54 protein-coding genes, 5 tRNA genes and 3 pseudogenes (2 of these 62 cut by a window edge) are annotated in these 57,234 nt (G+C 51.6%); 46 read left to right on the forward strand and 16 right to left on the reverse strand.

Annotated elements, in window-relative coordinates; all coding sequences use genetic code 11:
• From AWM70_RS02025 to AWM70_RS02045, 5 genes are all read left to right on the forward strand, one after another.
• A protein-coding gene (locus AWM70_RS02025) for an ABC transporter permease (RefSeq protein WP_068700281.1) crosses the window boundary here: on the forward strand, positions 1-939 show its 3' portion. It extends 198 nt beyond the left edge of the window; 939 of the gene's 1,137 nt are visible here — the last part of the coding sequence; its start codon lies off the left edge, out of view; its stop codon occupies positions 937-939.
• 75 nt (positions 940-1,014) lie between these two features.
• Positions 1,015-2,109: an ABC transporter ATP-binding protein gene (locus tag AWM70_RS02030; RefSeq protein WP_083180093.1), complete on the forward strand. Its 1,095-nt coding sequence runs from the start codon at positions 1,015-1,017 to the stop codon at positions 2,107-2,109.
• Positions 2,110-2,149: 40 nt separating this feature from the next.
• Positions 2,150-3,241, forward strand: coding sequence for an ABC transporter ATP-binding protein (locus AWM70_RS02035; RefSeq protein WP_068700284.1), 1,092 nt, complete (start codon positions 2,150-2,152; stop codon positions 3,239-3,241).
• Between the two features lie 50 nt (positions 3,242-3,291).
• Positions 3,292-3,843, forward strand: a complete 552-nt coding sequence (locus AWM70_RS02040; RefSeq protein ID WP_068693923.1) for an HAD family hydrolase — start codon at positions 3,292-3,294, stop codon at positions 3,841-3,843.
• A 203-nt stretch (positions 3,844-4,046) separates the two neighbouring features.
• Positions 4,047-4,820 (forward strand): SDR family NAD(P)-dependent oxidoreductase, encoded by a 774-nt coding sequence (locus tag AWM70_RS02045; protein ID WP_068693926.1) that lies wholly within the window; start codon positions 4,047-4,049, stop codon positions 4,818-4,820.
• 120 nt (positions 4,821-4,940) lie between these two features.
• On the opposite strand, the gene AWM70_RS24255 is transcribed toward AWM70_RS02045, so the two are convergent.
• The 3 genes and pseudogenes from AWM70_RS24255 to AWM70_RS02050 all read right to left on the reverse strand — a co-directional run.
• Positions 4,941-5,081 carry a hypothetical protein gene (locus tag AWM70_RS24255; protein ID WP_418303207.1) on the reverse strand — a complete coding sequence of 47 codons (141 nt, stop codon included), beginning with the start codon at positions 5,079-5,081 and terminating at the stop codon, positions 4,941-4,943.
• A 65-nt stretch (positions 5,082-5,146) separates the two neighbouring features.
• Entirely contained in the window at positions 5,147-5,290 is a 144-nt protein-coding gene (locus tag AWM70_RS24260) for an AraC family transcriptional regulator (protein WP_151208790.1), read from the reverse strand.
• Between the two features lie 135 nt (positions 5,291-5,425).
• Positions 5,426-6,078, reverse strand: a pseudogene (locus tag AWM70_RS02050) (aminotransferase class I/II-fold pyridoxal phosphate-dependent enzyme); the annotation flags it as partial.
• On the opposite strand from AWM70_RS02050, the pseudogene AWM70_RS02055 reads away from it, so the two are divergent.
• Together AWM70_RS02055 and AWM70_RS23695 are read left to right on the forward strand one after the other, a co-directional pair.
• A pseudogene (locus AWM70_RS02055) lies at positions 6,039-6,436 on the forward strand (nitrilase-related carbon-nitrogen hydrolase); the annotation flags it as partial. The pseudogenes AWM70_RS02050 and AWM70_RS02055 overlap by 40 nt on opposite strands.
• A pseudogene (locus tag AWM70_RS23695) lies at positions 6,420-7,032 on the forward strand (histidine phosphatase family protein). The pseudogenes AWM70_RS02055 and AWM70_RS23695, both read left to right, overlap by 17 nt.
• A gap of 89 nt (positions 7,033-7,121) precedes the next feature.
• Here AWM70_RS23695 and AWM70_RS02060 read toward each other — a convergent pair.
• A complete protein-coding gene (locus AWM70_RS02060; RefSeq protein ID WP_068693929.1) occupies positions 7,122-7,565 on the reverse strand; it encodes an Hsp20/alpha crystallin family protein in 444 nt (147 codons plus the stop codon).
• A 373-nt stretch (positions 7,566-7,938) separates the two neighbouring features.
• Here AWM70_RS02060 and AWM70_RS02065 point away from each other — a divergent pair, with 373 nt between their 5' ends.
• Entirely contained in the window at positions 7,939-8,868 is a 930-nt protein-coding gene (locus AWM70_RS02065; RefSeq protein WP_068693931.1) for a VanZ family protein, read from the forward strand.
• A gap of 510 nt (positions 8,869-9,378) precedes the next feature.
• Positions 9,379-10,797 carry a group II intron reverse transcriptase/maturase gene (gene ltrA, locus AWM70_RS02070; RefSeq protein WP_068693838.1) on the forward strand — a complete coding sequence of 473 codons (1,419 nt, stop codon included), beginning with the start codon at positions 9,379-9,381 and terminating at the stop codon, positions 10,795-10,797.
• Positions 10,798-10,906: 109 nt separating this feature from the next.
• Here ltrA (AWM70_RS02070) and AWM70_RS02075 read toward each other — a convergent pair whose 3' ends face one another.
• Both AWM70_RS02075 and AWM70_RS02085 read right to left on the reverse strand, forming a co-directional pair.
• Entirely contained in the window at positions 10,907-11,758 is an 852-nt protein-coding gene (locus AWM70_RS02075; protein WP_068693932.1) for a sulfurtransferase, read from the reverse strand.
• A 352-nt stretch (positions 11,759-12,110) separates the two neighbouring features.
• Positions 12,111-12,323 (reverse strand): hypothetical protein, encoded by a 213-nt coding sequence (locus AWM70_RS02085; protein WP_068693937.1) that lies wholly within the window; start codon positions 12,321-12,323, stop codon positions 12,111-12,113.
• A gap of 266 nt (positions 12,324-12,589) precedes the next feature.
• Between AWM70_RS02085 and AWM70_RS02090 the strand changes: the two genes are divergently transcribed.
• Complete coding sequence (locus AWM70_RS02090) at positions 12,590-13,999, forward strand: deoxyguanosinetriphosphate triphosphohydrolase family protein (RefSeq protein ID WP_068693939.1); 1,410 nt, start codon at positions 12,590-12,592, stop codon at positions 13,997-13,999.
• A 73-nt stretch (positions 14,000-14,072) separates the two neighbouring features.
• On the opposite strand, the gene AWM70_RS02095 is transcribed toward AWM70_RS02090, so the two are convergent.
• Entirely contained in the window at positions 14,073-14,642 is a 570-nt protein-coding gene (locus AWM70_RS02095; protein WP_068693941.1) for a thymidine kinase, read from the reverse strand.
• Positions 14,643-14,834: 192 nt separating this feature from the next.
• Here AWM70_RS02095 and AWM70_RS02100 point away from each other — a divergent pair, with 192 nt between their 5' ends.
• From AWM70_RS02100 to AWM70_RS02110, 3 genes are all read left to right on the forward strand, one after another.
• Positions 14,835-16,304 (forward strand): carboxylesterase/lipase family protein, encoded by a 1,470-nt coding sequence (locus AWM70_RS02100; RefSeq protein WP_068693943.1) that lies wholly within the window; start codon positions 14,835-14,837, stop codon positions 16,302-16,304.
• A 111-nt stretch (positions 16,305-16,415) separates the two neighbouring features.
• On the forward strand, positions 16,416-17,804 hold the full coding sequence (locus AWM70_RS02105; RefSeq protein WP_418303195.1) for an aldehyde dehydrogenase: 1,389 nt from the start codon (positions 16,416-16,418) through the stop codon (positions 17,802-17,804).
• Positions 17,805-17,924: 120 nt separating this feature from the next.
• Positions 17,925-18,503, forward strand: coding sequence for a hypothetical protein (locus tag AWM70_RS02110; protein WP_068693945.1), 579 nt, complete (start codon positions 17,925-17,927; stop codon positions 18,501-18,503).
• Between the two features lie 24 nt (positions 18,504-18,527).
• Here AWM70_RS02110 and AWM70_RS02115 read toward each other — a convergent pair whose 3' ends face one another.
• On the reverse strand, positions 18,528-19,850 hold the full coding sequence (locus tag AWM70_RS02115; protein ID WP_068700288.1) for a S8 family peptidase: 1,323 nt from the start codon (positions 19,848-19,850) through the stop codon (positions 18,528-18,530).
• Positions 19,851-20,055: 205 nt separating this feature from the next.
• On the opposite strand from AWM70_RS02115, the gene AWM70_RS02120 reads away from it, so the two are divergent.
• The 6 genes from AWM70_RS02120 to AWM70_RS02145 all read left to right on the forward strand — a co-directional run bounded on the left by AWM70_RS02120 (position 20,056) and on the right by AWM70_RS02145 (position 27,807).
• A complete protein-coding gene (locus tag AWM70_RS02120; RefSeq protein ID WP_068700290.1) occupies positions 20,056-21,687 on the forward strand; it encodes a formate--tetrahydrofolate ligase in 1,632 nt (543 codons plus the stop codon).
• Positions 21,688-21,915: 228 nt separating this feature from the next.
• Positions 21,916-23,007, forward strand: coding sequence for a DUF4367 domain-containing protein (locus AWM70_RS02125; protein WP_068693947.1), 1,092 nt, complete (start codon positions 21,916-21,918; stop codon positions 23,005-23,007).
• Positions 23,008-23,210: 203 nt separating this feature from the next.
• A complete protein-coding gene (alr, locus tag AWM70_RS02130) occupies positions 23,211-24,389 on the forward strand; it encodes an alanine racemase (RefSeq protein WP_068693949.1) in 1,179 nt (392 codons plus the stop codon).
• A gap of 358 nt (positions 24,390-24,747) precedes the next feature.
• A complete protein-coding gene (locus AWM70_RS02135; RefSeq protein ID WP_068693951.1) occupies positions 24,748-25,029 on the forward strand; it encodes a CopG family ribbon-helix-helix protein in 282 nt (93 codons plus the stop codon).
• Between the two features lie 3 nt (positions 25,030-25,032).
• Positions 25,033-25,383, forward strand: coding sequence for a type II toxin-antitoxin system PemK/MazF family toxin (locus AWM70_RS02140; RefSeq protein ID WP_068693953.1), 351 nt, complete (start codon positions 25,033-25,035; stop codon positions 25,381-25,383).
• Positions 25,384-25,572: 189 nt separating this feature from the next.
• A complete protein-coding gene (locus AWM70_RS02145) occupies positions 25,573-27,807 on the forward strand; it encodes a Tex family protein (protein WP_068693955.1) in 2,235 nt (744 codons plus the stop codon).
• Positions 27,808-27,940: 133 nt separating this feature from the next.
• Here the strand turns inward: AWM70_RS02145 and cmpA are convergent, their stop codons facing one another.
• Complete coding sequence (gene cmpA / locus AWM70_RS23060; protein WP_099093058.1) at positions 27,941-28,084, reverse strand: cortex morphogenetic protein CmpA; 144 nt, start codon at positions 28,082-28,084, stop codon at positions 27,941-27,943.
• Between the two features lie 114 nt (positions 28,085-28,198).
• Complete coding sequence (locus tag AWM70_RS02150; RefSeq protein WP_068693957.1) at positions 28,199-28,567, reverse strand: hydrolase/acyltransferase; 369 nt, start codon at positions 28,565-28,567, stop codon at positions 28,199-28,201.
• A gap of 145 nt (positions 28,568-28,712) precedes the next feature.
• Here AWM70_RS02150 and AWM70_RS02155 point away from each other — a divergent pair, with 145 nt between their 5' ends.
• The 5 genes from AWM70_RS02155 to ltrA (AWM70_RS02175) all read left to right on the forward strand — a co-directional run bounded on the left by AWM70_RS02155 (position 28,713) and on the right by ltrA (AWM70_RS02175) (position 31,607).
• Positions 28,713-29,180: a SprT family protein gene (locus AWM70_RS02155; RefSeq protein ID WP_068700292.1), complete on the forward strand. Its 468-nt coding sequence runs from the start codon at positions 28,713-28,715 to the stop codon at positions 29,178-29,180.
• A 120-nt stretch (positions 29,181-29,300) separates the two neighbouring features.
• Positions 29,301-29,516, forward strand: a complete 216-nt coding sequence (locus AWM70_RS02160) for a hypothetical protein (protein WP_068693960.1) — start codon at positions 29,301-29,303, stop codon at positions 29,514-29,516.
• A gap of 49 nt (positions 29,517-29,565) precedes the next feature.
• Positions 29,566-29,641, forward strand: a tRNA-Asn gene (locus tag AWM70_RS02165).
• A gap of 9 nt (positions 29,642-29,650) precedes the next feature.
• Positions 29,651-29,739, forward strand: a tRNA-Ser gene (locus AWM70_RS02170).
• Between the two features lie 449 nt (positions 29,740-30,188).
• A complete protein-coding gene (gene ltrA, locus AWM70_RS02175) occupies positions 30,189-31,607 on the forward strand; it encodes a group II intron reverse transcriptase/maturase (protein WP_068693838.1) in 1,419 nt (472 codons plus the stop codon).
• A gap of 94 nt (positions 31,608-31,701) precedes the next feature.
• On the opposite strand, the gene AWM70_RS02180 is transcribed toward ltrA (AWM70_RS02175), so the two are convergent.
• The gene (locus AWM70_RS02180; protein ID WP_068700294.1) at positions 31,702-32,568 is read right to left on the reverse strand and encodes a Cof-type HAD-IIB family hydrolase; all 867 of its coding nucleotides are present in this window, start codon (positions 32,566-32,568) and stop codon (positions 31,702-31,704) included.
• Complete coding sequence (locus AWM70_RS02185) at positions 32,568-33,356, reverse strand: DeoR/GlpR family DNA-binding transcription regulator (RefSeq protein WP_068693962.1); 789 nt, start codon at positions 33,354-33,356, stop codon at positions 32,568-32,570. Before AWM70_RS02185 ends, AWM70_RS02180 begins: the two co-directional genes overlap by 1 nt.
• A gap of 233 nt (positions 33,357-33,589) precedes the next feature.
• Between AWM70_RS02185 and AWM70_RS02190 the strand changes: the two genes are divergently transcribed.
• Positions 33,590-33,664: transfer RNA gene (locus AWM70_RS02190), tRNA-Glu, on the forward strand.
• A gap of 3 nt (positions 33,665-33,667) precedes the next feature.
• A tRNA-Leu gene (locus AWM70_RS02195) sits at positions 33,668-33,750 on the forward strand.
• A 260-nt stretch (positions 33,751-34,010) separates the two neighbouring features.
• Here AWM70_RS02195 and AWM70_RS02200 read toward each other — a convergent pair.
• Positions 34,011-34,646 carry a PAS domain-containing protein gene (locus AWM70_RS02200; protein ID WP_068693964.1) on the reverse strand — a complete coding sequence of 212 codons (636 nt, stop codon included), beginning with the start codon at positions 34,644-34,646 and terminating at the stop codon, positions 34,011-34,013.
• A gap of 217 nt (positions 34,647-34,863) precedes the next feature.
• Between AWM70_RS02200 and AWM70_RS02205 the strand changes: the two genes are divergently transcribed.
• Both AWM70_RS02205 and AWM70_RS02210 read left to right on the forward strand, forming a co-directional pair.
• Positions 34,864-35,244, forward strand: a complete 381-nt coding sequence (locus AWM70_RS02205) for a helix-turn-helix domain-containing protein (protein WP_068693966.1) — start codon at positions 34,864-34,866, stop codon at positions 35,242-35,244.
• Between the two features lie 70 nt (positions 35,245-35,314).
• Positions 35,315-35,397, forward strand: a tRNA-Leu gene (locus AWM70_RS02210).
• 99 nt (positions 35,398-35,496) lie between these two features.
• On the opposite strand, the gene AWM70_RS02215 is transcribed toward AWM70_RS02210, so the two are convergent.
• On the reverse strand, positions 35,497-36,846 hold the full coding sequence (locus AWM70_RS02215; RefSeq protein WP_068693970.1) for an Nramp family divalent metal transporter: 1,350 nt from the start codon (positions 36,844-36,846) through the stop codon (positions 35,497-35,499).
• 268 nt (positions 36,847-37,114) lie between these two features.
• Between AWM70_RS02215 and AWM70_RS02220 the strand changes: the two genes are divergently transcribed.
• From AWM70_RS02220 to AWM70_RS02285, 14 genes are all read left to right on the forward strand, one after another.
• Positions 37,115-37,537 carry an organic hydroperoxide resistance protein gene (locus AWM70_RS02220; RefSeq protein ID WP_068693972.1) on the forward strand — a complete coding sequence of 141 codons (423 nt, stop codon included), beginning with the start codon at positions 37,115-37,117 and terminating at the stop codon, positions 37,535-37,537.
• A 227-nt stretch (positions 37,538-37,764) separates the two neighbouring features.
• Positions 37,765-38,049, forward strand: a complete 285-nt coding sequence (locus AWM70_RS02225; protein ID WP_068693974.1) for a hypothetical protein — start codon at positions 37,765-37,767, stop codon at positions 38,047-38,049.
• Between the two features lie 142 nt (positions 38,050-38,191).
• Positions 38,192-38,599, forward strand: coding sequence for a hypothetical protein (locus tag AWM70_RS02230; protein WP_151208718.1), 408 nt, complete (start codon positions 38,192-38,194; stop codon positions 38,597-38,599).
• A 28-nt stretch (positions 38,600-38,627) separates the two neighbouring features.
• Positions 38,628-39,185 (forward strand): thiol-disulfide oxidoreductase DCC family protein, encoded by a 558-nt coding sequence (locus AWM70_RS02235; protein WP_083180096.1) that lies wholly within the window; start codon positions 38,628-38,630, stop codon positions 39,183-39,185.
• Positions 39,186-39,352: 167 nt separating this feature from the next.
• A complete protein-coding gene (locus AWM70_RS02240) occupies positions 39,353-40,723 on the forward strand; it encodes a P-loop NTPase family protein (protein ID WP_068693978.1) in 1,371 nt (456 codons plus the stop codon).
• Complete coding sequence (locus AWM70_RS02245; RefSeq protein ID WP_068693980.1) at positions 40,720-41,970, forward strand: TadA family conjugal transfer-associated ATPase; 1,251 nt, start codon at positions 40,720-40,722, stop codon at positions 41,968-41,970. The genes AWM70_RS02240 and AWM70_RS02245 overlap by 4 nt, the downstream gene beginning before the upstream one ends.
• 1 nt (position 41,971) lies before the next feature.
• Positions 41,972-42,847: a type II secretion system F family protein gene (locus AWM70_RS02250; RefSeq protein WP_237167808.1), complete on the forward strand. Its 876-nt coding sequence runs from the start codon at positions 41,972-41,974 to the stop codon at positions 42,845-42,847.
• Positions 42,848-42,859: 12 nt separating this feature from the next.
• Positions 42,860-43,732 carry a type II secretion system F family protein gene (locus AWM70_RS02255; RefSeq protein WP_068693981.1) on the forward strand — a complete coding sequence of 291 codons (873 nt, stop codon included), beginning with the start codon at positions 42,860-42,862 and terminating at the stop codon, positions 43,730-43,732.
• 38 nt (positions 43,733-43,770) lie between these two features.
• A complete protein-coding gene (locus tag AWM70_RS02260) occupies positions 43,771-43,965 on the forward strand; it encodes a Flp1 family type IVb pilin (RefSeq protein WP_068693983.1) in 195 nt (64 codons plus the stop codon).
• Positions 43,962-44,651 (forward strand): pilus assembly protein, encoded by a 690-nt coding sequence (locus AWM70_RS02265; RefSeq protein ID WP_151208719.1) that lies wholly within the window; start codon positions 43,962-43,964, stop codon positions 44,649-44,651. Before AWM70_RS02260 ends, AWM70_RS02265 begins: the two co-directional genes overlap by 4 nt.
• A gap of 60 nt (positions 44,652-44,711) precedes the next feature.
• The gene (locus tag AWM70_RS02270) at positions 44,712-46,952 is read left to right on the forward strand and encodes a hypothetical protein (protein ID WP_068693987.1); all 2,241 of its coding nucleotides are present in this window, start codon (positions 44,712-44,714) and stop codon (positions 46,950-46,952) included.
• Positions 46,933-47,964, forward strand: coding sequence for a TadE family protein (locus AWM70_RS02275; RefSeq protein ID WP_068693989.1), 1,032 nt, complete (start codon positions 46,933-46,935; stop codon positions 47,962-47,964). The genes AWM70_RS02270 and AWM70_RS02275 overlap by 20 nt, the downstream gene beginning before the upstream one ends.
• 26 nt (positions 47,965-47,990) lie before the next feature.
• Positions 47,991-48,497 (forward strand): A24 family peptidase, encoded by a 507-nt coding sequence (locus AWM70_RS02280; protein WP_068693991.1) that lies wholly within the window; start codon positions 47,991-47,993, stop codon positions 48,495-48,497.
• A gap of 57 nt (positions 48,498-48,554) precedes the next feature.
• On the forward strand, positions 48,555-50,279 hold the full coding sequence (locus AWM70_RS02285) for a DUF6382 domain-containing protein (RefSeq protein WP_068693993.1): 1,725 nt from the start codon (positions 48,555-48,557) through the stop codon (positions 50,277-50,279).
• Between the two features lie 19 nt (positions 50,280-50,298).
• Here AWM70_RS02285 and AWM70_RS02290 read toward each other — a convergent pair whose 3' ends face one another.
• Complete coding sequence (locus AWM70_RS02290) at positions 50,299-51,216, reverse strand: TIGR01777 family oxidoreductase (RefSeq protein ID WP_068693996.1); 918 nt, start codon at positions 51,214-51,216, stop codon at positions 50,299-50,301.
• Positions 51,217-51,400: 184 nt separating this feature from the next.
• Here AWM70_RS02290 and AWM70_RS02295 point away from each other — a divergent pair, with 184 nt between their 5' ends.
• The 3 genes from AWM70_RS02295 to tkt all read left to right on the forward strand — a co-directional run bounded on the left by AWM70_RS02295 (position 51,401) and on the right by tkt (position 55,912).
• Entirely contained in the window at positions 51,401-52,516 is a 1,116-nt protein-coding gene (locus AWM70_RS02295) for a deoxyribonuclease IV (RefSeq protein WP_068693998.1), read from the forward strand.
• A 217-nt stretch (positions 52,517-52,733) separates the two neighbouring features.
• Positions 52,734-53,570 carry a formyltetrahydrofolate deformylase gene (gene purU / locus AWM70_RS02300; protein ID WP_237167890.1) on the forward strand — a complete coding sequence of 279 codons (837 nt, stop codon included), beginning with the start codon at positions 52,734-52,736 and terminating at the stop codon, positions 53,568-53,570.
• Positions 53,571-53,887: 317 nt separating this feature from the next.
• On the forward strand, positions 53,888-55,912 hold the full coding sequence (gene tkt, locus AWM70_RS02305; RefSeq protein ID WP_068694002.1) for a transketolase: 2,025 nt from the start codon (positions 53,888-53,890) through the stop codon (positions 55,910-55,912).
• A 143-nt stretch (positions 55,913-56,055) separates the two neighbouring features.
• Here the strand turns inward: tkt and AWM70_RS02310 are convergent, their stop codons facing one another.
• Positions 56,056-56,952, reverse strand: coding sequence for an NAD(P)-dependent oxidoreductase (locus AWM70_RS02310; RefSeq protein ID WP_068694004.1), 897 nt, complete (start codon positions 56,950-56,952; stop codon positions 56,056-56,058).
• A 204-nt stretch (positions 56,953-57,156) separates the two neighbouring features.
• On the opposite strand from AWM70_RS02310, the gene AWM70_RS02315 reads away from it, so the two are divergent.
• Positions 57,157-57,234, forward strand: partial view of a glucose-6-phosphate isomerase gene (locus tag AWM70_RS02315; RefSeq protein WP_068694006.1) — the start only. The gene runs 1,278 nt beyond the window's last position; 78 of the gene's 1,356 nt are visible here — the first part of the coding sequence; the start codon lies at positions 57,157-57,159; the stop codon falls past the right edge of the window.

Here is a 57,234-nt window from a genome sequence, read left to right on the forward strand (position 1 = left end):
AACTATGACAGCGAGCAGCTGAACAGCCGTCCATCGAAGCTTCACTTTGTGGATGCAGACGGGAATTTTCACCTCCGGCCGTTCGTCTACGGCCTTAAATCGGAGCGGGATCCGGTTACTCTGCGCAAAAGGTTTGTGGAGGACCCCTCCGAAAGGTATCCTTTGAAATTTTTTGTAACGGGAACGGAATATAAATTTCTGGGCCTAATCCCCGGTAATTTGCATTTGTTTGGTGTAGAAAGTCCGGGACGCCTGTTTATCTTCGGTACGGACGACATGGGACGGGACCTGTTCTCCCGAATTGTGCTCGGCAGCCAGATATCCCTGACGATTCCGCTTGTCGGCGTCGCGATCAGCTTTGTGCTGGGGCTGCTGCTGGGCGGCATCTCCGGCTATTTTGGCGGCATCGTTGACAGTATTGTGCAGCGTGTTATTGAAATCATACGATCTTTCCCGACCCTGCCGCTCTGGATGGCGCTTTCGGCGGCTATACCGGCGCGGATTCCGGTCGTGCAGATGTTTTTCTATATTACGATTATTATGGCCTTTATCGAGTGGACGGGACTTGCCCGGGTAGTACGCAGCCGGTTCATATCCCTTCGGAATGAGGATTATGTAATGGCGGCGAAAATTTCCGGTGTGAGCAATGCGCGGATTATCTTTGTCCACCTGGTGCCGGGCTTTATGAGTTATCTGGTTGTGGCGATGACGCTGGCGGTTCCGGCAATGATTATCGGCGAAACGGCGATCAGCTTTCTCGGGCTGGGCATTCGTTCCCCGGCGGCAAGCTGGGGCGTGCTGATGCAGGAAGCGCAGAAGATGGAGAACGTGGCGCTGTATCCTTGGAAACTGATTCCGCTTGGCTTCGTTATATCTACGGTACTCGCTTTTAACTTTCTGGGCGATGGCTTGCGCGATGCTGCCGACCCCTATAAATGATGAGTTATAACAGATGATTATCAAGATAAAGATGAACATGGCTGAAATAAACAGGCAGACAGTGAGGTTGAGGAGATGACAATGACGAAAACGGCGGCAGAGAAGACCGGTCAGGCGGCGGATGAGCTTCTGAATCCAGAGCCGGCTCCGGATCAGACAGTGCTTCGCGTAGAGGATCTGAAGGTTCATTTTCCGGTGGAACGCGGCCTGCTGAAGGCGGTAAACGGCGTCAGCTTTCAGGTGTCCAAAGGCAAAACACTGGGCATCGTCGGGGAGTCGGGCTGCGGCAAAAGCATTACAGGCAAAGCGATTCTAGGCATCCAGCCGAAGAAAACGAAGGTTTCCGGCTCGGTTTGGCTGGGCGATACCGATTTGCTGAAGCTGAAGCCGGACGGCAAGGAAATTCGAGCGATCCGCGGCAGCAAAATCGGAATGATTTTTCAGGAGCCGATGGCGGCTTTCTCCCCGCTGTACACAGTGGGCAATCAAATCATGGAATCGATCCTGCTTCACCGGACCCGGAACAAAAGAGAAGCGCTTGAGCTGACGATCGACATGCTGAGAAGGGTGGGTATCGCCAATCCCGAGAAACGTTTCTATCAGTATCCCCATGAATTCTCCGGGGGAATGATGCAGCGGGCAATGATCGCGATGGCGCTGTCCTGCGGTCCGGAGGTGCTGATTGCAGATGAACCAACAACGGCGCTTGACGTTACGATTCAGGCCCAAGTGCTCGCCTTGATGAAGGAGCTGCAGGAGCAGTTCGGCATGGCGATCCTGTTTATTACGCACGATTTGGGCATCGTAGCGGAAATGTGCGACGAGGTTGCTGTGATGTATTTGGGAAAAGTGGTGGAGCAAGCGCCGGTCCGGGAGATTTACCGGAATCCGAAGCATCCGTATACCCAAGGACTGCTGCGCTCGATTCCATCCCTGGACCGCACTGTTGAGCGGCTGGAATCGATTGAAGGCACCGTGCCTGTGCCGCTGAATATGCCGCCGATGTGCGGCTTTTACGATCGCTGCAGCCAGCGGATTCCCGGCGTATGCAACGTGCAGAATCCGGAAGCTGTGCAGCTGTCGGACCGTCATACGGCAAGCTGCTTCCTTTATTGGCCGGAAGCAAGCGGAGGGGAAGAGAGGAGGAATGAACATGTCGTTAATGCCTGAGCAAACGCTTGAACAAAGGCTAGATCAAAAGCCCGAGCAAATGCTTGAGCAGCCGATCATGGATGTCGTTAATCTGGTCAAAGAGTATGACGGCGACGGCGGAGGCAGAAGCCTTAAACGTGCAGCGGCGCCTGTACGGGCCGTGGCTGATGTTTCTTTTTCTATCCGGCGTGCGGAAACGCTGAGTCTTGTCGGTGAATCGGGCTGCGGCAAAACAACGCTGGGCCGCTGTCTGGTTCGCGGGATCGAGCCGACCTCCGGCCAGGTGAATTATCGGATGGAAGACGGGCGCAGCATCGATTTCCTGAAGGCAACCAAACAGGAATATAAGGCGATTCGCCCGGGCATTCAGATGATTTTTCAGGACCCCTACTCTTCGCTTAATCCGAGAATGACCGTGTACGAAATTATCAGCGAGCCGCTGCGGGCCTTCGGCGGACTCAGCAAAGCAGAGATTGACGAGCGAGTCCGGACGATCGCCGGGCAAACCGGGCTGGATCCCAGCTTTTTGAAGAGGTATCCGCATGCTTTCTCCGGCGGACAGCGGCAGCGGATCGGCATTGCCCGCGCACTTGTCACCCGGCCTAAAGTCGTGGTGTGCGACGAGGCGGTATCCGCGCTGGACGTGTCGGTTCAGGCGCAGATTATCAACCTGCTTAAAGATCTGCAGCAGCAGTATGAGATGACGTATTTGTTCATTTCGCATGACCTTTCGGTCGTCAAGCATATTTCAGATCGGATTGCCGTTATGTATTTGGGGAAAATCATCGAGCTGTCAGATGCGAAAGCCTTGTTCCGCCAGCCGCTGCATCCTTATACGGAAGCGCTGATCTCTTCAGCTCCCCGGCCTGATCCGGAGGCGAAGAAGGAACGGATTATTTTGCAGGGGGAGGTGCCAAATCCGGCTAGTCCGCCTTCCGGATGCCGGTTCCATCCCCGCTGCGCTTACCGGACCTCGCTCTGCGAGCAGACAGAGCCGGAGCTGTGCGCTATGAAGGACGGCCGTCAGGTCGCCTGCCATTATGCTGAGGAATTGAACCTGCAGGGCGTTTCGGCTTTCGGGCCGGGAGCTTCCTTGGAATCCTCCAGAAATTCGGCTTCGGTGCAACAGGAGCTGGCAAGTCTCGTATAGAATAAGATTCTAAGGATTCAAAATACAGGACATAAACAAAGGAGCTCGGCATGGACAATAAACGGCTTGTTATCTTTCTGGATAGCGGAGATACGATCATTGACGAGTCTACGGAAGTAAGGAATGACGAAGGTATCGTAGTCAGTGCGGACGTGATTCCCGGTGCGGATACGATGGTCAAGACGCTTTACGAACGGGGTTATACGCTCGTGCTGGTAGCGGACGGGGATACGCAGTCTTTCTATAACGTGATGAAGCAAAACGGATTGTTCGACTATTTTACGGCTTTGATTATTTCCGATAGCATCAAGGCAACCAAGCCGAGTCCCCGCATGTTCAAGGCAGCGGCGGGTGCGGTAGAGCTGACTGAGCAGGATTATGGGCGGGTTATCATGGTTGGCAACAACCTGAGCCGTGATGTTAAAGGAGCAAATGCGCTGGGCATCACCAGCGTTTTTCAGAGCTGGACCCCGCGTTATCCGCATGAACCTGCCGACGAAACCGAGCGGCCCGACTTTATCATTTTGGAGCCGCTGGAGCTGCTGGAATTGGCTGACCGTCTGAATGAACAGCTGGAGGCGGAGCTGCAAATCCGCGGCTGAAAGGCTGGGTGGCTGAATGGTTGCATGGCTGGATTCTGAAGTCTAGATTCTACAGCTTGAACCCAAAGGTTTTTATGAGAATAAATAACTGTATGCCCCGCGTCGGAATGTTTCCGGTTCGGGGTTTGTTTTATCCCTCGAACTTATTGTAAATTAGAAGGGAAAATGTCTGTATATTATTGGAAAATGGGAGGCGTTTGGAGATGGCGCAAGTCAGTTTTGATCTGAGCGGCAAAGTTGCAATCGTGACTGGAGCAGGCAGGGGAATTGGAAGAGTACTTGCGGAAGGTCTGGCGTTTGCGGGAGCGGATGTGGTCCTGACGGCAAGAACGGAAGTGGAAGTGGTTCAGGCTGCTGACGAAATCCGACAGGCGACAGGCCGGAAGACGCTTGGCCTTTCTTGTGACGTGACGGATAAACAGGCCGTAAATTCCGTTGTCCAGCGGGTGGTTGAAGAATTTGGCCATATTGATATTCTTGTGAACAATGCCGGGACGACCATTCGCAAGACCGCCTTTGAATTTGGTGAAGAAGAGTGGGATTTTATTTTTGACACGAACCTTAAATCGATTTTCTTTATCTCCCAGGCGGTTGGAAGGCATATGGTTGAACAACAATACGGCCGTATGGTTAACATCTCCTCCGCCGCCTCGGAAATGACCCTCTCATTCTCAACAGCCTACGGCCCGAGCAAAGCGGGTGTCGTCCAGCTGACGAGGCAGCTGGCGACGGAATGGGCCAAATTCGGCGTAACGGTTAATGCCGTCAGCCCGTGGTTTTTCAGAACGCCGCTCACTTATGAAAATCTGGACAAGCCTGAAGTGAAGCAGGTCATTGAACAGCGGACGCCAATGGGCCGATATGGGGAAGTGATCGAGCTTGTGTCTCCGGTTTTGTTCTTTTGCTCGGATGCCTCCAGTTATGTAACCGGTCAAAATTTGCTGGTTGACGGCGGCGCCTCTCATTTTGCTTTCTAAACGGATTCAATTGCGGCTATGTCTCACTTAATCAATTAATCCGAGGCGGATGAGGTTGGCGGTAACCGGACGTTTTCCGATTTCGCGTTTCCGAATGGCACAGGTCCGAGAAAGACCCTCTCAGAAAATGGCTGGCTGCGGAATCGGTTTGTCCGTGCCGCCGCCGGCATGGAACGTCCGCATATCCTGCAGTGGGGAAAGCCCGAACAACCTTTTATATTCACGGCTGAATTGCGTTGCGCTCTGGTAGCCGACCCACAGCGCAGATTCGGTTAAATTGACGCCGTCAAGAAGCGGGCTGCTTTAGTTGGCAGTAATCCACTCAATCACTTTGCTGATCCTCTCAGCTTCCTGATGCAGCAGCATATTTTGAAGAAAAGCGCGCCTTCCTCGTCTGCGAGGAGCCAATAGATAAATTCCCGCTTCACGGCTGGAGCCAGATACCGGGCAGCCTGGCTGTCCGAGGAGATCCGTAGGAGTTTTTCAAAGCTATAGAGAAAAGCCCTCTTTTAGCACATATGCCCTTGCGGTTGTTCGTTTATGGAGCATCTGGTGTGGCCTCATTCCCGGCTTCTTGTTAGGGTTCGGCTTCGAATTTGACTTCACTATTCGGCTGTAAATCCCCATTCGGACTGCATCAGTCCGCGCAGTGCTTTGGCAAAGCCGGCGCTGCCCCGGCGGATTTCATCCGCTTTGGCTTTGGCATGGGGCACCAGCTTGCACCATAAATGGAGTCGGCCTTCGGGGACTGTATAAAGGACCAAGTCACCAAGCACCTCGTTTGAAGATCAGCTGCATCCGCAGCCGGTTTAGATGTGGCTCGAATTGCGGCGATTTTAGGAACTGAAGCGGCCACCTGCTGCGGAATGACGATGAGGCCAAAGTCCATCTGCTGCCGGGCATCGGCCAGTCTTTCTACGATGGCATGCGGGGCAACCATCCAGCCGACCCGCAGTCCGGAAGCGGCGATTTTGGAGAACGAGCCGATGTTCAGCACGGAGCCGTTGACGTCCGCCGCTTCAAGCGGCAGCGGGGCTTCTCCGTTATAGGCCGTCAGGCTGAACGGATCGTCCTCGACGATTGGGAGCCTCAGCTCGCTGGCGACGTCCAGCAGCTGCTTGCGGCGTTCGGCGCTCGTTACCGTGCCGGTCGGATTCTGAAAATTAGGATTCAGGAACACCATCTTGATCCGGTGTTTCTTATGGAGCAGCCGGATCTCCGACGGGTTCGGAACGCCTGCTGTGGGGACAGGGAGACGTCAGCACACTTCCCGTTATCGATACGCCGTTCGGCAGGATCGGAGGATTGATCTGCTGGGAAAATTACATGACGCCGGCCCGCACAGCCCTGTATGCTGAAGGCATTGATATTTATATCGCGCCTACGGCAGATGCCCGCGATACGTGGCAGGCACGATCCGGCATATCGCCTGCGAAGGCCCCTGCTTTGTGATCGCCTGCAACCAGTTTGCGACCAAAGCTTCTTATACCGCCGATCTGGACGGTTACGAAGAGCTGGAGCAGGACGGCGAGATTTTGAGCAGGGGCGGCAGCGCCATCGTAGGGCCGCTTGACGATTATGTAGCCGAGCCGCTTTACGATGAGGAAGGGATCGTGTTTTGCCACGCTGGACCTAGGGGCACCAGGACTCGCCGCTTTCCGCTGCCGGAAGACTGCAGGTGAGAAGCTTCATGAACGTTTAAGAAAGGTTGATTTTAATAAGGTATATGCCAGTACAAGTCCCAGGGCGATTACGACCGCTGAGATCATTTCTGGGAAAAAACGTGAGCACATCGGCCAATTGGATGGATTAAGGGAAATCAACATGGGCTTGTGGGAAGGACGACAGCTTGGAGATATACAGAACGAATATGCGGTGGAGTATGACAACTTTTTATATATACTTGCCGACCGCCGGAGGAGAAACCTATATCAAGCTGCGGGATCGAGCCGTATCTGCTGTTGAGGCTAAATTGACGGAAGCTGTACAGTCCGATGCGAAAGGAAACCGAGGTATTCACATTTTGGTCGTGACTCACCGAATGACACTGAGGACGCTTATGAATCAGCTTATGAATCACTACGCCGGAAACGATCTTGTAGGAATGGGAGGCACACCGGATATTCCGCCGGCCAGCCTGAGCGCAATTGCATTTAAGGATGGCCGGGCGCGGGTTGAGCTTTACGGGGATATCTCGCATTATACGGATTAATGGAAGGACTACCGGAATATAAAGAAAAAAAGCAGGCAGGCTTCAAGCCTGCCTGCTTTGAAAAAACAATGAATCCTCATCTGGATCTATTATTCGATCTCGATTCTTTTTTTGGAATGGCCGTCATCCGGACGTTTTGGGATTTCCAGCTTCAGAACCCCGTTGTCCAATTTGGCTTTGATGCCGGCCTCGTCAACATTTTCCACGAAAAAGCGGCGCACAAATTCACCAGAGCGGCGTTCCTTGCGGATCATTTTGCTCAAATCATCTTGCTGCTCTGTATATTCATCGCGTTTGGCGCGAATGGTCAAATAATCATTGCTGAGTTCGATATCAATGTTATTTTTGGAGATGCCTGGAAGCTCGGCTTCAACCAGATACCGGTCTTTCTCTTCACGGATGTCTGTACGGAAGGACTGGGCTGAGCCGCCAAACGGGAAAAACCACGGATCTTCAACCATCTCATTGAAAGACTTCAGCATTTCTCCGAAATGATCCTCAGTTCTTCTGCGGAAAGGTGTCAGATCAAACATACGAATCAGCTCCTTCTTGTAGGGTGGGGTAGGATTAATCCTTACACTTGAAATTATAAGGAGCAGAGCTTGTACCTTCAAAGTCGATTTTTACCCGTTTTGACCGATTTAAGGGAAATATAGGTCATCTTCATAAAATGCCTTGTGTTTATATTTAATTTGACCTTTTTTGACCTTTTGACTTTATTTGATGAATTTAGGGCAACCGGGCACTGGACTGGGAGGGGGCGAGGTCCCGCTAGCTGCATCCCTTTTATTTGTACCGGGAACCCACAGACAAAATGATTGGGGGGACTGATACAATTAACGATCAGAATCCGTCTTATAAAGGAGATCTTAGAAAAAACATACGTTTAGTTATAAGGAGATACCCATGTTTAAACAACACAAGATTATTTTCTCTGCAGCTATACTTTATACCGTTTTAATTCTTTATTTTATTCTTTTTGGTTTCGGCAGAATACATCACGTAGAGAATACATCTGGTTACACCTTTCTTTTATTGCCGGACGGTTTCTTTGAATTGCCAAGTCCATCTGACCTCCTGCATCCTACTCTGATGGATCTTGTAACTATTGGAAACATCGCAGCTTTCATCCCTTTTGGAATAGCGGTTCCCTTGTTATACCGGATCAAATTCACTCGATTTATTGTATGGTTTATCCTGTCTATCTTCCTGATTGAAACGGTGCAGGCGCTAACTTATCTCGGAAGTTTTGATGTTAACGACGTCATTCAAAACTCATTTGGCGCGATAATTGGATTCGGGACTTATAGACTTGGAATTCACGCCAAAAACGGTTGGAGAAGAATAGCCGCAATGGGTTTTTCCGCCATCGTGCTTCTGCTAGGAGTGTGGGGGATTTGTGGAGGCATTGACAGAGTTTTTACCAAAGTACAAGGTCCGTTTACAGCTTTAAACGAGTTGGGAGACAGCGCTGGAAATCCGGTAAAGGAGACAAAGCCGTACCGATTTACAGTCGGCGGCCAAGATATAGAACCTCAGTTTAACGTGTACAGCGCTGAAGGCAAAGAGAAGGCAGTTTATACCTATAAGTTGAACAAGAAGGAGTTTTATTTTTACTTGCAGTATGGAATCCCTGACCAAAGTGATTTTAAAGGAAACATCAGCGTTTCCGTAGACGGGCAGCAAATTTTGTTCAATTCAGAAAAGTATCAGGCTCATGCGCCGGCTATATTCAAGTGGTATTTCGAACAGGTAAATGAGCTTACGATAACTGTGGAGGGGAACGAAAAAGTGTGGGATATCGGATATAGGGGAATGAAATATTTTTGGAATTGATTACCGAAGCAATTGGAAGACAGACGAGGGCCAGGAATGCCAGGTCCCCTGTCAGATATAACGCTACTCAAGGAGAAAGGACCCGCGCTTACACGCGGGTCTTTTTAGTGTGCCACGCATGGCGATTAACTAGGTGGTGAAAGTCCACTGTGGGGGTTTGTAGTTACCAACCACTAGCCAAGAGCAAGGGTGTCCACCGCGAGGTGGAATCCAAAGGAAGCTGGAGGCAAACTTCCGGCCCAAGGAACACGAACATCATCAGGCATAGGATACGGGATGAGTCTGCTAAACAAGACGAAGTCCAATTAACTACACGGACGTACCAATGTAAATGATGTGGGTATATGGAAGGAAAGTGAATCGTCTTACCGTGGGAGGTCTCATGGACGTGAGGAGATGCACTTCGAATCACGGTTGAAACAAGATTTATCATGAGAAGTCAGCAGACGCCATAGTACCGCGAACAGTCGACGGTTCGAGGGAAGGGCTGAACCTTAGGAGGTGAAGTCAATGAAAGTTACCGAAACAGGAGCCAAGGGCAGCCAACTTCTAACGGAAGACTCTTTGCAAAAGAATAGTGCGGAACACGAAGGATATGCGGGAGTGCACAGTCCTGCGAGGATAACCGAAACCGACGACACCAACGCAACCGAGTCGAAGGACCGGTTGCTTGAGAAAATCGTTAGCAGGGACAACTTGAACGAAGCATTCAAGAGAGTCAAAGCGAACAAGGGATCGCACGGAATCGACGGGATGGGAGTAGATGAACTTCTACAATATCTCAGAGACAACGGCGAGACCATCAAGCAACTGATCTTGGGCGGCAAGTACCGCCCGAATCCCGTTCGAAGGGTAGAGATTCCCAAAGAGAACGGAAAGAAGAGAAACCTTGGCATCCCAACAGTGGTTGACCGAGTCATCCAGCAGGCAATCGCCCAAGTGCTTACGCCAATTTATGAGAGGCAGTTTTCAGACAACAGCTACGGATTCCGACCCAAACGGAGCGCACACCACGCGATGAAACGAAGCCAACAATACGTGCAAGAGGGATATCGTTACGTGGTGGATATGGACTTGGAGAAATACTTTGACACCGTCAACCAAAGCAAGCTTATCGAGGTGCTTTCAAGAACGATCAAAGACGGACGAGTGATCTCGCTCATCCATAAGTATCTCCGGGCGGGAGTCGTCGTGAAGCATAAGTTTGAGGACACGGAAATCGGCGTACCGCAGGGAGGGAACCTAAGTCCGATTCTCAGCAATATCATGCTGAATGAATTGGACAAGGAACTGGAAGCAAGAGGACATCGATTCGTGCGATACGCAGACGATATGCTCATATTCTGCCGGAGCAGGAGGAGTGCGGAGCGTACCCTGACGAAAATTCTCCCTTACATCGAGAAGAAGTTGTTTCTCAAGGTAAACCGGGAGAAAACGATTGTGGACGATGCGACAAAAGTTAAATTTCTTGGCTTCTCATTCTACCAGAGCAAAGGGGAAACGCGGGTCAGAATCCATCCCAAATCCGTATCCAAGATGAAAGCTAAAGTGAAAGAGCTAACGTCGAGAAGCAACGGAATGGGCAACACCGACCGGGCGCTGAAGCTTAGGCGTTACATCATGGGATGGGTAAATTATTTCAAGCTTGCTGACATGAAACAACTACTCCAAACCACTGATAAATGGATGAGAAGGCGTATCCGAATGGTCTTCTGGAAGCAATGGAAACGAGTGAGGACGAAACTCGAAAGGCTTATATCGCTCGGAATTCATGAACAGAAGGCGTGGGAATACGCAAACACAAGAAAGGGCTATTGGAGAATCTCCAATAGCCCAATCCTCTCGAAGTCCCTCGGTAACAATAGGCTGAAGAACCTCGGATTCCTTTTCTTTTCTGATTATTATCGACAAGTTACTGCGCATTCCTAATGGAACCGCCGTATACCGAACGGTACGTACGGTGGTGTGGGAGGTCGGCTGCCCAATTAATGGGTAGCCTCCTACCCGATTTTCCGGCTTTCAACCATAAAAGCAACTCCTAATCCTCTTTCCCTGCAGCCACGGGGTTCTCCTCATAGCTGATCCAATCGCTCCAGCTTCCCGCATAAAGCTTGGCCTGCGGATAGCCGAGCAGGTGCAGCGCCAGCACGTTTGGCGTGGCGCTCACGCCGGAACCGCAATAAACGATCACGTTGCGGTCCTGCTCCAGCGCTTCGGTTGCCGGCTTCAGCTGCTGACGGATTTCGGACTCCGCTTTCCAGGAGCCGCCGTCACGGAAGAGGTGTTTCCAGAAGCGGTTGACCGCGCCGGGGATATGCCCGGCTTTCTTGTCGAGCGGTTCGTGTTCGCCGGCATAGCGGCTTTCGTCCCGGGAATCAATGAGCAGGGCGTTTTGGCTGTTTACCGCAGACCGGACTTCGTGCACATCAGCGACCATAGACGCCTGGACCTTCGGTTCAAAAGAAGCCGGCACTACGATCCGGGTATCGGCCGTGACGGGGTAACCGCCCTTTTTCCAGACCGAATATCCTTCGTCCAGTACAGACACCTTATCGTGTCCCAGCCAGCGGAGCAGCCACCAAAGTCTGGCGGCATACATGCCTCCTTGATCGTCATAAGCAACGACGCGGACCTCATTGCCGATGCCGGCGCTGCTCAGTTTGGCCGCAAGCTCCTGCGGGTCCGGCAGCGGGTGTCTGCCTCCGTGTTCACCGGGAGGGGCGGACAAATCCTGTTCCAGATCCAGATACACAGCACCGGGGATGTGGTCTTCCTTATAAGCCAGCGCTCCGGCTTTCTGATCGGCTAAATTGAACCGGCAGTCGGCGATTACCAAATCAGGTTCATACATACGGGCAAGCAGCCATTGTTTGGATACGATGGGTTCCATCTTGCTCCTCCTCCTAAATGAATTGCTGGGCAGGCAGCCTAGTCATTTCGTGCTTTCGATTCGGTACTTCCCTCAATGTAGCACATGTAAAAAGAGTGTACAAATCCATAGCCGTTATCCAAAGGAAGAAATGAATCTGAAGCAGAATACGTCTATTCAGATCCATCGTCTGCATGCTGCTTATTTTAGTCCGAGATATTTTACAGCCTGCCGGGTTCTTAGCGATAAGCAGCATCAGGCGATTGCAAAGCTTCCTCTTAACAGACCAATCGCTTAAAAGGCCTATCACGTTTATACAAGCGTGCTAACAGCCATTTTTTTGGATACTCTAACATCATGAAGCCCATTTTCTTTATTTGCGGATCTCGTAGAACTGGCATTCCCTTCGGGAATGATAAGACATATCGCTAACACTGGATTGGGTAATGATCGTGTCGCTGGTAAAACGGATGACTACCGTATTCGAATCAATCATATGATCGTCGCGGAAGACGCGGATGCGCTGTTTCTGTTCAGCCGCTTCCTCAAAGTCAGCGTCCGTTAATAGCTCTCTGGTAATCGGCATACCCTATAACTCCTCCTCTTGTAGGCCGTTTAACAAGGGGATGCGGTTTCCTGACCGCAAACCTTATGTTTATTCCTTATTTTAGCGGCAGATGGCCCGGTTGGAAACGTCTCCCGAAAAATAAGGCTTTAAGTTCGGCGCAGGCGCGGCTACAATAGCATAAAGCGCCATTTGAGCGGTCAGGCGTTACATAACACTATAAGAAGTCCAAATCTAAATTGACGGCGGCTCGCCTAAAGCTTGGAAGATAAAGAGGAGTGCAGCTTATGAATATTCAGGAACTAAGACAACACCGGCAGTATCCGGACAATATCGGCCAGGAGCACAGCCGGGCTACTTTCGAGCGGGATTATTCCCGTCTGATCCACTCGCCGACCTTCCGCCGGCTCCAAGGGAAATCCCAGGTGTTCGGCGCAGGCACCGGCGACTACTACCGCACGCGGTTAACCCACTCCCTGGAAGTGGCGCAGATTGCCCGCGAAGCTGCAAGAAGCCTGATTAGAGCCTACCCTGCTGTTGAGACGGAGCGGGCCGGGCATCCCGGGCTGATTATTGATCCAGAAGTGGTGGAGTGCGCGGCCATTTCACATGATTTTGGACATCCCCCATTTGGACATAAAGGCGAAGAAGTGCTGGAAGGCATTCTGGAGAATTTAATAGAAGAAAAAATCAAACAGTCGCTGAAAGGCCGCAAGGTTTCCCCTGCGGAAGCGAGCCATACGCAGGAAGCGATCCGCCGGAAATACGAGCATTTCGAAGGCAACGCCCATAACTTCAGGCTGATGATGTTCCTGGAGAAAAGGGAAAGCCATGATGGCCTGAATTTGTCCGACGCCGTGCTGCTGGGTACCAACAAATATCCTTATCCGGGTACGGAAAATAAGAAGGGCCTCTACCACCATGAATGGGAGTACATCTCTTACATCCGGGACCAGTGGGGCATCCCGGCCGGCAAAAAGACGCTGGAAGCCCAGCTTATGGATCTGTGCGACGACATTGCTTATTCCGCGCATGATCTTGAGGACGGCATTAAAGCGGGCAAAATCGAAGTTCATGAACATTTCCTTAAGGACTCCCATATTCAAAAATTAATTGTTGAGAAAATTACAAGCCTTGAGGACGACTTCTGGAAAGGCTGGACCCGGGAAAAAATAGGGAGGAAGGTGGACGAGGTGCTGACCTCTTTCCTTCAGGTCTGGAATTCCAAAATGCCGACCTGCGATCACGACTATTCCCGTACCCGGCGGGAAGTCAAATCCCATTGGGTCAGCGTGTTCGTCGGCAGTCTCGGCGTCATCAGCGACGGCAACTGGCAGAAGGTGACGTTTGTTAAGGAAGGTTATGAAGACGAGGATATGCTCCGGACGGTCAGCGTGTTAAAAAGCTTCGCCTGGGTCACTATGATCCGCGACCTGCGGGTACAGCGGCTGCAGAAGCGCAGCGCCTGGGTGATCAAAAGGTTATGGGATGCCTTCGTCGATCCCGAAACCTCCAAATCGATCATTCCCGGGGACTGGCTGCGCCGGTTCGACCGCGACCAGCAGAAGCCGAACCCGATCTGGACCTGGGAGCATATGATCATTGATTACATTGCGGGCATGACCGATGCTTACGCCGAGAAAATTTACAACGAGCTTTACGGCCTGAAGGTTGGTACGATCTACGACATGGACTAACGGGTGCGGCAAAACGCCCGCTCCAAACAAAAGCCCGATTCCTGGTTAGCAGGAGCCGGGCTTTCTTTTATTTTTATAAAGGCGGGTTCGCGTGGCATTTGCGGCAAACCGGGTAATACGATTCGCTGCCGCCAATCTGGATCTGCTCTCCTGTATAAACGGGTTTGCCGTTTTCGACGCGCAGGTTCATGGTCGCCTTGCGTTCGCAAAACCAGCAGATCGTTTTCATTTCCTCAATTTTATCAGCATAAATGAGCATCAGCCGGCTGCCCTCGAACAGCTGGTTTTGGAAATCATTTTTGAGGCCAAACGCCATTACCGGCACATTCAGCTCATCGACGATCCGGACAAGCTGGCGGATATTTTCTTCGTTCAGAAACTGGCATTCGTCCACCAGCACGCAGTAGGGCTTCGGGTTATGTTCTTTGACAGCCGTATAGATGTCACTGTCATCAAAAATCGGGATAGCTTGTCTTCGAAAGCCGATCCGCGAGGAAACGAAGCCGACCTCATCACGGTTATCCACCGCCGACGTAAAGATCAATACAGGTTTGTCCTGCTCCTCATAATTGTGGGCCACCTTCAGAATTTCAATGGATTTGCCGCTGTTCATTGCTCCGTATTTGAAAAATAACTGTGCCAAGATCAACTGTTCCTTTCTATGGTTAAATCGCAAAACCGAAAACAGAAACTCCAATTATTCTATCACAAAAGAGGTTTTGAATCTGCCCATTCTCTTTGGTAAGGTATAGAGGAAGAACACTACCAGGCGATTTTCAGATAGCTTATCGGACCCTAAGGCGAATTAAGGCGACTCTAAGGAGGAAGAAGGAGCATGGCACAGCTTAAGGTGGATACACAATACGGAACGGTGGAGGGCATCAGCAGGGAGGGGGTCCGGATTTGGAAAGGACTTCCTTATGCCAGGCCGCCAATCGGTGAGCTTCGCTTCCAGGCGCCGGCTGCTCCGGAGCCGTGGGAAGGCATAAGAAAAGCGGATACATATGGTCCCATCAGCATACAGCCGGTCAATGAAACGGCCGGACTGTTTGGCCAGGATGCCGGAGCCGCTCCATCTGAAGACTGCCTGTACCTGAATGTGTGGGCCCCGGAGGAAGCGGAGAGCCAACCGCTGCCGGTGATGGTCTGGATTCACGGCGGAGCATTCGTTACCGGATCGGGGAGCGTCCCCATGTATGACGGAACCAGGTTTGCCCGCCAGGGCAAGGTAATTATGGTCAGTCTGAATTACCGTTTGGGTGTATTAGGTTTTTTGCATGCCGGTTATCTAGGGGAAGGCTTCACCTCCAATGCCGGGCTGCTGGATCAGATCGCCGCTCTGCAATGGGTGCAGGACAATATTGCGGGGTTTGGCGGCGATCCGCAGCAGGTTACGGTGTTTGGCGAGTCAGCCGGAAGCATGAGCATTGCGGCGCTGCTGGCGATGCCGCAGGCGAAAGGCTTGTTCCGGCGGGCCATTATGCAAAGCGGCGCTTCCCAGATTATGCCGGAGCCGGCTGCCCGCTCAATCACTGCGGCGCTGCTGGGTCTGCTCGGCATCAGCCCGCAGGAACCAGGCAAACTGAAGGCCGTGCCTCCGGAGCAGCTCATGGCGGCAGCGGGAGAACTGAGAAAGCGGTACGGCAACGATATTGCCATGCTGCAGCAGCCGGTTATCGACGCAGCGACGCTGCCCCATGAGCCGCTGGCGGCCATCCGGGAAGGCTTTGCCAAAGATATCGCGCTGATCATCGGCACCAACCGGGATGAAGGGGGATTATTCATCAGACCGGATACACCGGTTATGGAGGAGAAGGACTGGCTGCAGGCGATGGAGCTGATGACCGGCATCCGCGGGGAGACTGCAGCTGCGGTTGCCGCCCGGTATCCGCGGACAGCGGCGGGCCAAGCGCAAATTTTGACCGATCTGTATTTCTGGCGGTCTGCCCTGCAGTTTGCTGCCGCACAAAGCCGGCATGCTCCCGTCTGGATGTATCGTTTCGACTGGACGAGCGAAGCCCATCCCTTCTTAATGCAGGCGATACACGCCGGAGAAATTATGTTTGTTTTTGATCATCTGGAGCTGCTCGCCAATATTGGGGTGGAGGCGGATGCAGAGGCCCGGGCACTGGCGCACCGTATGCAGGAGGCTTGGGTTTCTTTTGCCAAACACGGCGCACCTGCGGTGGAAGGAACGGTTTGGCCGCCGTATGAGCTGCCGGAGCGTGCGACTTATATTTTTAATACGCAAGCTGAAGTTGTGAACGATCCCGATGCCGAGAAGCGGATGCTTCTGGGAGAATAGAACGGGCGATTACGGAATGTAAGCATGGAACTGGCTAAAAATGGGACTGGCAATTACGGGTGGTTTGTGATGCAGCCAGATAATCTGATGGAAGAGAGTAGGACAAGCCTTATGAGCAAGGAAGAGATCGGGATGGACCCGGATGGGATTCTGGACCGGCACAATGCTTTATTCGAGCAGGGGGGAACCGGGAGCATCGCGCTTCGTATTTTATATCTTCATCGCCTGAAGCAGGCGCTGAAGAAACATGAGGCCGACTGGTTTGCCGCTCTGAGAATGGATTTGAATAAATCCGACTTCGAAAGTTATACAACGGAGCTGGGGATCGTCCTTTCGGAGATCCGGTTTATCTCCAGCAGGCTGACCAGGTGGGCGAAGCCGCGCAAAGTTCGAACCGCGCTGACGCATGTCGGGTCCAAAAGTTTGATCATCAAGGAGCCGTATGGAACCGTACTGATTATCGCTCCGTGGAATTACCCGCTGCAGCTTGCCTTGTCTCCCCTGATCGGTGCCATTGCTGCGGGCAATACAGTTGTCCTCAAGCCGTCTGAATTAACGCCAAACGTATCGGCGCTGCTCAAACGGATTTTGGGCGAAGTATTTCCGGAGGATTATGTGACGGTTGTGGAAGGCGGGCCGGAAGTCAGCACCGCTTTACTGGCCAGGAAATTCGATTATATCTTTTTTACGGGAAGCGTAGGGGTCGGGAAAATCGTCATGGAGGCGGCGGCCAAACATTTAACGCCGGTTACCCTGGAGCTTGGGGGCAAAAGTCCCTGCATCGTGCATGACGATGCCAATCTGCCTCTCGCTGCGCGGAGAATCGTGTTCGGCAAGTTCACGAATGCCGGCCAAACCTGTATCGCTCCCGATTACTTGCTCGTTCATCGGCATGTACGGGATCGGCTGCTTGCGGAGCTGCAAGCCGAGCTTGTCCGGTTTTACGGCGAAGATCCGCTTAACAGCCCGGCTTATGGCCGCATTATCGGGCAGCGGCAATTTGACCGGCTGACGTCTTTTCTGCAGGACGGGCGAATCGTAGTTGGGGGCGAAGCCGACCGGGACAAGCTGAAGATCGCGCCGACCATTCTGGCAGATGTCCATTGGGGTATGCCAGTCATGCAGGAGGAGATATTTGGACCGCTGCTGCCTGTGCTTGTCTACGATGAACTGCAGGAAGTGATCGAATGGGTCCGGAAGCGTCCGAAGCCGCTTGCCCTATACCTGTTCACCGGAAGCCGAAAGGTTCAGAAGACCGTAACCCATGAGCTTTCCTTTGGCGGGGGAACCCTCAACGATACGCTGATGCATCTGGCCACACCTTATCTGCCGTTTGGCGGAGTTGGGGAAAGCGGGATGGGCAGTTATCACGGCTATGAGAGCTTCCGGACGTTTACGCATGAGAAAGGCATCGTCAAACAGACCACCTTGTTTGATTTCCCTTTCCGTTATCCGTTCGCCAAGCGGGGATTGTCGATCATTCGCAGGCTGTTGAAATAAGGAAGCTGCATCAAAAAAAGAAGGCCGGGTCTGGACAATCGTCCACCCGGCTGCGGGCTCTTCGTCATACCTTGTTAATGAGCGGTTATGCTCAAAGCAAGGTGAAGGAGGGCCTTTGTTATGTTGGTCAACACCTGCAAATCCAAACCGGTTCCAGGTATTACGCCACACGTCCTTTGCTCGATTGCCAAGGGAATGCTGCCTTTCTATCAGACTGTGGCAGCAAGCGAGCCCTTTGCCGGGCAGTGGAGCAGGGCGGTCGTCCGGGCTGATTTATCCGCCATGCGGAAACTGCTGGATGCCGTTGATCCTGCCTTAGGCAAAGAAGGTTTGGGAACGAACGGAATCGGTTACTTTATCACCTTTGGATTTCCGAAGACGGACGTTTATTATACAAACGGTATAACTATTCCCCCGGGAACGGTCCGTTTTACCTTTCAAACCGGTATTCACCGCCGGATCGCCAAAGCGGTAATTCCTTTCTATAAAGAGCTTATCTGCAACTGGCCCTATGCACAGGCGCTGGCCAAGGCGATTCGCAGAAAAGACCGGAAGGCGGCTGCTTATATGGTTAGAAGCCTGATTAACACCAAAGCTTTACGATCGGTGGAACTCGACAGATCCGGTCTTGCGCTGACGTTCAAATACCGTTCAACCCAATGGGTTTACCGGAATCTGCTCAACCCTGAGCCGTTCTAGGCGGGAGCAGAGGTTCTAGTTCCTTTAGGGAACGGAGCGTTCTGCGTTAATATAACCGGCACCGTAAATGTTGGGGTCTCGTCCTTGCCACAGGTCGGTTCCTTCAAGCAGCCTTTGTTTGATCCCGTCAGGTGTTATCCCCGGCTGGCTTTGTTTAATCAATGCGGCTATCCCGGCACAGATCGGCGTTGCCATGGAAGTGCCTGAGAGCTCGAAATAGTCGTCGCCGACCCGGTTCCATTTCTGGGTCCGGTCCAGATAAGAGCGGGGCGCGCGCAGGGACACGATGCGCGCCCCCGGAACAAGCAGATCCGGTTTGGAGATCCCGTATGGAGTTGGTCCGCGGCCCGAGAACAAGGCCGCTTCGTCGTCCTCGCGATTGTGCGGAGTCTGTTTATCATCGAGCGCGCCCACCGTAATCACCCGCGAGCTGATGCCCGGGCTGGTAATCGTGCCGGCGGCCGGTCCTTCATTTCCGGCGGAGACGCATACGGTAATGCCGGCTTCCCAGGCGGCATTGACGCTTTTGACAACCGGATCATCGATTTCGCTGGGATAAATCTCCGGCAAGGTGCCGATGGACAAACTGATAATGTCAATCGGGTCTTCGGGACAGATTTCATTGTGACGGATGCACCATTCCAAACCCTGCAAAATGGTTTCAATCGTTCCGTTGCCGTGTTTATCAAGCACCTTAATGCCGTAAATCCGGGATTCCGGCGCAGGTCCCGCGTATTTCCCGTCCGATTGTTTTCCGCTGCCGGCCGCGTCCCCGGCACAATGTGTGCCATGGCCGTGGTCATCATAAGGTTCGGACTGGCCGCCGATAAAGTCGGTAAACCCGGCTATTCGTCCCTCCAGATCCGGATGCGGGTAAATGCCGGTATCAATGATGGCGATCGTGACGCCCTTACCTGTAAGCCGTAGTCCGCTGCGGACAATCTTCCGAGCGTTGGCGGATTGAAGGGCCGAGTTTAATGTGACATGAACCTTGCGGTTAAGGTAAATCCGGTGGATTTGCCTGCTTAAAGGCAGCAGCTCTTTAAGCCCGCTTGGCGTGATTTCGGCGCTGCAGAAGCCGATCCGCTCAAAGTGGTTCCGCACTCTTCCGCTGCCTTGTTCACTCAGCCTCTGACTGAATCTGTTGATTTCGTCTTGATTTCCCTCTTTCCATTCTATGATCACAGGCAGTTTATGATTTTTGTGCAGAAAGCGGTCCATTTTGTACTTCAGGAAGCGGGGAAGCTTCGAGAATGATTGGTGCAGCCCCAGCAGCTCGGCACAGAGGGGCTGGTCAAGCTTGACGGCATAGGAATGAATCATTTGAATCATAGAGTCTTGATAAATAGTCATCGCCATCCTTTCTATACATCTGCCTGGTTAACCGCTCCCTTCTCTAGCAATCTATGAACGAACAAACCTCCGCGTAACGTTACCTGTCCTTGCTGCCGCCTGAAATTGGCGCGGTCGGGCTTTCGCATTGCAAAGCCGCTCTCTTTGGCCGATAATAAACGGGAGAATGAAGCTGAATTCGGGGGGAACTTGGGTAGCTATGAAATCTATTTATGAAATCGCCGCAGATGCGGGTATTCGAGAAGAACATTTGGAGCCTTATGGCAAATACAAAGCAAAAATAGACCCTGCGCTGCTGGAGGAGCTTCAAGGCCGGCCGGATGGCAGGCTGGTGCTGGTAACGGCCGTTAATCCCACACCGGCAGGAGAAGGCAAAACGCTGACGACCATTGGCCTGGCCCAGTCGCTGAATGCGATCGGCCGCAGGACGGTTGCCGCGCTGCGAGAACCTTCGCTTGGCCCGGTATTTGGCATGAAGGGCGGAGCAACCGGAGGGGGCAGAGCCCAGATTGTGCCGGAGGAAGAGATTAATCTGCATTTTACAGGGGACCTGCATGCGATTACCTCGGCGAACAACCTGTTGTCGGCTATGATCGACAATCACATTTACCAGGGGAACGCGCTGCAGCTGGACCCGGCCCGGATCGTCTGGAAAAGGGCGCTGGATATGAATGACCGCGGCCTGCGGAGCATCGTCACAGGTCTAGGCCCAGGCAATGGACCGGTGAGGGAAAGCGGATTCCTGATCACGTCTGCTTCTGAAGTCATGGCTGTATTGTGCCTGAGTGAAAACCTTGAGGATTTGAAGCGGCGTCTCGGCCAGATTTTGATCGGCTACGACGTGAAGGGTCTGCCGGTTACGGCAGACAAGCTGAAGGCGGTAGAAGCGATGGCTGTTCTGCTCAAGGAAGCGATCAAACCGAATTTGGTGCAGACGCTGGAAGGGACGCCCGTTCTGGTGCACGGTGGTCCGTTTGCCAACATCGCCCATGGCTGCAGCAGCCTGATCGCGACCCGGACGGCCCTGAAGCTGGGCGACATTGTCGTGACCGAAGCCGGATTTGGCGCGGAGCTTGGGGCGGAGAAATTTTTTGATATCAAATGCCGTCAATCCGGCTTAAAACCTTCGGCCGCCGTGCTGGTGGTTACAGCGAAAGCGCTGAAATACAACGGGGGAGCAGCCAAGGACCGGCTGGGGACGGAGGATTTGGACAGTCTCAAGCGGGGGATGGGCAATTTAAGAAGGCATGTGCGGAACCTGCAAAAGTTTGGTGTTCCGGTGCTGGTTGCGATCAACCATTTTGCGACGGATACGGACGCTGAAATGGAAGCCATTCGCGAGGAATGTGCAGCGCTTGGGGTTCCGGCGGAGGTCTCCAAAGTGTTTGCGCTCGGCAGTGAAGGCGGGAAGCAGCTGGCTTATGCGCTGGCCGGTCTGCTGGAAGAGGGCCAAGCCGATTTCCGTCCTCTATACGATACGTCGCTGGATCTCAAGAGCAAGATCGAAACGATCGTCAAGGACATCTACGGCGGCGAAGCCGTGACCTATTCGCCTTCGGCCAGCCGCGCGCTCGCTCAAATGGAGAAGCTGGGCTACGGCGGGCTGCCGGTATGTATGGCGAAGACGCCGTATTCCTTCACGGATCAGCCCGCTTTGCTGGGAGCGCCGGAAGGATTTACGGTGAGCGTATCCGGCGTCAGCCTGTCGGCAGGAGCGGGATTCATCGTCGTGGAGACCGGCAACACGATGCGCATGCCGGGCCTGCCGAAGGTGCCGGCGGCAGAGCGGATGGCGCTCGGAGGAGACGGGCAGATTGAGGGGCTGCTGTAGCCTGACGGGATGGCAGCCTGACTGAACCGCAGGGCTGGGGTTTGGCGTCAGCCTGATCTTTTATTGGATAAGGGGCATCTTGGCCGAACGGGATCGGCGGGATGCTTCTTTTTTTGCGCTTGGATCAAATCTTGATGCTTGTCATGCTAGTCTGCATAATTGGCCAAGTTCCCTCATAGACATGTTATCAGATTGGGAAAACAATGTGCCGAAGGGGATGATAATAACATGCGTCGTATCACGTTGATCTTAGCCATCGTGGTGTGCTTCTCCGCCTTGCTGGCCGGATGCGGGAAGAAAGATGCGGCAGGTGTCGTCAAGGATTTAAACCAGTCTTTAGGCAAGCTGGAAAGTTATGAAGGTTCGGGGGTTATGACGTTACATACCGGCGAAACGCCTCAGATGTACAAAGTACAGGTGTGGTATATGAACCCGTCTTATTACCGGATCGCTTTAACCAATGCTCAGAAAGACATCACTCAAATCGTGCTGCGCAATGACCAGGGCGTTTATGTGCTGACGCCGAGCCTCAACAAAAGCTTCCGTTTCCAAAGCGATTGGCCGGATAATCAGGGACAGGTTTATTTGTACCAGACGCTTGTTCGCAGTATTTTGTCTGACAATACCCGCCAGTTTGTAGACGACAAGGACAGTTATGTCTTTGAAGTGGCTGCCAACTACAATACCCAATCGTTGGTTCGTCAGAAGATTTGGCTGAGCAAAGACGGCTACAAACCGCAGCAGGTGCAGGTATCCGATTCCTCCGCCCAGGTCGTGGTGGAAGTGAAGTTTGATCAGTTCGAGTTCGGCAAGAAATTTGATAAGAAGGACTTTGATATGCAGCAGAATCTCAACACGGCCAGCCAGGATTCCCAAGGAACCATGCTGGAAGTGGATGAGAACGGCCAGCTGATCGAGAAACCGGCAAGCGCTGACACGGCAGCAGAGGACGGCGGCGCGGCGAGCCTGCCGGCTCTCAATGAATCGTTTGGCGTTATTCTTCCTACTTATATTCCGGACGGTGCCGAAGAGAAATCGACTCAGGTGCTGGATAATGCCGACCGCAGCTCGGTAATGGTGCAATACGATGGGGAATATCAATATACGATTCTGGAATCCCGTTCCCTTGACCGTGCCGTCTCCCTGCAGAAAGGAGATTTGATCGACATGGGTTTCACGTTTGGCCAGCTCTCCGGAGATGATCTGCAGACGTTGACCTGGACCCAGGATGGACTGGATTTCCAAATTACAAGCGCGGATCTCCCGGTGAATGAGATGATCAAAATCGCCGCTTCTATGCAGGATCAAACGGGTAAATAATAAAGCAAGGCGGATCAAAGGCTGGTTTGGGGCATAATACCCGACAGCCCGGCCATCCGCCTTGTCTGTTTGACCTAAGTTCAGTCCTGACCGGTTCAGGATCTCTTGCAGAAGGGAATCTGTTCAATTTGACAGTGGGCGAACGGAACATTAGGATGGATCTAAGGCTTCATGGGCTTACATTGTTAAAGAAGGTGACCTTTGTGCAAGTGAATTATCGACCGACTGTTGCAGAAATTGATCTGGATGCTATGGAATCCAATTACCTGGCACTCAGACAGTCCCTGCCGGAAGGGATGAAACTGCTGATCTGCGTGAAAGCTAACGCTTATGGGCATGGAGCGGTGCATGTAGCCGAAGAAATGCAGCGTCTGAAGGCGGACTATTTAAGCGTGGCTTTCCTGGATGAGGCGCTGGAACTGCGGGCGGCAGGCATTACCATGCCGATCCTGGTTCTGGGTTATACGCCGCCGGAAGGAGTGCGTACGGCTTGGGATCATGGCATCACGATCTGCATCTTTGACGAGGAAGTGCTGGAAGCCGCCCGCAGGCTTGGACCGGAGGCTTCCAAATCCAGGCTGAAGGTCCACATTAAAGTGGATACCGGAATGGGACGTATCGGATTGCTGCCGGATGAGGCGCCGGCGTTTGTGCAGCAGGCAGTTTCTGTACCGGGCATTGAGGTCGAAGGGCTGTTCACCCATTTTTCCACCGCAGATGAAAAAGACAAATCTTATACACTTGAACAATACAGAAGGTTTCAGGACGTTACGGACGCGCTGAAGGAGCTTCAGATCAAGGTGCCTATTATACATACGGGCAACAGCGCCACAGCGATCGATCTGCCGGAACTTTCCTTTGATATGGTACGGGTCGGGATTGCCATTTACGGACTGTACCCGTCGGATGAGGTTCGTAGCCAGAACGTGAAGCTGATACCGGTACTTTCGCTCAAAACCAGATTGTCATATGTTAAAGAATTGCCGCCGGGCTGGGGGATCAGCTACGGGAAAAGATACGAAACGCAGAATTGGGAAAAGATCGGCACTTTGCCTGTCGGTTATGCCGACGGCTATTCCCGGATGCTTGGCGGTAAAGCGCATGTCCTGATACGCGGGCGCCGCGTTCCAGTGGTTGGAACCATCTGTATGGATCAGTGTATGGTATCTCTGCAAGACTTCAAGGATAACGGAGAACAAATTCAAGTCGGCGAGGAAGCTGTTCTGATCGGCCGGCAGCAGGGCGGAGAAATTTCCGCGGATGAGCTGGCTTCCTGGCTGGGAACGATCCACTATGAGGTGATCTGCATGATTGCCCACCGGGTGCCCCGGGTTTATAAGAAAGCCGGACGCCAAGACGAAATCGTGAACCCGCTGTTCTAATCCTGGCAAGCTGGAGACGGGACAGGACGGAGGATTCATTCGTCAAGCAAAACTTTTATCGAACATTGAAGGAATTTGCTGAAGACATCCCGAATGGTTATAAAAAGGGCAGCATCCTGCTTGTTAAAGAGCGGAATAAACGGATTTGTTCTGCGTATAAGACGGAGGCGTATACTAAGTATATAACTAATATATTGAAATAAGCCTTCAGGTATATACGCCAAATAGGTTCTAGTTTATAATGGATGCAGCATACTTGATATACGGGAAGCATATATTCCTTTGTATATATTTCCTTGAATAGCGATATACTATTTTTAAGGAATGGTTCGAAAGGTTTTGTGGGGGTGGAAATCAGTTGGCAAATATGCACAGTACCAAAAGGATCATGATCAGTTTGCCGGATCATCTTCTTCAGGAAGTGGACGGAATTGCCCGGCTGGAGAATTCCAATCGCAGTGAGCTTATCAGACAGGCCATGAAGCTGTATTTGAACGAACGCAAGAAGCGGTTCATTCGGGATTCCATGCAGCGGGGGTATATGGAGATGGCCAAAATCAATTTGACCATGGCTGCTGAGGCGTTTCACGCAGAGGAAGATGCAGACAGCACCCTTGACCGCCTGGTAAGCGGGGTGTAGACATTGATTGTAAAGCGCGGCGACGTTTTTTTCGCAGATCTCTCTCCTGTGGTCGGTTCCGAGCAGGGTGGGGTCAGACCGGTGCTGATCATCCAGAATGATATCGGGAACCGTTTCAGTCCGACTGCCATTGTGGCGGCCATTACGGCCCAAATCCAGAAAGCAAAGCTGCCGACTCACGTGGAGATTGACGCTGAAGCCCACGGCTTTGACCGTGATTCCGTCATTTTGCTGGAGCAGATTCGGACGATTGACAAACAACGGCTGACGGACAAAATCACGCACCTGGACGAAGAAACGATGAAGAAGGTGGATGACTCTCTTCTGATCAGTCTGGGTTTGATTGACTTTTAATCGAAGTTGATTGCTGATTTTGGAGTAAGACGCATAAGGTTTAATGGAGAATAAGTAAGGGGGCGCTCCGCCGGTTGGCGGAAGCGCCTTTTGTTTTTGCGCGAATTTTGCGATAATGGGAAGGTATGCGGTTGGTTGCGAGACCGCAAGTAGAAGACAGGAATTGTGAAGAAGAGAGGGAATTATCCATTGACAGAACAGGATATAAATGTACAAGCCGAAGCTCTGTCCGAACAGGCGAAAGCGGAGGAGCAAGAGCAGATTGTCCGCCAGGTCTCCAGGGAGCTTAACCTGACGCTTAAGCAGGTCCGTACTACGATTTCGCTGCTGGACGAAGGCAATACGATTCCTTTTATTGCCCGCTACCGCAAGGAAATGACGGGCGAGCTGGACGAGAACCAGCTGCGCAGCATTGAAGAAAGAAATCAATACCTGCGTGGTCTTGCGGAGCGCAAACGCGAGGTCATCCGCATCATCGACGAGCAGGGCAAGCTGACCGGGGAGCTGGCCGAATCGATCCGCCAGGCGGTCAAGCTGCAGGAGGTCGAAGATTTGTACCGTCCTTTCCGTCAGAAGCGGAAGACACGGGCCAGCGTTGCGAAAGAGAAAGGGCTTGAGCCGCTGGCCGAATGGCTGCTGTCCCAGCCGGCCAAAGGAGACCCTGCGGCGCAGGCAGCCGCTTATGTCGACGCCGATAAGGGCGTGGCCACCGCAGAAGAAGCCCTGCAGGGCGCGATGGATATTCTGGCGGAGCAGTTCGCCGACGATGCGAAGATCCGGGCATGGATTCGCCGCTATACGATGGATCATGCTCTGATTGTATCGGAAGCGAAGGATGCGGAGCAGGAATCCGTCTATGAAATGTATTATAACTACCGGGAGCTGGCCAAAAAGATGCCGCCGCACCGCATTCTGGCGATCAACCGCGGCGAACGGGAGAACGTCTTAAAGATCGGTCTTGAGGTGCAGGCGGAGCCGGTTCATGCTTTTATGACGAAACAAATCATGAAAGGCAGCTCGGCGACTGCCGCTTTGCTGCAGACAGCCATTGAGGATGCGTACAAACGGCTGATCGCACCTTCGATTGAACGCGAGCTGCGGGGCGAGCTGACCGAGAAAGCCGAAGCGCAGGCGATTTCGATCTTCTCCGCCAATCTGCGCAGCCTGCTGCTGCAGCCGCCGGTGAAGGGCAAAACCGTGCTGGGCGTCGATCCGGCCTACCGGACGGGCTGCAAGCTGGCCGTGGTTGACGACACCGGCAAGCTGCTGGAGGTGGCCGTGACGTATCCGACTCCTCCGAATAACAAAAAGAAAGAAGCCTCAGCCAAATTCCACGAATTGATTGACCGGTACGGCATCAATCTGATCGCGATCGGCAACGGCACCGCTTCGCGTGAGACGGAGCAGTTCGTCGCGGAAGTGATCGCCGAGCGCAAGCAGGACGAGCTGGCTTACCTGATCGTGAACGAGGCTGGCGCAAGCGTGTATTCCGCCTCCAAGCTGGCGCAGGAGGAGTTCCCGGAACTGGACGTCGCCGAGCGCAGCGCGGCGTCGATTGCCCGCCGCCTGCAGGATCCGCTGGCGGAGCTGGTCAAGATCGAGCCGAAAGCGATCGGCGTTGGCCAATACCAGCATGACGTATCCCAGAAACATCTGGACGAAAGCCTGAAGGTGGTCGTGGAATCGGCCGTTAACCATGTCGGCGTTGATGTGAATACTGCTTCTTCGGCGCTGCTGTCCTATGTATCCGGCGTGAATGCAACAATTGCCAAAAATATCGTGAAGTTCCGCGAGGAGAACGGCAAATTTACGAGCCGCAAAATGCTGCAGAAGGTGCCGCGTCTCGGCGCCAAAACGTTCGAGCAATGTGTAGGTTTCATGCGGATCGGCGGCGGGGAGAACCCGCTCGACTACACGCCGATTCACCCGGAATCGTATGACGTGGTGAACCGCCTGTTTGCCGAGCTTGGCCTCAGCATCGATCAGCTTGGCACCAAAGAGCTGGCCGACCGGCTTGCCGCTGTGAATGTGGATGAGCTGGCAGCCAAGCTGGAAGTTGGCGCGCCTACGCTGCGGGATATTGTGGACAGCCTGGTCCGTCCTGGCCGCGACCCGCGTGAGGAGCTGCCGGCGCCGATTTTCCGCAAAGACGTGCTCAAGCTGGAGGATCTTGTACCCGGCATGGAGCTTCAAGGAACGGTGCGCAACGTGATCGACTTTGGCGCGTTCGTAGACATCGGCGTCAAAAACGACGGCCTCGTCCACATCTCCCAGCTCAGCAGCGGATACGTCAAACATCCGATGGACGTTGTATCCGTTGGCGATAACGTCACCGTTTGGGTGCTGAACGTGGATGAGAAGAAAGGGCGCGTTGGTCTGACAATGCGGCCTCCGGGCGGCAGCGGCGCCGCAAACGCGCAGTGAACCGATTTGCTGAAACCTGATCGATCCGCCAAGCCTTGCCATCAAGCTTTGGCCACCTGAAAAAGCCGCAGGTCCTGTCTGCTCAAGCAGAGGAGCCTGCGGCTTTTTGGTTATGACGTTCGTCCTTTACCCGTTATTCGGCATGAAGCGCTTCGGATGACCCCGGTTCCGACTTGCGGTTATGGTAGAAGAACCAGCAGTCGTTTAGCAGTTTGACCTGACGCCGATCTTTTTTGTAAAAAGCACTCATCATTTGGTTGCAAAGCCACTTCGGCATGATGTTCGCCTCCCCCGTAAATCGCTGTTAGGGTATCTATATGGAGAACGGCCCAAAAGTGTGCGCATCAAAATAAACTTCTGAAACAAAAAAGCCCCACAAAGTGGGGGGCTCCTATGACAGCAATTCAGTTTCTTCTGCTGCTTCTTCGTACCATTGCTCTAGCTGAGCCTGAAGGGCACGGATTTCGGTCAGCAAGGAAATCAGCGGGTAGCTCGTTTCCTGAATCGACGAGAAGGATTGCTCAAGACGGTTGATGTAATCCAGGCCTCCGGCAATTTGATCGGACTCTCTAAGCAGGTCGAGGCTGTCGCATTCGGCTACCGCTTGGGGAAGGGCGGGCACATTATCCGCTGTGAGCTTGTCTACTTCCTTGTTCAGGCGCAGGATCAAAGCGCTGAGCTGGTAAGCGTAATCGGCAGGCATTTCCACAAAGATAAGTTCGGTCTCTTGCTGTAAAATACAATAACGCATGGTCGGCATGGCGGTCATTCTCCCTCCGGTATTCGTTCCTACTTGACAGTGTATCGTAAGGAGAAGTTAAAATTCAAGTACAACCCTGACCGACTCCATGAAGATCGGATTCCAGAAAGCAGGCCAGCAAGCAGGAAGGAGGAGAAAGCAGAACATGGACGATAAAGAGCTTCAGAGCTGGGTAGAGGAGATTTCGCTGCGCTGGTTCGGCATGAGGTTCCGCCATCAGGCCACCTTTAATTCCAGGCTCCGTTCCACCGGAGGCCGTTATTTTATGAAGAGCCATAATATTGAAATCAATCCCAAGCAGCTTGAGCATTACGGACGCGAAGAAACGGAGAAGATCATCAAACACGAGCTGTGCCATTACCATCTGCATCTGCTGGGGCGCGGATACCAGCATAAAGACGCTGATTTTAAGGCCCTGCTAAATAAAGTGGGCGGCAGCCGCTTCTGTCAAAGCCTGCCGGGCGCCCAGGGACGCCGCACGCTTCCTTACCGCTACGAGCTGGTCTGCCAGAGCTGCGGCCTGAAATATCCGCGCAAACGCAAGGTGGATGCGAGGAGGTATCGCTGCGGGAAATGTGCAGGCAAGCTGAAGTTGTTTTCCCTGCCATCCTGAAGTGAGGTTCCCGGTCCTTTGGCAGGTCAAAGAGGAGCAGAAAGGGTATAATGGATTTAGGATCATTCATCAGGAAGGAATGGCGAATGGCCCGACAACTTTATAAGGGGGAGTAACAAGATGTCCAAATCCGCAGCGAAGAAATATCGTGATAAACGGATCAGAGAAGGAAAGCTGAATCCGGGAACGGGACGCAGCCCGTTTGCGGCAGCCGATTTAAGGTCCCGAATGACCAAAACCAAACAGGAAATGCTTCAGCATAGCAGCCGCAAGCACAAGAATCAGCTCTTGGAGGGATCAAGAGAGGATTCTTTTTTTTGCCGAGAAACGGCTTGACTTGGTTTGTTGCTTTATGATATATTCAATTACGTTCACTGATAAATGTTCCCTGATAGCTCAGTTGGTAGAGCACTCGACTGTTAATCGAGTTGTCACAGGTTCGAGTCCTGTTCGGGGAGCCATTTTTATTTGGAGAGATACCCAAGTGGCTATAAGGGGACCCTCTGCTAAGGGGTTAGACTGCGTAAGCGGTGCGAGGGTTCGAATCCCTCTCTCTCCGTAGATGAAGAAGAGCTGCAGTTTCGGCTGCAGCTCTTCTTTTTTTAGTGTGCCACGCATGGCGATTAACTAGGTGGTGAAAGTCCACTGTGGGGGTTTGTAGTTACCAACCACTAGCCAAGAGCAAGGGTGTCCACCGCGAGGTGGAATCCAAAGGAAGCTGGAGGCAAACTTCCGGCCCAAGGAACACGAACATCATCAGGCATAGGATACGGGATGAGTCTGCTAAACAAGACGAAGTCCAATTAACTACACGGACGTACCAATGTAAATGATGTGGGTATATGGAAGGAAAGTGAATCGTCTTACCGTGGGAGGTCTCATGGACGTGAGGAGATGCACTTCGAATCACGGTTGAAACAAGATTTATCATGAGAAGTCAGCAGACGCCATAGTACCGCGAACAGTCGACGGTTCGAGGGAAGGGCTGAACCTTAGGAGGTGAAGTCAATGAAAGTTACCGAAACAGGAGCCAAGGGCAGCCAACTTCTAACGGAAGACTCTTTGCAAAAGAATAGTGCGGAACACGAAGGATATGCGGGAGTGCACAGTCCTGCGAGGATAACCGAAACCGACGACACCAACGCAACCGAGTCGAAGGACCGGTTGCTTGAGAAAATCGTTAGCAGGGACAACTTGAACGAAGCATTCAAGAGAGTCAAAGCGAACAAGGGATCGCACGGAATCGACGGGATGGGAGTAGATGAACTTCTACAATATCTCAGAGACAACGGCGAGACCATCAAGCAACTGATCTTGGGCGGCAAGTACCGCCCGAATCCCGTTCGAAGGGTAGAGATTCCCAAAGAGAACGGAAAGAAGAGAAACCTTGGCATCCCAACAGTGGTTGACCGAGTCATCCAGCAGGCAATCGCCCAAGTGCTTACGCCAATTTATGAGAGGCAGTTTTCAGACAACAGCTACGGATTCCGACCCAAACGGAGCGCACACCACGCGATGAAACGAAGCCAACAATACGTGCAAGAGGGATATCGTTACGTGGTGGATATGGACTTGGAGAAATACTTTGACACCGTCAACCAAAGCAAGCTTATCGAGGTGCTTTCAAGAACGATCAAAGACGGACGAGTGATCTCGCTCATCCATAAGTATCTCCGGGCGGGAGTCGTCGTGAAGCATAAGTTTGAGGACACGGAAATCGGCGTACCGCAGGGAGGGAACCTAAGTCCGATTCTCAGCAATATCATGCTGAATGAATTGGACAAGGAACTGGAAGCAAGAGGACATCGATTCGTGCGATACGCAGACGATATGCTCATATTCTGCCGGAGCAGGAGGAGTGCGGAGCGTACCCTGACGAAAATTCTCCCTTACATCGAGAAGAAGTTGTTTCTCAAGGTAAACCGGGAGAAAACGATTGTGGACGATGCGACAAAAGTTAAATTTCTTGGCTTCTCATTCTACCAGAGCAAAGGGGAAACGCGGGTCAGAATCCATCCCAAATCCGTATCCAAGATGAAAGCTAAAGTGAAAGAGCTAACGTCGAGAAGCAACGGAATGGGCAACACCGACCGGGCGCTGAAGCTTAGGCGTTACATCATGGGATGGGTAAATTATTTCAAGCTTGCTGACATGAAACAACTACTCCAAACCACTGATAAATGGATGAGAAGGCGTATCCGAATGGTCTTCTGGAAGCAATGGAAACGAGTGAGGACGAAACTCGAAAGGCTTATATCGCTCGGAATTCATGAACAGAAGGCGTGGGAATACGCAAACACAAGAAAGGGCTATTGGAGAATCTCCAATAGCCCAATCCTCTCGAAGTCCCTCGGTAACAATAGGCTGAAGAACCTCGGATTCCTTTTCTTTTCTGATTATTATCGACAAGTTACTGCGCATTCCTAATGGAACCGCCGTATACCGAACGGTACGTACGGTGGTGTGGGAGGTCGGCTGCCCAATTAATGGGTAGCCTCCTACCCGATTATCTAGTTATAAGTTATACGTTCAGCGAGTGTCCCAGCACCTGACGTATAGCATGGGCGACCCCATTCTGCTGATTGCTTAACGTAACCATGTGGCACACATCCTTGATCTGCTGATGAGCATTGCCCATGGCCACACTTCTTCCGGCAACTTTGAACATCGAAATATCGTTATAGCTGTCCCCAATAGCCATCACTTCATTTAATGGTATCTGATGCCTTTCGGCCATTTGCATCAAGGCGTTGCCTTTTGAGGCAAGCGGATGCTCCACTTCAAAATTGTGGTCGGCAGACACTACCATCGTGAGCTCCTGATCCTGTATATACCGCTGACGTCCGATTTCCAACTTCTCCTCATGAAAGGAAAAGCCGAGGATATTGTAAATCTCCGCTTCCTCCGGGATATGCCGGCAAGAGGAAATACGAACGAGTCCGTACTGTTCATATTGTTTCTCCAAAGCATGCAGCAGGGATTGTAAAGTGGCATCCGGATTGCTGCTCAGCACCCGATCCATTTCAATGCTCATCAGCTCATGACCGTTCTGCGGGCTGTAAATGCCTCGGTCGGTCATGGCTTCATAATAATATTGATTGGTTTCAAGCCAAGCCAAAACCTCCATCGCTTTATTCCGGTTTATCGGTATGCTGTGAATCGGTTGTCCGCTAACATCATGCAAAGTGGCGCCGTTTGCCCCGATGACCGGAGTCCGGATGCCGGCTTTGCTGCAAATGTGCTTCACATCATAGAAAGCTCGGCCTGTAGCGATTGTAACCAGTACACCTTGATTTTGAGCTTCCCGAATGGCTTCCGCATTCTCTGCGCTGACCTGACTGTTCGAGTTCAATAAGGTTCCGTCCAAATCCACGGCAATCATTTTGATCATGTTTCCTCCTCCTTTTTTTCGTCATCCTGGATGGTTAACACCTCGACGCCATGCTGCCGAAGCTGCTTCAGAAGTTCCGGATCGGGGAGCCGGTCGGTAATGAGCAGATCGACGTCGGACCAGCTGCCGAAACGATAATAATTGCTTTTGCCAAACTTGAAATGATCAGCCAGCACAATGACCTGGGACGCCTGCTGCATCATCCGTTCTTTGATTCGGCCTTCTTCTTCATACACAGCGAACAGGCCTCCGTCCGCAATGCCTCCCGTACCGATAAAAGCTTTATCCGCCCTGTATCGCGACAGGGTTTCGGCTACGGAAATGCCGTAAACAAAACGGTGCTCTTTGTGCAGCTGTCCGCCCAGCAGGTGAATGGAGACTTGGGGTTTGGAGGACAGCACGTCTGCCTGGTTGATGGAGTTCGTTATCACAAAAGTATCGGCGGCCGTCCAGCTTTCCGCGCAGGCTTGAACGGTGGTCGAGGAATCGAGGATAACCCGTTCTCCCGGCCTTACCAGCCCGGCTGCGAGCCGTCCGATCTGCTTTTTCTCTTCCGAAACGGACAGCAGTCTTTCGTTATAATTTTTGATCGTCTCAAAAGGAGGTGCCGGCAGCAGAGCGCCCCCGCGCGTCCGGATGATGGCCTGCTGTTCCTCGAGCTTAACCAGATCCCGGCGAGCAGTGTCGCGGGAAACCTCAAAGAGGGAGCAGATGTCTTCAATGGATATGCGTTTATGGACCTGCAGATAATCAATAATCGCACGCAAACGTTCTTCTTGGTACATGACTTCTACCTCCGTAAGTTATATAAGTGATTATAAGTATTTGTAGTGATTTATGCAACATATTAAGCTTATTTAAGTAATTATAAGTATAAATTAACATAGATAAAATGAAATGGCTTATCATCTCTGGCTAATGAAAAACTCTTTAAAAAAGTTGTTGCTTAGGCTAAACATTTTTGATATACTCATTCTTGTCGCTGCGAAAGATCGCTTCGATGTCAAAGGAATTGTATGGCCCGTTGGTCAAGGGGTTAAGACACCTCCCTTTCACGGAGGTAACAGGGGTTCGAATCCCCTACGGGTCACCATATGCGGTAGTGGTGGAATGGCAGACACGCTATCTTGAGGGGGTAGTGGGCGTATGCTCGTGGAGGTTCGAGTCCTCTCTACCGCATTCTAATGACAAAGGAAAGACGGCTCTGGATATTCCTTCCGGAGCCGTCTTTTTTCTTTTGTCTATGAAAATTTTCAGCAAAAAACTTGGCTTTATAAACTTTACATTTTACGTCGGCTATACTAGTATAATTCATGTTCTCTTTAGTTACATAAAGCACGGTTATATCGAAAGTTAAATTATGTTATAATTGATTAGATGCTGGGAAAGCAAGTTTTAATTGAAGTGATGATAAATGAAGGTCATTATAAAAGATCGGTTTATAGATCTTGTTCTCGCTGCTTCTTCTCCAGGATGGCAGCATATTGAGGATACAAATGTCCCATGCATTCCGTACATATATCATGCGTGAACTCAATATGCAGATGAGTTTTCAAATAACTTTCGAGGGAGTGCCAGTGATCCTGGTTGTCCCGGATTCTTTTGCAGACGGCGCACATCGGCAGAAGCTGGCTAATGGAGGAATCGACCGAACCGTCAGAGGCGAGGGAAGCTACCGTTTCGGTATGGAGAGCCGATATATCGTGAAGACTGATTACCAGCCCCTGCGGTCTCCGGGTCTGATCCAGCAAAGGTGCGATTTCAAGCATCAGCCATTGCGGCCCAGTTATAGTGTGATGATGAAATTGGACCGGTTCAAAGGAATCCGCACCCTGGAGCAACTCGTCTAGCTTGGAGAGGCAATACTTGGCCAGATGATCGCCGAAGTCGCTTCTGCATTCGGCCATTTGAATCAGATTGACCCCATGCCAGTCAAAATCGGAGGGAACGTTGTTTTGCAGCGCGATCTGAACCCAGCCTTCATTATAATCGACGATATTACCTTCCATATTTGTGATCACTAAACCATATCGCAGGGAACGGACCACGTTTGTCCATTGCAAATAATTGTCCACATCAACGCTCCTTACTTTTAACCTCGAGACCGGTGAACCTCAAGATCAATTGAATCTCAAGATTAGGGGAACCTCGAGAACTACAACCATGAATGGGAACAAGAAGCACCAGCAGGAGCTTGTCGTAGTTCTCATTATATACGAAGTTGCGTCATTTAACAACAAAATATAACTGATTTGCGTAAATAAATGTTTAACACATTGGAGGAAAGTCAGAATGCATTCCATTTATGAGCGGATTGACCTGTTGATCCGGATGAAGAAAATGACTAAAAAGAATTTTTGCGAAGAACTCGGAATCAGCACGGGGAACCTGGGGGACTGGAAACGGGGAAAATCGACGCCGAGTACAAATAAACTGATTGAGATCGCCGCTTTTTTTGATGTCAGTCTGGATTGGCTGATGCTGGGCAAAGGGACGCTCAATTCGGCTGTGAAAGAGCAGGCGGAGTCTTACCGCCATTATTATTCCCGGCTGGATGAAGATGGGCGAACGGCACAGCTGACACCTGAGGAAGAAGCTTTTATCCGCGAATATATAGCGTTCACCCAATATAGAAAGCAGCGCAACCGATCGTTGGGGGACACGGAATCGTAATTTTTTATAAAATCCTTTACTTATGAATTTGGCAAGTATATAATATTAATGTTCGCTTCAAAAATAACTTGCGGTAGTGGTGGAATGGCAGACACGCTATCTTGAGGGGGTAGTGGGCGTACGCCCGTGGAGGTTCGAGTCCTCTCTACCGCATAACGGAATTGAAGTCGGCATATAAAAAGGTTTCTTCCAGCTGCAGATTGCTGCAGGGAAGAAACCTTTTTTATTTTGCGCAAGGGCCGGAAGGAAAAATTAGCCGATAAAAGTCTGCACCAGAAGGAAAACATTAAGGGCGATGATCACGGCTGTGATGAACCAGGCCAGAATCGCGATCCAGCGTTTATTGACAAACTTGCCCATCTTCGTTTTGTCATTGGTGAATTTCACGAGCGGAACAACCGCAAAAGGCAGCTGCAAAGACAGAACGACCTGACTGAAGACAAGCAGATCCTGAATCCCGCCTTCCCCATACATCGCCGTGACGATTACGGCGGGAATAATGGCGATCATGCGGGTGATCAGGCGGCGCAGCCAGGGACGCAGACGAAGGTTCACGAAACCTTCCATCACAATCTGGCCGGCAAGGGTTCCGGTAAGCGTAGAGTTTTGACCGGATGCCAGCAGCGCAATCGCAAACATAATGCTGCCGAGCGTGGTTCCCACGATGGGGGTAAGCAGATGATAAGCATCGCCGATGTCGGCGACGCTGGTCATTCCATTAACATGGAACGTAGCGGCTGAAACAATCAGAATGGCCGAATTGATCAGCAGGGCAAAGGTTAAAGCGATCGTGGAATCCCAGGTCATGTATTTGACAGCTTGCCGTTTGCCGAGCTCGGTCTGCTCATATTGTCTCGTTTGAACGATTGAGGAATGCAAATACAGATTATGCGGCATCACCGTTGCCCCTAGAATACCGACTGCAATGTAAAGCATAGCCGGATTGGTCACGATTTCGGCTTTGGGTACATATCCCCTCAAAATGCCGCCCATGTCCGGTTTGGCCAGGAACAGGTCCACGCCAAAACAAACCCCGATCGTCATGATCAGGACAATCACAAAAATTTCAAGTGACCTGAAGCCTTTATTCTGCAGCAGCAAAATAATCAGCACGTCAACCGCAGTGATCAGTACGCCGTATAAAAGCGGGATTCCGAATAACAGGTTGAGCGCAATCGCCGAGCCGATGACCTCGGCCAGGTCGCAGGCGGCAATGGCCAACTCGCACAGCAGCCATAGCGCCACCGAAGCCGGCTTCGAAAAATGGTCCCGGCAGGCCTGGGCTAAATCACGTCCGGTTACAATGCCAAGTTTGCCGGATAAATGCTGCAGCAGGACGGCCATCAGGTTGGACAGCAGGATCACAGCCAGCAGCGTGTAGCCGAATCTGGACCCTCCTTCAATATCGGTTGCCCAGTTGCCCGGATCCATATAGCCGACTGCGACCAAATAACCGGGCCCCGCGAAGGCGAGAAATTTTTTCAAATAAGAACCGGATTTAGGAATATGCATGGAACGGTGCGATTCCGTCAGAGAAGGCTGGGAGGGTGCGGATCTCCAGCCTTTCAAAGGAGGCGTTTCGTTCTCGTAAGTGTCACTCATGGAATATCACCCTTTGTTTGTCAAAAGTATTCGTCACATCATTGTATAACGCAATAATGTTTGTCTGGGGGAACTATGGGGTGCAGGCTTTTACCCAACATAAATACTGTAAGCTTAATGTATGCAATTTAATCGGTTTTGACATCCTAAGCCGTAGGAATAAGATTTGGCGCTGCGTTTCAAATCATGCCGCGGGTTTAAATTACTACAGAGGAACCCGAAACAGTAGGAACCTGAAGTTAGGAAACCGATAGAAGGAGTGATCAGCATGGAAGCTTTGTATACAGCAAAAGTTAAAGTTCACGGCGGCCGGACAGGATCAATTGAATCTTCGGACGGGGTGCTGAAACATAATCTTTCGATGCCTAAAGAGCTTGGCGGATCCGGCGGCGAAGGCACAAATCCCGAGCAGCTGTTTGCCGCAGGTTACGGAGCCTGCTTTGAAAGCGCGCTGGCCAATGTGGCCCGCAAGGAGAAGATCAAGCTTGAAGGGGTGGAAGTGGACAGCCAGGTGACGATCGGCAAAGACGAAGCGGACGGCGGCTTCCAGCTATCGGTTCAGCTGGATGTCAAGATTCCGAACGTGGACAAAAGCCAGGCCCAGGAGCTGCTGCACAAGGCCCACCAGTTCTGCCCGTACTCCAAGGCAACAAGAGGCAATATCGTTGTGAAGCTGAATGCGGTCGATTAGAAGCGGGATTCCTAAGAAACGGAATGCCGAAGATACTGAAGCCTTCCGCTGCTGAGCGGAAGGTTTCTTTTTTACTTATATAGGAAAGTTTATGTCACTATCGTGTGAACTTTGGCGTCAGCAGGCGGCTTGCGACTCGTGTACAAGTTGACATAGCGGTCAAAATTCTTTAATATGTCTAAGTGCTTGAAGGTTCAATTAAATCAAAGATAACGGGTGATGAAAAGATGTCCTCTTACAGACCTAGCGTTGATAACGTCATTTTGGCCAGCAGCAATGAAAAGGACGGCTTGTACGAATTTATAGTTCATATGGTTGACGGAACGGAATGCCGCGTGTTCTATAACCGTACTCCGGAGTGGAAGCTGACCAACATCAGCCGCTTGCAGAAAACGCCTTGTCCGGTATGCCGCAAAGATTTTATCTGCAGATGCATGGAGAGCTTTACCGGAGAAATCGACCAGCAAATGAATGAAGGCCAATGGTTTGAGAAAGCTGCTACCAAAGCATAATTTCAGCATAGAGTAACTAATGATTGCAGGAGCCTGTGATAGATCCCCTTATAGCTGACAGATCAAAGCAAGTAGCGAATCTGTATGCTGCAAGGGGATTTTTCTATAGAGAGACAGAGCAGAGAAGAGAGAGGGTGAGCGGATGATTCGATTTTTACCGCCCGCAAGGAGCAATAGTTGGTTTGTCTGGTATTTGATTTATGCCGGCATAGTGACGATTGCACTTGCATTGTACCGGTTTGGAAGGCTGGGGGACGAATTTGATGCCGGTTTGTTAGGGCGTTTTGCCCTGCTGGCACTGGCGTTCTCCGGGATTGTCCACGTCTGCGGATGGCTTGGAGGCCGATTGATCTGGCTGATTTCCACAGCTGGGCTTGTTATCGGCATATACACGATGTTCAGGTACGCAAGCCGCGATATGTCCGGATGGGAAGATTTGGCATCCTTCATGTCCTTTATGCTTCTTACGGCAGGAGGTTTCCTGATTGGACTGCTCGCCGAAGGGGCAAACTGGCTGTATAGGTACCTGCACAGGCCAAGGGAAGAGTAGGAAGGGGCCGGCAAAGGAGGCGATTGGGATGCATTCAGAGGAACAACACAACAAACGTGGGCAGTCTGGGGAAAAAGCGGTTGGCGCCCGCTGTGGCGTGCCTATTGACGAGTACTCAATTGTCCTTGTTGACGGCGTCTGCAGCCTTTGCCAGGGATTAGTCCGCTTTGTAATCGAGCATGATCCGCAAGCGAATTTCCGGTTTGCTTCCCTGCAGTCTGAGACCGGGAGAAAGCTGCTGCACCAGTATGGTATTCCTTTGGCTGAAATTCGCGGAACGAAGCGTGACCAAGCCGTTACTCCCCATCCGGGTCCGGATGCGGAAGGGGAGAACACGCCGGAATATAAAACGGTGGTGCTGATTGAGCAGGGGCGTTATTATCTCCGTTCGGATGCGGCGCTCCGGATTGCAGCTAAATTAAAATCTCCTTGGAATCTGACCCGTTTCCTTCGGGTGATTCCCCGTCAGGTCAGAGACGGTTTGTACCATTATATAGCCCTCCGGCGCTATAAATGGTTCGGCAAGGATGAAACCTGCCTGGTTCCTTCTCCGGAAATAACACGAAGGTTTCTGGATCAGGGTTGACCCAGGGCCAAAGGCATAGGCGAAATCCAGGACTTGTCAAATATGAAGCTCTATGTTATTCTGGCTGTAAATAAATCAATATGAACGGACGGAAGCACCGTCAAGAACCGAGAAATTCGGTTTTTGACGGTGCTTTTTTTGCGTTCATCAAGAAGGGGGACACAGCAGTGGCCGTGCATATGGTGCTGGGGGTGGAAGACCCGCAGTATGTGGAGGCTTTGCTGGACTATGTGCGCAGCAGTGAATATGGCCGGCGGATTCGCATTACATCGTTCAGCAAGCCGGAGGCTTTTAAGGCCTTTTGGAACCGGTCGCCTGAAGGGACCGAACCTAAGGTTGATTTTGCCGCGGTTGAACCGGTATTTATGGAAGGATTATTGAACAAGGAGGGGCTGGCGAAGGGAGAGGAAGGAACGGAATGCCCAAAGGTCTTTGGGGAAAGAGAGCTGTTAGAGCAGCAAGATCAGAAGCGGTTGGAAGAATTGGAGTCTGAGCAGAGGCGTTTGGAAAGTTTGGAGCCGAAGCTGGTGCGGGTCTTTACGGGAACACGTGAAGAATTTTGTTTTCCTTGTCCCTGGGTCTGCCTCAGCGAATCTTCTATTGGGTTTGGGCAAGTTCAATTCCCGTCAAACATTCCGGTCATTCATAAATTTCGGCCGCTTCCGGAGCTGCTGGAAGAGCTGCTGAGATTTAGCCGGGGACAGGGAAGCGGGGGAAGGGGGCTTTCAACTGAACCGCTCCCTGCCGTACCGGTAATCGGGGTGTATGCGGTCACGGGAGGCATCGGGAAAACAACGGTTGCGCTTCATCTGGCCAAACAGATGGCCTTGGAAGGAGCAAGGGTTTGTTACCTGAACCTTAAAACTTTTGGTTTGCTCGCAGGCCTGGAGGGGCAGCTGACCGGCGACAAGGGTCCCGGCATGGCGGAGCTGCTGTATGAGCTGCAGGCGGCGGCAGAGCGCAACAGACTGCCGGACTTGCCGCCCTCTCGCTTCGCGCTGCGGCATCCTTTGATCCGTGGCGATATGTTTGGACAAGCGGCCAATCTGCGCGAGCTGCTTGAAATGGAGCATAACGACACCGTCCGGCTTCTCGATTACGTCGCAGGCAGCGGCAGTTATGATGTCGTGATCGCGGTATGTGACGCCCATCCGGACGGACGAAGCTCCGGAGTTATAGAGCGGTCTGACCGCCTAGTATGGCTGATGTTGGACGATGAAGAGGTTCTTTCAAGAACGGCTGCCGGCTGGGAATTCTGGGGAAGGGGAAGAGAGCAGGATCAGCAGAATGCCGTCCGGCTGTTGTCCAAAACGGTCTTCACACTCAATCGTTATTCCGGAGCAACGCTATACGCGGCTCCACGTCCGGAATTAATCCCGGCGGTGACATTATGCGAGGTTCCCGACTGGAAGCAGGCGAATCAGGCCAGAATTTTGGCGGATGCACCGGCTTTTCAACGGGACCTGTTGAAATTGCGCCGCAGGCTGCTGGAACGTGAGAGAAGCCGGTCAATCTCTGCAGGGAGCGAAGGGGCATGAAGGAGGAACGTTTGTCTCGGCTGCGCAGGGAGCTTCGGTCCGGACTCAACATGAATTCGCCGCTCAGCGACGAAGAGCTTCTCCAATATATTGAACGGAAAATGCTGCAAGAGCCTGATATGGCTGATTACACGGCTTCCGAGAAACGCAGACTGATCCGGCGGATGTATGATTCCTTCCGCGGTCTGGACGTGCTGCAGCCGCTGGTGGAGGATCGGAGCATTACGGAGATTATGATCAACGGACATGAAGAAATTTTTGTGGAACAAGAGGGCAGGGTTCGGCGAGTGCCTGTACATTTTGAATCCAGAGAACGGCTGGAAGACATTATTCAAAGCATCGTTTCGTCCGTCAACCGAGTTGTGAATGAGTCTGCCCCGATTGTGGATGCTCGGCTTAAAGACGGCTCCCGGGTGAATATTGTTCTGCCTCCGGTTGCTTTGAAGGGTCCTACCATGACGATCCGAAAGTTTCCGGAGAATCCGCTGACTATGGACGATTTGGCGCAGCTCGGCAGCTTAAGCGAGGAAGCGGCTTTATTTCTTCAGCGGCTGGTTCAAAGCAAATACAATCTGTTCATCAGCGGAGGGACCGGTTCAGGAAAGACGACCTTCTTAAACGCTCTGTCTCAATACATTCCGGCCGATGAACGGATTATTACCATTGAGGATTCTGCGGAGCTGCAAATCACAACCGTTCCGAACTTGGTTTCGCTGGAAACAAGAAATGCAAATACCGAAGGCCGCGGGGAAATTACGATCCGCGATTTGATCCGTTCTTCCTTGCGGATGAGGCCGAACCGGATTGTGGTCGGAGAGGTTCGCGGAGCGGAGGCGCTCGATATGCTGCAGGCGATGAACACGGGGCATGATGGAAGTCTTTCCACCGGCCACGCGAACAGCACAGTGGATATGCTCAGCCGTTTGGAGACTATGGTGCTCAGCGGAGCTGAGCTTCCGGTTTCGGTTGTACGAAAACAGATTAGCTCGGCCATTGATATTTTTGTACATCTGTCCAGGCTGCGGGACCGTTCCCGAAGAGTGACCGAAATAGCAGAGGTGGCCGGCTTTGAAGCAGGGGAAATTGTGCTCAGGTCCTTGTTTATCTTTAAGGAGGAAGGGGAGCGGGACGGCAAAATCATTGGCAGCCTCGTCCGCACGTCAAACCGGCTGCTGCACAGGGAGAAGCTGCAAATGGCCGGTATTTCGGCCGTAGATGATGCGCAGGTCAAAGGGGAGGGGGAGTAACTTGACGCCATTCAAACCGAAGCTGTCCTTTTCGGCAAGGCGTAATAAACTGAACCGTGCCGATAGAGCGGCAGCAGACTTTATTCTAAAGGCAAACAGCCAGGCTGGAAAAACAACTTCAGCTTCCAGTAATGATCTGCCTGATTACAGCAAATACATCCTGAGCAGCAGGCAAAAGGCGGCCAGCTTGTTTGCCGGAGGACTGCTGATTTGGGGGATCGGTTTTCTGTTCTTCCATTCCGTTTACCTGGCCTTGCTGCTGATATTGGCTGCCGGGTATACGCCTCGAATAGTTAGCGGATTCCTGCTGGAGCGGCGGCGAAGAATGCTGGGCATTCAGTTTAAACAAATGCTTTATTCGTTATCCAGTTCTCTGGCGGCGGGGCGTTCGGTGGAAAATGGGTTCCGGGAAGCGATCAAGGACTTGCAGTTTCTTTATCCGGACAGCAGAACCGATATGATAAAGGAGCTTTCCATTATCTGCGCCCGTCTGGAGTACGGTCAGCCGATTGAAGAGGCGCTCCAGGATTTCAGCAGGCGTGCCAGGCATGAGGATATTGCTAATTTTGCCGATGTATTTTCGGCCTGCAAACGGACAGGGGGGGATTTGGTTGAAGTGATCCGACGAACCTCGACGCTCATTGGAGAGAAGATGGAAATGAGCATGGAACTTGGAGTTGTGCTCGCCCAGAAGAAACTTGAGTCCAATTTGCTGCTGGCCGCCCCAATTTTTTTCCTGGCGTTTATGAATCTCTCTTCGCCGGATTATATGGAACCGCTGTATAGCGGAGCTGGATTGCTCATATCGGGAATAGCTTTGCTTTTATTCGGAGTATGCTTCTGGCTGATCTGGAAGATTATGAATATCCGGGTGTAAGGAGGGAAGAGCATGACAGTGGTATGGGGGGCAATTGCTGCTGCTCTGCTGGCCGCATGGCTGGCTTTGTATATTAAGGCAAAACCCATGTATGGGGATACGAAGAACGTCAAGGTGGAGGGATTAAAGCTGCAGCAAGCGGCCCCGCCTATGCTGTATGTCCTACAAAGGTTCAAGATCGGTGAACGGTTGCCCGGTCTGCTCTATAGACTGAGCGGTTTGTTGAGACGACTGTATGGGGAAACGGCAGGAGGTGAAGCGACATTTCTGTTGCTGGCGGAGCTTTTATCTTATTTCTATTTTCTGTTGATAGCCGGATGTCTGCTTGCCTGCTTGCTGGGCGGCGACAGTTCCGGATTTGTCATAGGGGTTTTGTTAGCCTTTATGATTCCTGTCGCCTTGGTCAGCGATTTAAGAAGCAAGGTCAAAAGGCGGGAGCAGGACATGCTTATCGAACTGCCGGAGCTGTTAAATAAAATCGTCCTGCTTGTAGGGGCAGGGGAGACGGTGCAGCAAGCCTTCCGGCATTGTCTGAATTCGCAGAAGGGGGCGGTCCAGCCCATTTATCAGGAATTGGACAAGATGATTACGGAATGGGACAACGGGTATTCCTTCGGCCAGGCGCTGGAGAATTTCAGCCGAAGATGTGCCCTGCAGGAGGTTGCTTCTTTCTCGACAGCCGTAATGCTGAATTACCGCAGAGGCGGCAGCGACTTCACCATGGCGCTGAGGGAGCTTTCCAACACCCTTTGGGAGAAAAGAAAATCCGTGAGCCGGACACGCGGAGAACAGGCCACCTCCAAGCTGCTCCTGCCTATGCTTTTGTTGTTTGTGATTGTTTTGATGCTGGTGGGTACGCCTGCATTTATGATGATGAGTTTTTGATCCTGTTTGGTTCGGAATTCGATAGGGAGGGACTATGGATGTTAAGTGCTGTGAAAGAAAAGCTGGATCTGTTCAGAAGAGACGATGAAGGGTTAGGAATGCTGGAGATGATTCTGATTATTGCGGTCATCGTAATCTTAGCTATTATCTTCCGGGATAAGCTGAAGGAAATACTTGAAAGCTTGCTCGGCAAAGCCAAAGGCAAAACGGAAAATTTCATGGATGATAAATGATGAAACGCATCTGCAGCAAGGAAGAAGGCTATTTTACGCTGGAGGCTTCTTTGCTTCTTCCCGCCGTATTTGTAGCGATTCTGGTCCTTATGTTTCTATGTCTTTATTTCTATCAACATGTTCTATCGGGGCAGACGGCGGCTGTGGCAGCCGAACGTATTGCCTATTCATGGAACAATAGCAGCAAGGAATCGAGGACCGGCGAATACAAGGAGAGCGAATATGACCCGCTGTATTGGAGATTAACGGACGATGCTCTGCTGCAGTCGATTTTTAGCGGGGCTGGAACCGGAACTGAAACTGGGACAACTTCCTCCAAGGAGGTGCAGACCGAACTGCCTACAGGGTCAGCAGAACCGGCAGCAGCATTGACCGTCAGAAAGCTGCAGCAGACCGGGAAAGAGCTGCCTGCGGTCTTTAATGGTCGGCTGGTTTATTCTCACCAAATGTTGAAGCGCAGCATAGAAGCGGACTTGACCAGAGAGCTGCCGGTGTCCCCTTTAAACAAAATTACGGGCGGTGATTGGGGCATTAATGTTCGGGCAGTCTCCTATATCCTAGAGCCGGCGGAGTGGATCCGAACTATCGAATTAGCGAGGTATTATGCTGCCAGATTTCAGAGTGACGGCGGGCAGGCGACCAGTCAGCATGAAGCTGGAGAAGTGCTGCGGAGGTTTGCAAAATAAGGAACGATTCTCTGGTCAGCAGATATAAAGGTAAACAAGCGGGGGAGGGGAGCAGGAGTTATGTTCAGCAAAGAGGAACGGGAGCGGGGAGCAGTCAGCGCTTTTCTGATTATGATCTTTGCGGCGGTATTTGCTTTTGTAGCGTTATTCATCGACTTCGGCAGAATGGCGGCTCTTCAAGCGCAAAGCGAGGTCACGCTTCATGCCGGTGTCCGCTCCGTCCTGTCCTCCTATGACCAGGAGCTATTGGAGAAATACGGCTTGTTTGCCGTAGGTTCTACGGACAGCAGCTATATTATGTCAAAGGTGCTCCAGGAAGGATTTGAGCATGCCGCCCGTCAGGACAGGTTCAGTTTAATGGGAGCCAAGCTTGATTCCTCGGAACTGGTGCTCTCTCGTCCTCTGGGGACATATCCGGTATTTGAACAGCAAGTCCGGGAACAAATGAAATATAAGGCTCCGGTCAATTTGATTCTTGAGCTGCTAAATAAATTCAAGCCGGTTTCGGAGGTTTTGAAGGAAGCCTCCAATACAGCGGATGTGTTGGCCAACCTTCAGAAGCTGTACGATCAAAGGGAGGAGAGGATCGACAAAGTTTTTGCCGGACAGAAATCTGCCCTGGAGGATACGGAAGCTATAGGCGGGTACATGGCTAATGATCATTTGCCCAATCGTGAAGCAGCGGGGTCAGGTGGGGAATTAGCGACGATGCAGGATGCAGTCTCCCGGTACGGGGAGTTTCAGCAAATGGTTGAAGCAGACCGCGGCCGCGAGCCCGAGGACAAGCAGCACACCTACGAGATTTACCGGTATCAGGCGGGAGTCGGCCGGATCTTCAGCGGTTTGGCCGATGCGCTCGGGAGATCGTCGGTTTCGCATCAAGAGCTGCTGCAGGACGGTCCCGCCTGGATTCGGGAGGCAGCTGATTTAAACAATCAGATGGAGAGGGTGATCCAGGAAGCGGAAGGGCGTGCGGCTGGGGGTAATTATGACGCCGTCGGCAATTCGCCAAGTACAGGAGGGGGGAACACCGATCAAACCTCCGGGGGAGCGGAAATCGGCAAAATCCGCGAGCAGACCCGTTCGCTGCTGAGAGAGGACAGCTTTTTCGAAGGATTAACCCGGCGGGTGCAGCAGCAGAATGAGCAGTTTGACCGGGTGCGGAGCAGCAGCGGTACTTTGATTGGACAGCAGGGAGCCATTCTAGCCGGAAGTGGTGACGGGGCAGTGTTCAGCTCTTCCGCTACAGCCGCCGAGCAATCGCTGGCTTCTTATCTCAGCCAGGCAGCAAGGGATTTAGCGCAAGAGGAGAAGGAAATCATGCAGCAGCGTGCTCATGAGAAGGAAATCAAGTCCACTGAAGCGGCGGCCAAAGGAAAGCTGAAGGAAGCGAAATCGCTAATCGCCAAACTTTCGGACTTAACGAGCAGTTATAAGCGGCAGCAAGCCCTATTCGATACTCTTGAGGGTTATTACCGGGATAATTTGCAGTTCAATTCGGAAGCGGTGGAAACAGGCGGGCAGGAGAACGAAGGGAGCGGTGACGATATTTATGATGCCGGAGCCGGCTCTATGAAACAAATGGACCAGTTCTACGGCGTTTTATCTTCTCTCTTGAGCCGGATGGCAGATAACGGTCTGGAGGCCGAATATGCGGCCGAATATTATCGGTCCTTTGATGTGACGAAACTGACAGCTCTAATGGAAGGCGGCGGAAGGGCTGAAGGCCAGAAGCCCGGGATTACAGACGAAACGATTGGCTCCGACGCGTTTAGGCCTGACCGGCAGGAGATGGAGTATATTTTGTACGGGTTTCATAACCCCGGTGGCAATCTGGCTGCAGCCTTCGGCGAAATTTTTACGATGCGTTTGGCTATTCGCACTATGGAGGGATTTATAGTGAATGCGAACAAAGGCCATCCGCTGCTAATTCTGGCTTCTGCTTTGCTGTATGGGGCCGAGCAGGCGCTTGCGGATATGCTGACCTTAACCCAGACAGGGAGCGTACCTCTTAGCAGATACATTAAAGTTTCGTTAAGTTATCAAGATCATCTGCGAATATTTATGCTTCTTCATGGCAGCAGCAACAAACGGCTCTCAAGAATGCTGGCACTGATTCGGATGAATACAGGCATCAATCCCCAGGAAAGGGCCACCTATGCCGAAGGAGCGGCGACAACCCGCATGAAGCTGTTGTTTCTTCCGGGAATATCGGCTGCAGTGAACAAAGTTTATTCCGGACAAGGCCAAATGGAGGGGAGCAGTTATTTTGTGGTCAAACATGCGGCTGATTCCTATTAGCAGGCTGCGTCAAAAGCCGGATCGTGAGGCTAGCAGCGGCGGAAGTATGGTGCTGGAAGCCGCGCTTGTGCTTCCATTATTTATCCTGTTCGTCTTTTTCTTCAGTTATATGGTCCAGATGACTTTGATTTCCACCCGGATGCATACGGCGGTCGTCAATTCGGTGAAACAAATCTCCTCTAATGTCTATCCGGTTTATTTGGCTGTTCAAGCGAGTGAGCAGGGGGGTGACCGGAAGGATAACGGGGGCTCCGGAGAGGAAGCAGAATTGACTAAGCCGTCTGGAGGGGAGGCGGGGTTTACGCTTCCCAAACTTTCGATTCCAGAATTTACGGGGATATTTGCGGATAAACTCCCCTCTCCTGTTTCCAAATGGCTTACAGATGCTGTGGAAAGCGGTAAGGAGCCTATTGAAGAATTAAAAACGCAAACGGCAGAAACCTTGCTGGACCCGGCGCTGAATCCGGTGCTAAAGCCTTTTTTAGAGGAAGCGGGGTTGAATCCGGACAGGGCCCATATTTCCAAAGTTGCCGTTCCTGATTTAAAGGCCGGAAAAACGCCTTACTTCGGGATCGAGATCAGCTATGAGCTGCCTATCCGCGTTCCTTTTACAGGGAACAAGCTGTTCCTGCAAGCGAAAGCATATGAGCGACTTTGGATCGGAGATACACACGAACTGGAGAAGGACGGGGGAGACGGGCAGGATAAAGCGGCGGCGAAACCTGTGGTGCTGGACAAACCTAACCCGGCTTATGCCGGCAGCAAAGCGACCATTAAGGCCCAAATCGCCCCGGGAGGCACTGCCAATTTGACGATTTATTATAAAAGTGGCAAAAGCACGGCCAAATATTTAGGAACCGCCACCGCTGATGAAAAAGGTATTCTGACTTGGACCTGGCTGGTTGGAGGAAACACGACCCCGGGCACGTGGGAGTTTATGATCGAAACCCCGGAGGGAGGGGGAGCGGAGGATATTTTTAACGTTGAAAGTCCTGGGCAGAGAAACGGTTAGTACATCTTAAACAGGGAGGGAATGGTGTGATATTGCTTTATATCGGTTGTTCTATATTTCTGGCTGCGGCGTTTTATACGGATATTCGGACGATGAAAATTCCTAACCCCCTGACCTTAACCTCCATGGTAAGCGGGTTAGCTGTTCAATTCGCCGTTAACGGCCCGGGAGGTCTTTGGTTTGGGCTTAAAGGACTGGGAGCCGGGTTTGGGATCATGCTGCTGCTGTATCTTTGCGGAGCTGTAGGCGGAGGGGATGTCAAACTGTTTGGAGGCATTGGCGCTTGGATGGGCACCTTGTTCACTCTGACAAGTCTCGTTTATTCGATTCTTGCCGCCGGCCTGATCGGATTTGTTATTTTGCTGGTTCGCGGAGAGATCGGCAGCAGATTGTCCGGGGTATGGCGCAGTATTTACGGAGCCGCTGTTCTGCATAGCTTGGGGCCGCTCAAATCTTCCAAAGAAAACATGGTTAAATTTCCATTTATGTTAGCTGTGCTGCCTGGTGTTATTACGGCCTATTTGCATTTGTAAGGAGGGAGACGCCTGAACGCCTTCAAAACGGATTTTATTGAGAGTAATGGAACCTTTATGGTGCTCACGGGGGATGGATGGCATTCGGGAAGCTTAAACCGCAATCAATGCGGAATGCTGGAAGCCAACCGGATTCCTCATGTCCTGCAATTAAGTATCGAAGAGATTGATTTTCAGGTAAAACTTCATTATGAAATCACAGGGAAACGTATGCTTGCCCATGTCCTGAAAAGTGAAAAAATGGGCCAGGCTGAATTTTACGGCCTCCTCCTTCAGATTACGACTGCCTTGGTCGAAGGTAAGAAATATATGCTTGAGGCGTTCCGGTTTTTACTTGAGGAAACTTATCTATTTATTGAGGGGAGTTTGTCAGCAGGAACCGTCTATTTAACCTATGTTCCAGTCAAAGATATTCAAATGGATGAACAATCCCCGGCGCTTTCGCAGGTTCACGGAATGGAGGTTCATAATGAAGAACGGTCCAAGTCTTCCAAAGGGCTGCTGGACTTGGTAATGCGGCTTATTCCCAGCGTCGTGGGACTGGAGGGGGCCAGCATCCAGCAAATCATAAAATTTTGCAGCAATTCGCAGACTTTCACTTATTCCGACTTTAGATCGCTGCTCCTTCAGCTGCTTGAAGGCGGGGGAGAGAGAAGCGGACAAGGACAGCTAGTCAAAAGTAGAAATGAGGATATGGACTTAGGGGGCGGAGAGATGCGATCCAACGCAAACCAAATGCCCTCCTGGAAGCTCGCGAAACCGATGGAGGAGACCGTTTATGAGCCTTGGACTAAAGCAATAGCTGCAGGTCCGGGAATATCGGCAAACGCAAGTTTGGCTGGGACGGATGGAGCGGCTGGAGAAGCTGGCGGAAGTTTTGAAGCATGGGATCTAGAGAACGGGGGAGAAAGCGATAGAAGGTTGGCATCAAGCAGACGAACTTACGTCCTGCTTGGGGCGGTGTTGGTTACAGCGCTGGGTTGGAAATTTCTATATTTGGATTCACCCGGGCAGAGCGGCCTTTATTTAGCTGCCGCGATTACATTTGCAGCAGGCTTTATTTCGATAGGGCTGCTCAGTGGAAAGCTGCCCTTCGGACAACGGAAAACAGATGAGGACATGCACAGTAGGGAAAGGCGCGGCACGGAGCATTTAGCGGCAGCCAGCGCAGCACCCAGCCTTGGTGAACTGTTAGCTCCGGTCGGGGCTGAAATTGAAGAAGACAAACATATGGAGCGGTCTTTCTTGCTGGACAGCTTATTTGGACAACGTGCGGAACATCAGTCTGGCGGATTCCGTGTGATCGAATATCTCCCTGAATCCCCAGACTCCTTAGAATCTCCTGAAGCTACGCATTCCCCAGTATTTAAGGGACAACAGCCTATCAGACCCGAGGCAGCTGGAACAGCGGACAACCAACGTCAGGTTACCGTACTGCTAAGCCGGGAACAGATTGGTTTTAACGAGACGGCTGGACAAATGGGGATACTGGAAAGGAGAGAGAAAGGAAAAGAAACCGTGCAGCGGATCGAACTGAAAGCAGGCAGCTTTGTGATTGGACGAACCGCAGAGGTTGTACAGTTTATCGAAAGCAGTCCTGGAACCTCGAGAGCCCATATTGAGATTCTGGTGAATCACCGAAACTGGAGGATCAAGGATTTAGGTTCAAGAAACGGAACGGTGTTAAACGGGGAGAACATGGTGCCTTACAAAGATTATCCCTTGTCTCCGGGAGACGAGTTCCGGATTGCTGGGGTGAGCTACAAGCTTTGCAGCGCATAACCCGCGTAATGCGGGAAGATTAGATCCCCCGCTCTTTAATATCAGCCAAAGCTTCGGCCAGTTCAGGAAATCGGAAGGTGAACCCGGCTTCCAGCGCTTTTACCGGCAGCACCTTTTGCCCGTCCAGCAGCAGGGTGGAGCGTTCTCTCAAAGCCGCTTTCAGCAGAAAAGCAGGCAAGGGCAGCCAGTAAGGCCGGTGATATTGTTTAGCGACGGCCCGTCCGAAACTGTCGTTAGTAACAGGGGAAGGAGAGACGGCGTTAACAGGTCCGGAAAGGTCGGGATTCTTAATGGAAAAATCAATCAATCTCACCATATCCTCAAGGTGAATCCAGGACAGCCACTGCTTGCCGCTGCCTACGGGTCCGCCTGCTCCCAAGAGGAATGGCAGCTTCATTAGAGGGAAGGCACCGCCTGAATTGCCCAGCACAACGCCGGTTCTTAACTTTACAAGCCTCACGCCTTCATGGGCGATTTCATCAGCTGCGTTCTCCCATCGGGTTGTTACTTCTGACAGAAAATCGACGGGAGAAGTCTCCGAATGTTCATCAAAGGTCTGCTTGGTTGAGGTTCCGTAAATGCCTACGGCCGAGCTTTGCACGACAACCTCAGGTTTATGGGACATGCGGCGGATCCACTCAGCTGTTTGCTGCACGGTGGTTAATCGGCTGTTGATGATCTGTTGTTTGGCTTGTCTGGTCCAGTTCTGATTCAACGAAGCCCCGGCAAGATTGACGACAGCATCAATCCGGCCCATAACATCCGGGCTGTCCAGTATTTGTTCCCAGCTCCATTGCTCTACGGCTGAAGGATCGATTCCTTCGATCTTCCTGCCGGGAGATCTGGTGATTAAGACAATTCGGTTTCCCTGACTGATCAGCGGAGGTATAAGCGCTCTGCCTATAAAGCCGGTTCCGCCGGCGATAGCGATCCTCATTACTAATGCCTCCTTTGATTACATACTTCAGTACAGCTGAGTACATATTTCAGTACAGCCAAGCCCCCCATTTATCCCTGGATTACACCTGGTGGAAGCTTCTAGCTTTATTTTAGCATTCACGCTAAAATAGGGGGATATCCTGAATAAATAAGAGTCAGTGATTCCTGAAAGGAGCATTCCAATGTTAAAGATAGGTTCACACGTATCCTTTTCAGATAAAGGATTAATCACAGCAACCAAAGAAGCGGCCTCTTACGGGTCGAACACTTTTATGATATATACGGGAGCCCCGCAGAATACGCGCCGCAAACCGATCGAAAGCATGAACATCGAAGAAGGCAAAGCTTTGATGCAGGAAGCGGGCATTGACGAGATCGTGGTTCATGCTCCTTATATTATCAACCTGGGTTCGTATAAGTCCAATACCTACCAGCTTGCCGTGGATTTTTTGCAGCAGGAAATTCATCGTACCCATGCGCTTGGCGTGACTCAAATTGTGCTTCATCCGGGCGCTTTCACGGACAAGGATGCCGAATACGGCGTCGAGCGGATTGCCGAAGGCCTCAACGAAGTGTTGAACGGAACGCATGAAACGGATGTTCATATTGCCCTGGAGACAATGGCGGGCAAAGGAACGGAGATGGGCCGCAGTTTCGAAGAGCTGGCGCGTATTATGGACAAGGTCACTCATAACGAACGTCTAACGGTAACCATGGACACCTGCCATATTCACGATGCGGGTTATGATATCGTAAATGATCTGGACGGCGTACTGAGCGAGTTTGACCGTCTCGTCGGCTTGAACAGAATCCAGGTTATGCACATTAATGACAGCAAAAATCCTGCCGGCTCCCGCAAAGACAGACATACGCCGCTTGGAACCGGATATATCGGCTTTGAGGCGATCAAACGTTTCACCCAGCATGAGGCGCTGAAGCATCTGCCGTTCATTTTGGAGACGCCTTGGATCGGGAAAGACGCCAAAACGCAGCGTCCTATGTACGAGGTCGAGATTGCGCTTCTGCGCGGCAATGTAGCAGAACGTTTCGGCAGCGCGTTTGTTGAAGATTTGGACAAGCTCAGAGCGTTTTTTGCCAAGCAGGATATTAAGTCTCGCAGCTTTGTGCTGGAAACCTGGAATCTGTTAAAGAACGACGCCAAAGCGAAGAAGGCGGATCCTCGTGAACCGGTGGAGCGCCTATATGATAGGGTCATGGAAGCGGAGCTTTTCACAGCTTTGAGCGAAGAGGAGATCAATCAGCGGTTGATCGCCTGGCTTGCAGAAGAGCAGGTGTAATCCGGTCTGGAAAGATGGGTGCAGCGCAAGTTCATTTCATGGTTAGACCCGAATGATGCAATTCTGTTGTTTGATTTGAACTGGGGAAGGGGCATAAGAAGGAATGACAGATAAACAGACGGAACCGCGCAGCGGAGCGCAAGAGCAGCAGAAACAGGGGCAGCACATCAAACCTCAACCGGGAAATTCAGGACAAGCCCGAGAGAATCGGGCTAGAATGCTGATTTCCTGTCCGGACGGGCCAGGCATAGTAGCGGCCGTATCTCGTTTTCTGTTTGAGCACGGGGCGAACATCGTCCAGTCCGATCAGTATACGATGGACCCGGAGGGCGGCATGTTTTTTATGAGGATCGAATTTGATCTGGATCAGCTCCCGGTGCGGCTATCATCCATGGAACAAGATTTTGAGGAGGTTGCCCGTCATTTTCGGATGAACTGGTCCATCCATCCTTTAAGCCGGCGCAAGAAGCTCGCCATCTTTGTCTCCAAGGAAGACCACTGTCTGGTGGAGCTGCTTTGGCAGTGGCAGGCAGGGGATCTGGATGCGGAGATTTCAATGGTGATCAGCAATCATCCGGATATGGGCGATTATGTCCGTTCCTTCGGCATTCCCTATCACCACATTCCGGTGACGCCGGAAACTAAAAGCGAAGCCGAACGGCGTCAGCTTGAGCTGGTGAATGGAAAGGTCGATGTCATCGTGCTGGCCAGATATATGCAAATTCTAAGTCCGGCTCTTATTCAGCCTTACCGCAACCGTCTGATCAATATTCATCATTCTTTTCTTCCTGCTTTTGTAGGCGGCAAACCTTACGCTCAGGCTTATGACCGGGGCGTTAAGATCATTGGGGCAACAGCCCATTATGTGACAGAGGAGCTGGACGGCGGTCCGATCATCGAGCAGGACGTACAGCGGGTCAGTCACCGGGATAACGTAGCCGAGCTGAAGCGGATCGGCCGGACGATTGAGCGGGTAGTGCTGGCCAGAGCTGTCAAATGGCATATCGAGGACCGGATTCTGGTTCACCAGAACAAAACGGTTGTCTTCAATTAAACCGAACAAGTAAACCGAACAAGCAGTAAATAACCAGGCACTTTCCCGGCGGAGTGATTCGCTTTCAGGGGAAGTGTTTCTTTTTTTACGAAAACAGGGTATAAACATCCTGAATTTAGGGGTAATGTATGGGGAAAGGGGCAGTATGGGCTTCAGGCGCATCAAGGCTTCGGAACCGAATTATCGAAAGTTGTAGAAAAAAGGTTAGATAGTGTGTTACAATATCAGCAGATATAAATAGTCATTTTGACTTTTTCAAAATGACGATATCAATACCCAATCATATTCCTGGAAGGAATAGAGGAGGAAACAATTTCATGAGTTCAATTGCACAGAACAAAGAAATCGATGCCTTGTCGATCACAACGATCCGTACTTTGGCTATCGACGCTATCGAGAAAGCTAATTCCGGACATCCAGGTATGCCAATGGGCTCCGCGCCAATGGGCTACCAATTGTTTGCAAAAACAATGAATCACAACCCGGCTAATCCGACATGGATCAACCGTGACCGTTTCGTTTTGTCTGCAGGACATGGTTCCATGCTCCTTTACAGCTTGCTGCACCTGAGCGGCTATGATCTTTCTTTGGAAGATTTGAAACAATTCCGTCAATGGGGAAGTAAAACTCCAGGCCACCCAGAGTTTGGCCACACTGCCGGTGTAGACGCTACTACAGGCCCGCTGGGCCAAGGTATTGCAATGGCGGTAGGTATGGCAATGGCAGAACAGCATCTGGCTGCTACTTACAACAAAGGCGACTTCAAAGTAGTCGATCATTATACTTACGGCATTTGCGGCGACGGCGATTTGATGGAAGGCGTTTCTGCTGAAGCGGCATCCCTCGCAGGCCACCTGAAACTCGGCAAATTGATCTTCCTCTATGACTCTAACGATATTACTTTGGACGGTAAAGCAAACCTGAGCTTCTCCGAAAACGTAAGACAACGTTTCGACGCTTACGGCTGGCAAACCCTGTTCGTAGAAGACGGCAATGATCTGGACGCTATCGCAGCTGCTATCGAAGAAGCGAAAAAAGATACAGCTCGTCCTACTCTGATCGAAGTTAAAACCGTAATCGGCTACGGCAGTCCGAACAAACAAGGCATCGGCGGCCACGGCGGTACTCACGGTTCTCCGCTGGGTAAAGACGAAGCCAAACTGACTAAAGAATTCTACAAATGGGTTTACGAAGAAGATTTCTACGTTCCGCAAGAAGTCCGCGACCATTTTGCAGAAGTGAAAGAAAAAGGCGCAAAGGTCAACAAAACTTGGGATGAGCAGTTTGCGAAATACAAAGCTGAATTCCCAGAATTGGCTAAACAATTCGAACTGGCTATTTCCGGCCAATTGCCAGAAGGCTGGGACAAAGACCTGCCTAAATACAGCAAAGATGACAAAGCGGTTTCCACTCGCGTGGCTTCCGGTAACGCTTTGAACGGCCTGGCTCCTAACGTGCCTAACCTGGCCGGCGGTTCCGCTGACCTTGAAAGCTCCACAATGACTCACCTGAAAGGTCTTACGAACTTCGCTCCAGGCAGCTACGAAGGCCGCAATATTTACTTCGGCGTTCGTGAGTTCGGTATGGCTACAGCTATGAACGGTATCGCTTTGCACAGCGGTATTAAAGTATTCGGCGGTACATTCTTTGTATTCACCGACTACCTGCGTCCGGCTGTTCGTCTGGCAAGCTTGATGAAGCTGCCTGTAACTTACGTTCTTACGCATGACAGTATCGCTGTCGGCGAAGACGGTCCTACGCATGAACCAATCGAACAACTGGCTTCCCTGCGTATTATTCCAGGTTTGACTGTCATCCGTCCTGCTGACGGCAATGAAACTTCCGCAGCATGGGCTTATGCGGTTGAGAATACATCAAACCCGGTTGCTCTGGTTCTGACTCGTCAAAACCTGCCTATTCTTGAGAACACGGCTGAGCTTGCTCGCGAAGGCATCAAACGCGGCGGTTATGTCGTATCCGATGCAAAAGACGGCAAACCGGTTGCTCAATTGATCGCAACAGGTTCCGAAGTTCAACTGGCTGTTAAAGCACAAGCCAAATTGGCAGAGGAAGGCATCCAAGTACGTGTTGTCAGCCTGCCAAGCTTCGACCTCTTCGAAAAACAAGATAAAGCTTATAAAGATTCCGTAATTCTTCCGGACGTTAAAGCCCGCGTAGCCATCGAAATGGCTTCTCCGTTCGGCTGGGAACGTTATGCTGGCGAAAGCGGCAAAATCCTCGGTATCGACACCTTCGGTGCTTCCGCCCCTGGCGACAAAGTCATCGCAGAATACGGCTTTACCGTTGAAAATGTCGTGAAGCTGGTTAAAGAACAGTTGTAATCAGGTTAGCCAAGCGCTGCGGACTACCCGCAGCGCTTGCCTTTCTATGCCTGAAAAGAAATGAAAAACGGCCTTACCGCCAATTGACGATAAAGCCGTTATCAATCTTTCAGGAAAGAGGGAAGGATTCCCTCCTGGTTCGGTTACTTCTGGTTATCCGCGATCCGATGTCCGATCCACTGCTCGTAGACTTTAACGACAGCGGAGAGATCCTCGTCGCCGTAACCTTGGGTTTGTCCAGCCTGGAACAAGGATTTGGCCAGGTTCAGCATTGGCGAAGGCATTCCGGCTCCGTCGTTCAGCGAGGAAGCCAATTTCAGGTCCTTCAGCATCAAAGCGAGGGAGAATTGGTTGTCGAAATTATGTTCAATGATTTTGAGCCCTTTCAAATCTGCGGCTTTGCTGCCTGCAGAACCGAGCTGAACGAGCTCCAGGAATGTATCGACCGGCAGACCGGCTTTGGAAGCCATGGCAAAACCTTCGGCGAGTGCCAGGTTATTGATGCCTACGATGGTGTTATGAGCCAGCTTGGCGATTGAACCTGTACCGTTGTCGCCCATGTGCAGGACCTTTTTGCCCATCGTGTCAAAAAGATCCCGCTGCGCCTCTACGGTTTCAGCAGGTCCGCCGACCATAAAGACCAGCGTGCCGTCAATAGCCGCAGGTTTGCTGCCCGTGACCGGCGCGTCGAGGAAGCTTCCGCCTTTGGCGGCGACCTTCTCGGCAAGCTGTTTGGACAGGGCTGGGGAAATAGTGCTGGAGTCGATTACGACGGCACCTTCCGCAAGTCCGGCAAGCAGGCCGTCCTGACCGTCATAAACGGCTGCGATGGAACTGTCATCGCTGACCATTGTAATGACAACGTCTTGACCGGCTGCAGCTTCACGGGGAGTGAGGGCAACAGCCGCTCCTTCTTGGGACAAAGCTTCCGCTTTGGCGGTTGAGCGGTTATAAACGGTAACGGGGTATCCTTGCTTCAGAAGATTGGAGGCCATAGGAGCTCCCATAGTGCCAAGACCGATAAATCCGATTTTTTTCATTGTCGTCACCTTCTATATCTTTTTTTAAATACTTAGCTTATTTTACCACGGCGAGCGGCAGGTGCGGAATGTCCTTGTTTTCAGGGGGAAATTACAGTATCCTGGATTTGGCTGCCGGGCAGGACAAGTTAAGCAGCATGTTTACTCAAACAAAGTATACTTAAACAAGTATGCTAAAACAAAGTTAACGGAGGCGTTATCCTAATGTCTAAACAAGTTAGTTTTGATTACAGCAAAGCCCTTTCGTTCGTAAACCAACATGAAATCGATAATTTGGCAGAG

The organism is Paenibacillus yonginensis, assembly GCF_001685395.1.
GTDB lineage: Bacteria > Bacillota > Bacilli > Paenibacillales > Paenibacillaceae > Fontibacillus > Fontibacillus yonginensis.

Coding starts and splice junctions, on each gene's coding strand:
- AWM70_RS02030 (WP_083180093.1), top strand. CDS start 1,015: ATGACAATGACGAAAACGGCGGCAGAGAAGACCGGTCAGGCGGCGGAT.
- AWM70_RS02035 (WP_068700284.1), top strand. CDS start 2,150: ATGCTTGAGCAGCCGATCATGGATGTCGTTAATCTGGTCAAAGAGTAT.
- AWM70_RS02040 (WP_068693923.1), top strand. CDS start 3,292: ATGGACAATAAACGGCTTGTTATCTTTCTGGATAGCGGAGATACGATC.
- AWM70_RS02045 (WP_068693926.1), top strand. CDS start 4,047: ATGGCGCAAGTCAGTTTTGATCTGAGCGGCAAAGTTGCAATCGTGACT.
- AWM70_RS02060 (WP_068693929.1), bottom strand. CDS start 7,565: ATGTTTGATCTGACACCTTTCCGCAGAAGAACTGAGGATCATTTCGGA.
- AWM70_RS02065 (WP_068693931.1), top strand. CDS start 7,939: ATGTTTAAACAACACAAGATTATTTTCTCTGCAGCTATACTTTATACC.
- ltrA (WP_068693838.1), top strand. CDS start 9,379: ATGAAAGTTACCGAAACAGGAGCCAAGGGCAGCCAACTTCTAACGGAA.
- AWM70_RS02075 (WP_068693932.1), bottom strand. CDS start 11,758: ATGGAACCCATCGTATCCAAACAATGGCTGCTTGCCCGTATGTATGAA.
- AWM70_RS02085 (WP_068693937.1), bottom strand. CDS start 12,323: ATGCCGATTACCAGAGAGCTATTAACGGACGCTGACTTTGAGGAAGCG.
- AWM70_RS02090 (WP_068693939.1), top strand. CDS start 12,590: ATGAATATTCAGGAACTAAGACAACACCGGCAGTATCCGGACAATATC.
- AWM70_RS02100 (WP_068693943.1), top strand. CDS start 14,835: ATGGCACAGCTTAAGGTGGATACACAATACGGAACGGTGGAGGGCATC.
- AWM70_RS02105 (WP_418303195.1), top strand. CDS start 16,416: ATGAGCAAGGAAGAGATCGGGATGGACCCGGATGGGATTCTGGACCGG.
- AWM70_RS02110 (WP_068693945.1), top strand. CDS start 17,925: ATGTTGGTCAACACCTGCAAATCCAAACCGGTTCCAGGTATTACGCCA.
- AWM70_RS02120 (WP_068700290.1), top strand. CDS start 20,056: ATGAAATCTATTTATGAAATCGCCGCAGATGCGGGTATTCGAGAAGAA.
- AWM70_RS02125 (WP_068693947.1), top strand. CDS start 21,916: ATGCGTCGTATCACGTTGATCTTAGCCATCGTGGTGTGCTTCTCCGCC.
- cmpA (WP_099093058.1), bottom strand. CDS start 28,084: ATGCCGAAGTGGCTTTGCAACCAAATGATGAGTGCTTTTTACAAAAAA.
- AWM70_RS02150 (WP_068693957.1), bottom strand. CDS start 28,567: ATGCCGACCATGCGTTATTGTATTTTACAGCAAGAGACCGAACTTATC.
- AWM70_RS02155 (WP_068700292.1), top strand. CDS start 28,713: ATGGACGATAAAGAGCTTCAGAGCTGGGTAGAGGAGATTTCGCTGCGC.
- AWM70_RS02160 (WP_068693960.1), top strand. CDS start 29,301: ATGTCCAAATCCGCAGCGAAGAAATATCGTGATAAACGGATCAGAGAA.
- ltrA (WP_068693838.1), top strand. CDS start 30,189: ATGAAAGTTACCGAAACAGGAGCCAAGGGCAGCCAACTTCTAACGGAA.
- AWM70_RS02185 (WP_068693962.1), bottom strand. CDS start 33,356: ATGTACCAAGAAGAACGTTTGCGTGCGATTATTGATTATCTGCAGGTC.
- AWM70_RS02205 (WP_068693966.1), top strand. CDS start 34,864: ATGCATTCCATTTATGAGCGGATTGACCTGTTGATCCGGATGAAGAAA.
- AWM70_RS02215 (WP_068693970.1), bottom strand. CDS start 36,846: ATGAGTGACACTTACGAGAACGAAACGCCTCCTTTGAAAGGCTGGAGA.
- AWM70_RS02220 (WP_068693972.1), top strand. CDS start 37,115: ATGGAAGCTTTGTATACAGCAAAAGTTAAAGTTCACGGCGGCCGGACA.
- AWM70_RS02225 (WP_068693974.1), top strand. CDS start 37,765: ATGTCCTCTTACAGACCTAGCGTTGATAACGTCATTTTGGCCAGCAGC.
- AWM70_RS02230 (WP_151208718.1), top strand. CDS start 38,192: ATGATTCGATTTTTACCGCCCGCAAGGAGCAATAGTTGGTTTGTCTGG.
- AWM70_RS02235 (WP_083180096.1), top strand. CDS start 38,628: ATGCATTCAGAGGAACAACACAACAAACGTGGGCAGTCTGGGGAAAAA.
- AWM70_RS02245 (WP_068693980.1), top strand. CDS start 40,720: ATGAAGGAGGAACGTTTGTCTCGGCTGCGCAGGGAGCTTCGGTCCGGA.
- AWM70_RS02255 (WP_068693981.1), top strand. CDS start 42,860: ATGACAGTGGTATGGGGGGCAATTGCTGCTGCTCTGCTGGCCGCATGG.
- AWM70_RS02260 (WP_068693983.1), top strand. CDS start 43,771: ATGTTAAGTGCTGTGAAAGAAAAGCTGGATCTGTTCAGAAGAGACGAT.
- AWM70_RS02265 (WP_151208719.1), top strand. CDS start 43,962: ATGATGAAACGCATCTGCAGCAAGGAAGAAGGCTATTTTACGCTGGAG.
- AWM70_RS02270 (WP_068693987.1), top strand. CDS start 44,712: ATGTTCAGCAAAGAGGAACGGGAGCGGGGAGCAGTCAGCGCTTTTCTG.
- AWM70_RS02275 (WP_068693989.1), top strand. CDS start 46,933: ATGCGGCTGATTCCTATTAGCAGGCTGCGTCAAAAGCCGGATCGTGAG.
- AWM70_RS02285 (WP_068693993.1), top strand. CDS start 48,555: ATGGTGCTCACGGGGGATGGATGGCATTCGGGAAGCTTAAACCGCAAT.
- AWM70_RS02290 (WP_068693996.1), bottom strand. CDS start 51,216: ATGAGGATCGCTATCGCCGGCGGAACCGGCTTTATAGGCAGAGCGCTT.
- AWM70_RS02295 (WP_068693998.1), top strand. CDS start 51,401: ATGTTAAAGATAGGTTCACACGTATCCTTTTCAGATAAAGGATTAATC.
- purU (WP_237167890.1), top strand. CDS start 52,734: ATGCTGATTTCCTGTCCGGACGGGCCAGGCATAGTAGCGGCCGTATCT.
- tkt (WP_068694002.1), top strand. CDS start 53,888: ATGAGTTCAATTGCACAGAACAAAGAAATCGATGCCTTGTCGATCACA.
- AWM70_RS02310 (WP_068694004.1), bottom strand. CDS start 56,952: ATGAAAAAAATCGGATTTATCGGTCTTGGCACTATGGGAGCTCCTATG.